The sequence below is a fragment of the Paenibacillus sp. FSL L8-0470 genome, assembly GCF_038008625.1.
In the GTDB taxonomy this organism is placed as follows: Bacteria; Bacillota; Bacilli; order Paenibacillales; family Paenibacillaceae; genus Paenibacillus_AQ.
The window spans coordinates 1,829,929-1,887,599 of the sequence record NZ_JBBOZM010000001.1 but is presented as its reverse complement, the minus strand read 5'-3'; the positions used below and the strand labels follow the sequence as shown (position 1 = coordinate 1,887,599).

Genomic DNA, 57,671 nt, shown 5'->3' with positions numbered 1-57,671 from the left:
TTGAAAATAAGCTTTAATTACGAAACCTTTCCGCTTTCCCACAGTTTCTTAATCGTTGGCATAATCTCATCGTAGATGTCCTTGACGCTCTTCTGACCGGTCAGCGCCTTGTCGATGGATTTCTCGTATTCCGTATTCATCTTAAGATAAGCCGGAACATAATAAGCAGGCCACTGTGCAATGGAATCCTTGGTTGTGGAATAACTGAGAATCGTTTCTTTGGCACTTGCCGGAAGATCGGCAGTCCATTTCTCAATGAGGGCAGGGTCGGTATACCAGTCGGCTTGGTTAGGCAGCCATGCTCCGCTCTTGAGCAGATCCAGGGCATTCTCCGGGTTCACCATGTAAGCGTAGAATTTCTTGGCTTCCTCAATATGCTTGGAGGTATTGTAAACTACCAGTGGAGCACCTGCGTTCATCGTTACGGCTTGCTCCATCTTTGGCAACACACCGACACCGATATCATCGTTGCCTTTGATGTTAGCCAAATCCCACGAGCCGCTGACCGCCATCGCATAGCCGCCGCTCAGCGCATCAATGACCGAACCGGCGCCGGTAGTCCATGAATAATTGAAGGGCGAGGCTACCTTGTCCTTGTTGATAAGATCGGCCAGCTTCTGGATACCCTCAACCGATTTGGGCGAATCCCACAGAAACTCCTTGCCGTCCGGGGATACAATACCGCCTCCGTTCGCATTGGCTGCCCAGAAGTGATGGAACTCACGTCCTGCGGTAAACCCGATGCCGTAATTCTCTGTCAATGAAGCGTTGAACCCCTCATCTGCGGCCGTTTTGCCTTTGGTATCAGTGGTCAGCTTCTTGGCATTGCTCACGAAGGTGTCCCAATCCCAGGCATCCTCAACCTTGGATGGCGGATAGGCGATGCCCGCAGCATCGAACTTTGCTTTACTGTAGTACAGCAGCTCCAGTTGGTTAGAGAGGCCGACACCGATAACTTTTTGCTCCGGAGAATGGATTGTAATCGCTGCCAATTTCTCCGGTATCGAACCATCAGCAAGCAGATCACTAATGTCTTCGAGAATGCCCATTTCATTGTATTTTTGAATATCCCCCTCGCCCATGTAGCTGATATCCGGCAGTTGACCGGAGGCTAGGCGGGTCTGAATGAAAGTATCAAAGGTTCCGTCAGCCGGCAGCACTTGCGCATTGATCTTAACTCCGGTGTCTGCTGTATATTTCTCTGCAGCCTCTTCCACCAGCTTCTTCTGCGCGTCATCGCCCCAATACAATAGTTCAAGCGTAATATCCTTGCCGGACGTGCCTCCCTTATCATTCGCGGCTTTTTCTGTGGCTTTGGCGGCATTGTTGCCCGTGTTTTTCTCTCCTTTCCCCGAACAGCCGGCCAGCGAAGCGAAGACCATTGTTAATGCCAGTGATAGAACCAGAGTGCGTTTACCAAACTTCATGTTTGTTGCCTCCCTTTTCTTTTAAATCTATATAGAATGAACTTGTGAGACCTAATGTCGATTTTCCAAGTTCACTTATATTTATTTCGATTATACAAAGTTAAACGTTTAATCTAAAAGCTTCACGGGTTTGTCCGTTAGGTAGCCTGTCCCATTCTGCCGCTTCTGCCGGCGATTATGGACAAGCGCTGAAGACGCCGCCTTGAAGTCTTACTTGGCGCTGCAGTTGGCCTTGCCCGGAGCGGAAACCCACCTTGTCTTCAAGCAGCAGGTATCTGGAAGGGTACGCCGCATAGCTGGTAATTGTCCAGCCGTCGGCCTCTTCGGTAACATAACCGTTAACACAACGCAGCTTGCCGCTGCTGTCTCTATAGAGGTAGGCGGTTGTCCCAAAGCCCAATAAGTAGGCAACCAGCTCTTCACCCATGTCCCAATCATCTCCGGATACAGTGGAGAACAGCGAGGCGAATAACGGATCACTGCTTGCTACAAATACCGACTGTCCGAACCTGTTCCTCGATAGCTCCGGCATATTCAGATTAGGTGCAGCCACACTGTAAGTTGAGGCCGCCTCTCCCGGCTGCAAGCGGCGCGGAGTGGAGCGCACATTCCAGTCATAACAATTGAACACGGCCATTGTAGAACGGTAAGCTGCCTCCAAATATTCGGGATTGCCCAAATGCTCGTAGGCAACCCGCGCCGAGCCGGATACTAATCCCCCCCATAAGGAATGGATCATGGAAGACAGGGCTTCCCACCAGCGGTCCGGGTTCTGGACCCTGTAGTCATTACTGAACCCGATGTTCGCCAGAATCAGCTGTCCGTAGCGTTCCGCTTCGTCCAGATTCCCAAGATGGCACAGCGTTTCACAGGTAGGGCCAAACCCTGCGTTATCATAGAAGTGTTCCGTAATTGCCCCGCCGTATTGCTGTACTTCTGTCTGCAGATTCCGGCCGAACTGCTCCCATAACTGCTGTAATTGCTCCTGCCATTCCACAAGTCCCTCTTCCTCAAGTGCCTGCAGCAAGTCTTGAATATATAGGGTGAAAATGCCGTTCAGCCCCGCCTCTTCCTTCTCTCGCTGCCTGGAATGGCAGTCCGGGTTCAGACGCAGGCATATCACTTCGGCAGCCCACTCCAGATAAAGCCGTGGCGGATGCAGCCTCAGCAGCGCAGCATCCATTCTCGACAGCAGGTAGAAAACATGCGCAATATAATCCAGATCATAAATCCGGTAGAACCCTCCATACAAGGGGCGCGGCCGAGTGAAATCGCCATCCTCGAACCAATGGAGCTTCATATCCAGCACTGCAGCAGCCTCGGCCTTCTCAACCTGCTCCGGCACTGCCGCCGACATGCTGTTCTTCATCAGCAGGAAGGTCAGCTTGCCAAGTGATTCTCCCTGATTGGACAAGGGACGGAAAGCGTAGGGGCGTCCGACTCCATCTGCGCTTCCATAGCTATGGGCTACCAGCCATTCTGCCCGTTTCTCCAGCATAATGTCGATCGGCTCCAGCACGTTCCACACCAGGATGTCGCTGCGTCCGTCTTCAAACACCAGCTCAAGCTTGTGCTCACCAGGCGCCGGACGAAGCAGCGTAAGAGTAAACCTGCCATTCTCTCCTTTTACCGGAATCGCCTGATCTGTAATATCTTCGCGGCGGATCTCCTCCGTTCCAGGTGGAGCGCTGAATAGGCGGATTTCACGTATAGACTGTTCCTGCGTTATCCCAACCTCAGCCTGGAAGATTCCGCCCTGCGTCAGCACAGGCGTATAGCTCCAGTGCGGGTGGCCAAACGCAGCTCCCTGGCGGTAGAAATCATCCTGATCCTGGCAAGGGAGGAATACATACTCCCAGCTGGAAGTCTGCCCGGGCTCCAGATCCAGTGCATGGTAAGCGTTACCATAGATCCAATCCGCAGCTGCTGAGGCGGGCATTGAAGCTCCATCCTCCACCAGCGACAGCCGATGATACAGCAAGCCGTCCAACGAAGGTGATACCTGCTCAAGAAAGCGGTTACTATAACGGCAATAGGAGCCTGCCGTGACTGTTCTGCCTCCAGTCTGATAAATACCCAAGTGTGGCGCCTCATTGCTGCGCCTGATAGCGGCGAACTTGGTGAAGTCTCCGCCCAGATGAGTGAACACTGCACACGATTCACCCATATTGCGCAGCACGTTCTCATCCCTGAACATGATATAGGCCAGCGAGAACCATACATGCAGCCCGTTAATCCGTACAGCTTGTGCGGAGCGGTTGGACAATTCGATACTCCACCTGAAGCGTTCCTCCTCCAGTGTATACACGAAGCGGATCGTTACCGAAAAAACATCAAACTCAACAGCAGCACGATGCTCTCCCTCCTGGATCACAATCGGCTTAAGATCCACACTGCGTATGATCTTCCCATTCAGTTCGAGCGTCCATTCCCCGAACAACTTATCCTCGTCTTCATATCCTGCCTGTTGCAGATAAACGGGATCAACCACCCAGTTCATTACGGCGGGATCTTCCTGCATAACCAGGGACTGCATGGCTCCCCGGGCGCTAAGCTCCATTCTGTATTTTGCATTGCTGAGAAACGTCATCGCCATCACCTCTTTCGCGTCCTGCCTCATAATCTAAACGTTTAGATAAATGAAAAAAATATGATGTGAGACATCGGCTTTATCTCACATCGTTTACAGCAGCTACAGAGTCACGCTCGATTAACCGGCATTCCGGCATAATCAGTGGCGCCGACTCGTTCCCATTGATCACATTGTACAAGCTCTCTATGGCCTGATAGCCCATCTCGTGCAGCGGAAGTTCCATCGTCGTAATCCGCGGGCGCAGATAATCGCTGAATTCCCGGTTATCGAAGCCAATCACCGACAAGTCCTCCGGAACCTTAACGCCTCTTTCATCGGCTGCCTGTAATACCCCTACCACCATAACATCATTCATAGAGAGGATAGCCGTCGGCGGCTCCGGCAGAGATAACAGCTCGCCGGTCAGGACATATCCGGATTCCCGCTCCCAGTCCCCCATCTTGATCAATAAAGGATCAAAGGGCAGTTCAAAGTCGGTAATCGCCCGATAATAACCGTTCAGCCGTTGTCTGGACGGAATGGAATCCATCAGCCCGCTAATGACCGCGATTCTGCTGTGACCCTTCGCGACCAGATGGGACATGGCCTCATAAGAAGCCTGTTCGTCGTTATAATGTATGGAAATGTCGTCCCGTGTATAACCGTAGGTATATACAATAGGTTTGTCATCTGCATCGATTAGTCCGGTTAGGTCACGGGTATGTACACCGATATAGATAATCCCGTCCACCTGCTTGCTGAGCAGCTCGGACACAGCATTGGCAGCGTACTTCCGGTATGCCTCTATATCAGCAAAATTACGGCCGATACGTTTATTTAGACGAAGGTTAACCAGTAAAATATGCAGATCATGCCGATCGCCAAAATCATTGATACCATCGATAATCTCGGGTGCATTAAACACCGTCACATCCTCCGCGATAACACCGATCGTATTCGTACGGTTGAGCTTGAGACTCTTGGCAATATCGTTGGGTTTGTAATTCAGCTCCTCAATCGCTTCAACGACTCGCTGACGCGTTTCTGGACGGACATTGCGGGTACCATTAAGCACATAGGAGACTGTAGCAATCGAAACATTGGCTTTAGCAGCGATATGCTTAATACTGGTTTTACTCATTGTAATTCTCCTATTCTATGCCGCTAACGTCTTGTTAAACGTTTAGATTGTTAAGTGACACCTAAAATATACCATAAGAAACTATCAGTAGGCAAGAGTTTTCCGTCAAGCTAAACCCCTTAATGAATCAAGGGGTTTTATTGGTTAAGAAGGAATAACTGTAATATTGCTCCGCATTACTCAGGCTTGTCCAAATATCTGGACTTTCCCCGCCTATGTACCAGTAGGCCACTCCCGCTAAATTTTTAGTAACAGCAAAATGATATTTGGCAATTAAAGAGCGCCCGTCCTCAATCCAAATCATGTGTTGCATAGCATTGTTCGTATAGCCGGCAACATATTGAGCCAATGATTCATTCCATAGCGGTTTCATCGAATAGGTATTGATCCTCTGATTTTGCTCAGTGAACGTAATGAATCCGGAGGATAAAACTGTTCCATTTGGCTTTAACATCCAGTCCCGGTTATAAAATGGCAGTGCCAATATGACCTTGTCATTTGATACAACCTTTAGCAAGGTTTCGAGTGCGTTTGTGATATAGGGAAGCGAAGCATTAGAGCCTGGATTGACACTTCCACCGTAATGCTCGTCGTAGCCCATCATTACTACATAATCCACTTGTTTGCCAAGCGCAGCGTAGTCAAATGCCTCCGTCCAATCCGTACCAAGATCAGGCGATACATCTATTGACAGCGTAGCATTAACGCCATGCAATCTTTCTGCTAATAAGGTAATAAAAGCTGTCAAATATTTCCGGTCCGTTGCCTTTACATTCTCAAAATCTATATTTAGCCCATCAAGGCCATATTTACTTACTATCGCTGCTAATTGGGTTATTACAGTATTCCTTGCTGTTATGCTAGATAACATTAGATGAGTAGCTTCTTGATCGGACCGGTTACCGACCATCGCCCAAATTTCTTTGTCCTTCGTCTTTGCCCACGAAACAAGCGGGATTTCCGTTGAATCCGTTACAATCCCAGTTCCCCCTACAAAATACCACCGTGGAGACAAGATGTTCACATTCGATTTCAGAATAGTGCTCTTATACTCTGCGGTTGTTTGTCCATACTGCCAGCCGATAACAATCTGTTTTTGCGGCTCGTTCTCAAGCTCTGCGGCCCAGCTTTTATTTTGCAGCACCCGATAAATAAGTACAGTTGCTTCCTGCCTGGTAATTGCATCCGCTGGACGAAAATATCCTGTTTCATCGCCCTTCATTAATCCTAGCTTACTAACGGCGGCAACAGAATTACCAGCCCAAGCAGCAATATGATCACTATCCTTATATGCTGTCAGATTAGCGGTTTTGCTGTTCGTTTGTTGCAATGCACCAGCCATCCAAACAGCTGCCTCTTGTCTTGTAACTGCTCTCTTTGGTGCAAAGGTAGTCTCCGAGGTTCCACTTGCCAGGTTCAGCTGAACAGCCGCCTGAATTGGACCGTAATACCATTCATTCATTACAACATCTGTAAAAGCGGTTACTGGACTAGCCACTGGATCAAGCTTTAGCAAACGTTCCAGCACAGTAATAAATTCTGCTCTGGTCATAGACTTTGCTGGTGAGAAACTCGTCAACGAGGTTCCTGTAATAAGCTTTTTATTATATAAATTTATGATCTCTTTTTGGGCATAGCTTGTGTTTATATCATCAAAAGGCAGCCGTCCATCGGCCAATATATGCTGACAAAACATGCTTATCGAGCAAATGACGGCGGCGGCGGCTATGATGAATCTACCTAATATCGCCTTCACGAGATTCCTCCTATGAACTTCAATTTTAGAATTGTATCAAAGATAGAATCTTTATTCATTGATGAAATACTGGTAAATCACAGCAAAAAAACAGCCAGTCACCGGAAATTCCCCGGCGGCTGGCTGTTTAGGTTAAAAGCTGTAAATACAGATTACAAATTCCAAATGCGATACACAATAACTGCCGCTTCAGCGCGGGTGAGTGTATCGTCCGGTGCAAGCTTGCCGTCTTTGCCGCTGACAATTCCCAATTTCACCAGAGCCGCCAGGCTGTCTCTGGCATAATCAGCAATCCGGTCTGCATCCTGATAGGTTTCCAAAGATGCGCTGCCACTGGCCTTTTTGCCGGCTGCCGCCAGTGCGCGGTAAGCGATCACCATCATATCCTGGCGGGAAAGCTCACTGTTTGGCTTGAACATGTTGCCTTCATAGCCACTAACGATGCCTAATTGCTTCGCAATGGCAAGTTCATTTCTATAATCAGCATCTTTCTGAACATCACTGAAGGCATCACTATCCTGATCTGTACCCTTCAATTCAAGGGCTCGCACAAGAAGCGCGGTGAAGTCTGCTCTATTCATCGCTGTCTCCGGGGAGAAGCTGGTCTTTGAGGTTCCTTTGACGATATCCCGGGCAGCCATGGCAGCAACAGCCTGCTTTGCCCAAGACAGGTTCTCTATATCCTCAAAGCTCATAGGGTTATACGCAGCCGCGTAGGTGCCAAAATAAGTCGTTTGGAACACAAGTGCTCCGCTTGCGGCGTCATAACGGCCGTTCGGGATAGATATCATGCTGCCATTGGCTGCACGGTACCAAACGACGAGCAAATCCGTGTGGCCCAGCTCTTCCACTGTCGGCTTGTAAGGAACGGTTACCTTTACAGGCGCATTCGGGTTGTTCCATGCCACTGCCTGGCCGCCAGCTATAACGTTCAGCTCCATTACCGGACGATTGCCAATCCTATCACGGGCTACCGTATTCAAATTGTTTATTGAGGCCTGATTTACACGGATGGACACGGTGTCAGTATTTACTGTAGCACTGGACAGCATATTGCTCGGAACCTCGATAGCTGCTAAGTCTGTTTTTATCAAAAGTACATAGTTTTCCTGACTCTTCAAGCTTTGAGTAGGCAACTGCACTTCATATGAGGAGACGTTTGCTTGCTTCGGCACTTCGACTATGATCTGTTTCCGTCCATATGCTGCCGGAGTAGCTTGCTCAAGGGCTTTTTTCAGGTGATCGCCCGAAATCGCTGCCTTCGCCCCTCCGCTTTCGGTCTTCACTTCCGGTTTGATCGTCACCACGCCATCTTTGCTCTCAACGTTTCCTGCCTGCGGAATTGATCCGTTGCTACTGTTACTGTTATTACTGTTGTTATTGTTGCTGTTGCCGCCCTCGTTCGATTGGCCGGGTTTACCCGTAAGCGTAAGCACACCGTAAACGGAGGTGTCCTGATAACCATTGCCGGTTGTATCATTCCATGCGGCAACACTTTGCCGGGCCCCGTCTTTGGCGTCATTAATCTGTACGTCGAAACCGATCTTTTTGTCGTTGCTTGCTGAGATTTTTTTAAACGGAATCTTTACTTCAACTGTGTAGTTGGTTCCGGTAACCTTGGTCGATGATTCGAATCCGCCAGCGATCCCAGCCGGATTGAAGGAAGTCCCGTTATCAAAATTGACTCTGAACTGTCCGTCATCGTCTTGATAGAACGTCGTCTTCCCATTGTTTTCATCCAGGAAGATTTCGACGGAATCCTGTTCCCATACGTTCTTACTGCTCTTGTCCAGCTGCGCGTCGCTGACCTGAATCAAAACATACAGATTTTGATCATCCCAGAGGGTTTTGGCCACTCCGGCCGCGCCCTGCCATGCGATCTGGTACCGATTCACCGGCAACTCCGCCGCCTTGCTCCAGACAGCATCAACCGTCCCGTCAACTACAGGTGAAGCATAAACAGCGGTCGATTGGTTTGCGCCGGTAGAATCAGGTTTATGCTCCTCCATAAATTTACCGGGGTTGATAACCCCGTAGTAAGCCGGCTTGGCCTGCAGGTTCTTATCGAATAATAACGGATTAGCAGAAGCTCGCCAGCTCGTATGGTCGTCCAAGCCCCAGAAGGTAACACGCTTTATATTTGCGGCGTGAGTTTTGAAGAGCTCCATCAATTGCGCGTATAAATAGCCCTGGGCATTCGCAAGCTTCCCGGAAAGCTGATTGTTGCTCCCAGCCTGAATATCAAGCTCGGTGACGCTTACTTCTACGCCTAAGGAAATAAACTTCTCAAGTGACAGCTTTACGTTTTCAGGATTGGTGTTGACACTGTAGTGCCCCTGCATGCCGACGCCGTCGATGAGACGTTTTCCCGGATGTGTAAGCGCATACCTATCATTGATGGCTTTGACCATGTTATAAATGGCTGCCGCTTTATTCTGGTTATCTTCGTTGTAATCGTTGTAGTACAGCTTGATATTCCAATCTGGATGTTGGTCCAGCACTTCTCTTGCCGCCAGGAAGGCCTGCTCTACATAATCTGTGCCAATGGCACTCTTCCAAGGGGATTGACGCAGCGAGGTTTCCCAATCTGCCGGATTACCCGGATTATCGCTCATCGCTTCGTTCACGACATCCCAAGAGATCACCTTATCACCGAAATGTTCCACGACCGTTTTAATATGGGTCTGCAGATTTGCGAGCGCTTCGTCCCGCCCTAAGGGAAGGCTATTTCCTTCAGCATCCTTTGTCGTATTCATCCACACGGGAGATTGCTGATGCCATACCAGCACATGCCCATGCATCAACATCCCTTCAGCCCGTACCTTAGCAACCATGGAATCCGCAGCGTCAAAGGTAAAATTGCCCTTCGCCGGCTGCAGCGCATCCGGTTTCATCGCGTTTCCTGCGGTAGCGGCATTGTGATGCATTTTAAGCAGCTCCAGCCGTACACCTTCCAGATCCTCGGCTGTTATCGCGTTGCCGATCAAAAAATCATTTTGATAGGCAGTCTTTACAGGAATGAGGTCCTTTTGTATGGCGATTGGACCTGTGCTTGTTTTCTCAAAATGGATGTCGTCGATATAGAAAGATGCCGCTGCGTTATTGGCGCTCTCGACATAGATGGTTAAATATTCGCCGCCCACGCTGTTATAGCGGTAGCTTCCCTCAAATTTAATCCAACCGTCGCTGGCACTGATTGTTTTGGGGGAAAGAGCTACATAATTCGCGCTGCTCCCAGTCCCGGTCTGCGTGGACAGCTGCAGCTGCGAGCTTGCGGGTTCGATCAGCTTGACCCAGGCCGAAATGTTATATTCGCTGCCCTGGTCCACATACTTCTCCACACGCAAGGACGGCCCATGCCACGTAGCTGTTCTGCACTCTACTTTCAAGGCATAGGAACCATCCTCAGTATGATTCTCTGTATCTGTAAGAGTCAGCTTCTCAGTCCCGGCTCTGCCTCCAAAACCGCCGGTAGTCTGATCCTCAAAGGTGATGGCAGTGAACGGTAAAGCCGGTTCTCTGGGCGGTCCTTCTCCACCGTCCGAAGTGGCTTTCTCGGTGATGAGAAGGTCTCCGATATAGAAAGAAACCTCGGCCCCTGCTTTGTTGGAGTTCATACGCAAGGCCTGATCTGTGCTTGTATCGACGGTAAATTCCTTAGTCAGAGTAACGGCTTTGCCCGCTTCAAAATTCACTTCCGCATAATTTCCATAGCTGTTCACAGTTTGAAGTGCAGCACTCGCGCCGGTGGGCAGATTCACATTTGCATCCACATAAACAATTGAAGTCACCGTGTAGGTTTTTCCGTTTTCCAGGCCGAGCTCGCTGAATTTGAAATCAGCCGCGTCCCAGTTGTTTACTCTGTTGCTCACGTATAAAGCCGCTCCGTCTGCATTGCCTGCAAAAGACTTGCCGGTAACAGCCGTCAGGCTGGCACCTCCCGATTGAACAGCTTTGCCTGCACCAGCCGCAAAGGTTTCGTGATAAACCGTTTTCGTGACTTCCAGTTTCGGTGTTGCAGCTTGCGCAACCGGAGCAAGACAGCCTAACGGAATAAGCAGACTCGCCGCCAGTACTAACGAGAAGACCTGTTTAATCATTTTACTCATGCGTTACACTCCTTTGTATGAATTTGGGTTAGACAAGTTAAGCGCTTACAACTATGGAAAGCCGCCCCCTTTCTCACCCCAAATCGTAGCATAATGCAAAAAGTGCGTCTTACTCTAAATTAAAGATTGTACCGTGCTTTTTATATATCATTTGAATTGCGCTTAATCCGCAACTTACCTAAGAACTTGCACAACAAATCAACAAAATGATTGGCTTATAATAAACATAAGAACAATTGAGCGATACTATGGAGGTTATTATGAACTGGAAATCGGCGATTGAACAAACGTTGGCCACCACCCGCCTTAACATCAAGCGCTTCGGAGACCAATTTCCCATCGTAAGTCTTGGGGACGGCAAATATCATTTAACTGACCATACCAGCTGGACGGAAGGATTCTGGTCCGGGATATTATGGCTGAGCTACGAATACAGCAAGGACCCGGAGATTCATGCTGCAGCCATCAAAAGTGTGGACTCTCTCAAAAAACGCTTGGAGTCTGAACAGGGACTCGATCATCATGACATCGGCTTTTTATACTCGTTGTCCGCGAAGGCCCGCTGGATTGTCGATAAGGATGAAGACTCCCGTCTGCTGGCGCTGCATGCAGCCGATATTCTGATGAAACGCTGGCGGTCTGCCCCGCAGCTGTTTCAAGCCTGGGGACCGGAAGGCGATGATGCCAACGGGGGCCGGATTATCATTGACTGCCTGATGAATCTCCCTCTGCTCTATTGGGCTACTGAACAGACCGGGGACCACAGCTATGCCGACTATGCCAGCATTCAGGCTGAGAAAAGCCGCCGGTTCCTGGTGAGGGGAGATGACTCTTCCTACCATACTTTTTATTTTGATCAGGTAACGGGAAATGCTATCCGCGGAGGAACAGAACAGGGTTTCCAAGACGGTTCCACTTGGACGCGGGGACAGGCATGGGGGGTGTATGGCTTTGCCTTAGCTTACCGCCATCTCAAAGAACCATATTTCCTGGATACCTCAAAACGGCTTGCCCGTTATTTTCTGGAGCAGCTTCCGGAGGATTATGTTGCGTACTGGGATTTCGATGCTCCGCAAGGGCAGGACACCCCCCGCGACAGCTCGGCTTCCGCTATCTTTGTGTGCGGTATCCTTGAGCTGCTTGAACACTTGCCGGAAGATGATCCGGATCGGGCATTCCTCGACGAAGCGGTCCACAAATCTATAGCTTCCCTGGTGAAACGCTATTTCACTGCCGGCAGTCAGACTGAGGAGGGTTTTCTGAGGCATGGTTCCTATTCCGTCAGGGGAAATTCGTCTCCCGATGATTTCATGATCTGGGGTGACTATTTTTTCCTGGAAGCGCTGATGCGGCTGGAGCAAGGAATACCGGGATATTGGTACGAACGTTAAAGTGAATTTGGGCACCGGATAAGCTGAATCAACCTTACAACCGTATATGTAATCGCAAACCGGCAGGCTCCCCATCGGAGCTCTGCCGGTTTGATGTGCTATAAGGATTAATGGCGTTTCTATTAAACTATTTTATTTTTTATCTCCTGCTATTTATACTGTAAGTAAAAATGGTTGCAAGGGAGCGTTTCATGAACAGGAACGATCATACGCCCAAAGGGCTCGAACCCGGTCTACTGATGTACAAGTATAAATATGAAGATGAGGAATCCCATTGGTTTCACGCGCATAGAGGAATTGAGATACTGTACATATATAACGGTCATGGAGAAATCATGGTGGAGAATCAGACCTACCCCATTCAGGATCATACGCTGGTTTGGTTCCAGCCCTATCAGTTGCACCAAGTGATGGTTCCTCCGGCCCCCAACCGTTCTTATATTCGGACCAATCTGACCTTTGACCCCAGTTTTCTGGAGCATTATCTTACCGCTTTTCCTCTCCTTGAGAAGTTTTTCCGGAACATGTGGAAGGGCACTCTGCAGAGGCCGGTTTTCTATGCCATGAATAATACCCCGATTCTGGATTTGCTGGAGGAATTACATCATTCCGTAAATGATTCTGCCGCAAACAAAGAAGAAGATACCGGATTCCTGATACTTCAGCTGATGCGTTTGCTTCAAAAACAAGTGTCTGATGTCCAAACCGAAGACAATCCCATCCAGTCGCGTGGAGGCTCACATGTCGAACGGATTACCGACTGGCTGGACGAGCATTACAAGCAGCCCTTCAGCCTCGAAACGCTGGCTGCCAGTTTGCATCTGTCGCCTTACCACATTTCACATTTGTTCAAGCAATATGCCGGCATCACCCTGTCCGAATACTTGATTCAGCGGCGTGTCAGAGAGGCTTGCATACTGTTGGCCAATACCGGTAAGTCCATTCAGGAGATTGCTGTGGAGGTGGGCGATCTTTCCCCGTCATATTTCAGCCAGATGTTCAAAAAGATCAAAGGAATTTCACCGGACCAATATAGAAAAAGCATCCGCTGAATCCCTATCATAGGCTGGATCACCAATCCCATAATAATCACAAAAAATCGCCCCTTGGTAAAATGGAAGTGATGAGCAACCATTTCAAAAAGGGGCGATTTTCGTGCATGCAGTGACAAACAGGGTCAGTTAACCATTCCAGATGGATTGCGAGGCAGCACGTACCCGTTCTCTTCCTTGGCTGCTGCCCTAGCTGATTCGGACACCAGAGCCGCTATTTGCAGATATTCGGCACATTTCAGGTGCTTGCGGACACCAGTGACGTTATGACCTCATTTCGCACGTTACTTCCTGCTTGTGCGGCCAAATAACGTCTTTCCAGTCCGCGACGCTGCACGCACAATCTTTTTTCCACAAATAACGTCTCCTCAGTCCACGCCCTAATACAACGCCTAGATTGAAAGCAAAAAGATCAACCACAGTAGCATCCCATCCCTCGCCTGCCAGCGAAGATCAGCGGGATCCTACAGGAAAACTTCAACCTTGACGGACGAGCGTCCAGGGTACGGCGGGAGGATGTTGCCCTCCACCCGTTCTCCGTCAACGGTGATTTGTTTGACGCCTTTGCAGACCTTGCTTGCGTTCGTAACGGTGATGTCATAGTCACAGCCTCTGAAGCGCCGCTTCACCGTAAACCCTTCCCAATCTGCTGGAATGCAAGGCTCGATGGACAGGCCGCCCAGCACCGGCTTCACCCCCAGAATATACTGGGTGGCGGCGACATACATCCATGCAGCCGTTCCGGTTAGCCAGGACACGTTGGCGAGGCCGAACTTGTCAGACTCCGGCCCGAACAGGTTGGAGGCATAGACGTAGGGCTCTGCTTTGTAACGCCATAACCCTGCCTTGTCCATGGCCACATTCGGCAGCAGCTGGCGGTAATATTTGTAGGCCAAATCTCCCCGGCCCAGCATACATTCAGCTATAATAGCCCAAGTGTTGGCGTGGCAGAATACCGCTCCGTTCTCCCCCGTCCCCTTGTTGTAATTGGTCAAAGGGTCGGCGGGATCAGGAAAGCTGCTGATGGAAGGATGGATTTTTTTGATGCCAAGCTCCGTGTCCAGCATTTCGCGGACACTGTCCATCGCCCTCAGCCCCTTATCCCCATCCGCCATGCCGGACATCGTGGCCCAAGTCTGGGCATTGAGCCAGATTTTGGCCTCGTCGTGTTCATCGCTGCCGAGGAACCGGCCGTCGTCCATAATAGCCCGCCGGAACCATTGCCCGTCCCAGCCGATGCTGTTGACGAGTTTACGCTGCGCCTCATACATGGCTTCATATTGTGCGGCATGCTCCGGATGGCCTGCGGCGGCCGCAAGATCAACCATGCGCAGCAGCACCGTTCCAAGCTGCATCGCCGTCCAGATACTTTCGCCCCGCCCCTCACGGCATACGCGGAACAGCTGGTCGTTCCAGTCCGAGTGCAGCATCAGCGGGAAGCCGTTAGGCCCCAGCTTCGACGCCGTAAAGTCAACCGCTGCCTTCAAATGCTCATATACCGTGCCTTCGCCGCCGTCATAATAGGGCAGCTTGGCCTCCAGAAAAGCGGCATCTCCGGTTTCTGCAAGCAGATCCCATGCGGCAAGTGCGGTCCATAAATGGTCGTCGGAATGGATACTCGTTACCGGCTCCCAGCCTTCGTTCGGAAAGAAATAATGGTTAACATGACCGTCCTTGTACTGTTGGCCGAGCAAAAGCCGCAGCTTGTCAAAGGCAAGCTCCGTGTCGAAGGGCACAACCGCCAAAATATCCTGTGAGGTGTCCCGGTAGCCCACTCCGCGGAACGTGCCGGTGGCGTAAAAGGAAATGTTGCGTGAAAACAGAAAGTTACGGTGCGCCTGGTACGGATTCCAGATGTTGATCATCCGCTCGGCGTCCTTGTCCGGCAGCCGGCTCTCCCACGCTCCCAGATAGCCCGCCCAATTCTCTTTCAGCGCCCGGAAGGAGGATTCAACAAATCCGGCTTCCCGGGAGTGGGCTACGGCCCGTTCAACTTCCTGCTCATCCGCTGCGGTGCCGAGAAATACATTGATGGTGCGGCTCTCGCCCGGCTGCAGCGTAAGATTGAACTGCAGCGCACCACAGGGGTCCCCGCCCATCAGCGTCGATCCGGTGCAGCCGCCGTTCTCAATCGCTGCCGGGTTGGATTCGCTGCGGTAACAGCCGATAAATTCCTCGCGGTCGCCGTCATAGCCAGCTAGCGGTGTATCCGAAGCCAGATAGACCAGCGGCGTCTCTTCCGGTTTGGGCTGATTTTCGACCCCGTACCGGTACACCAGCGTTTCCGCTGGATGATATTGCACCGAAACCTGATGTTTGTTGTAGCATTGCCACTGCAGCTCGCGCATAAATTCCATCATGCCGAACTCGGCGTAGGCGTAAACCTTCAGTTCTTTCGCTACACTGCCCTGGTTGGACAAGGTTAGATTCCAGATCAGCGAGTTCTCGTATGGCCCGACAAAATACACCGTCCTGGCGGCGATACCGGCCCGCTTTGCCTCGAAGCGGGTATAACCCATGCCGTGGGCGCTTTTCCACTCCTCAGGTTTGTCCGAGGCGGGCTCGCTGGTCGGGCACCAGTACCCGCCCGTTTTTGCATCCTGCACATAGATATAGGGACCCGAACGGTCCATCGGCAGATGAAAGAAACGGTAACGGGTGATCCGCCAGATCTGGGGCGACTTATAAAAGGCCACACCACCCCCCGCATGCGACAGCATTGTGTGGAAGGTGCCGTTCGACAGGTAGTTCATCCACGGCGTAGGCATATCATGCCGTTTAAATTCAACTTCCTTCTCCTCGTCACAGAAGGTATAGTAATCCTTCGGCTCAGCGCGGTTTGTGCGTAATCCGCTTGACGGCAAGCCGCCTGTGTCCTCCTTATGTTCCTGCTGCCCGGATGGTTCAGCATGCTTGAAGTGTTCCGCTTTCACTGGGCTCCAGCTCCTTTATGATGATTATGATATAGATTATTTATTTCGGTTCGACCTCGTCCAGGGTCAGGCGGTATTCCAGGTCCTTCATATAGGTACCGCCCGTGTTCAGAAAGGTCAAACCGAAGGTCAGGTCACCACCGGTTCCATGCAGTATCGCGATCAGCACGTTGAGGCCGCCCCGCAGGGTAAGCTCCTGTTCAGGCTCCGCCACCCGCACGCCGTTCAAATAAATCTCATAAGGCACGGCTGTATTGACGCGCAGGTGTCCGCGGCGAAGTTGTCCCGGCACCCGCACAAAGCAGCTCAGAAACCACGGATCAAGCCCCGCATCCGCAATCCGCAGTGTTCCGTCGCCGGAACGCCGCTCTTTCTTCTGCATCCAGCCATAAAGGCCTTCGCCCAGATTATTCAAAGAAAACTCCGGATCGGTGTAGTAAGCCTTCATCTCCCCGTAATCGACATGGGGCGGACAAGGCAGCGCCATCGCCACTTCCATAGCCCACTCGCCGTCACCCTTCACGCTATCCAGTAAACCGTCGTCAAAGGACGCGCCCAGATTGGCGAGCAGGCGGGTATACAGGCGTAGCGCCTTGTCACTCCCGGGGTCTGTCAGCAGCTGTGAGCAGAATACGGAACCTGCCCCTGTCTTCACTTCGGCAAGGAATGTTCCAGCAGGACGTGTGTTTCTGCGGTTTAGCTCCACCAGTGCCAGGCGGCTGTATTCTGCCGTGTAGCCATGCACGAAATAGTCCTTCCATGGCGTGCCTTCAACACTGGTACAAAGAGCACAAGCGTCCGGCAGCTCCAGGCTGTTGAGGGCCAGCGCGCGGTTCATGACCTCGCGCGGCGACAGAAACACCTTGTCGAAGCCGAACAGGTCGACCGGGCTGAAGCCGCGCACGGCGGCGCGGGCGTAGTCCGCCGCCAAGTGATATGTCTCGTGCGGCACCACGCGCACGGGGCGGCCCAGCAGGCGGGCAAGCTCAGCCTGCTGGCGGTCCTCCGCCGGCAGGAGAAGCACCTGTCCGCCGGCTTCGGCATGACGCCGGAGCGCCTCGGCTGCCCCCGGCGCCTCAAGCATGCAGGCTTCGGCCACGATCAGGCCGAAGTCCTGCCCGTCCCCGGGCGCCGCTTCACCCGGCGCGTTACCCATTGCCGGCGCTGTCATATCCAGCGCCGTATACCGCAGCCGCAGCTTATCGAGGAACGCTGCGGCTTTCCCGCCGGGGCGCAGCAGCGCGGCCACCGGCCGGGCTTCAGCCCCGGCGTTGTCCCCGGCGCGCCCGGCGTAGGCCAGCAGGTTGCGCAGCAGCAGGCAGGCCTGCGGCACGCGGCCAATGTTCGCCATCAGCTCCAGCTGATTGGCCAGGAACAGGCCCTCCCCGCTGCGGTATTCCAGCAGCGGCGACCACAGATCACCGCCGTCGCCAAAATCGCCCGCGCTGCATTCCAGCAGCAGGGTGAAATCACCTGCGGCCGGCTTCTCGAAGGCGGCATGGACGATCGGCAGCGGACCCTCCTCGCGCAGCTCCTCATGCCAGAACATCAGATCCTCGTCGCCAAGTCCCTCCAGCACCGGATGCTGGTAATTGCCCGCATGGGCGCGGAGGAAGGGCCTGCGCGAGAGCGGCAGCCTGCCCAGCGAAAGCTGGGTCTGCTCCAGCAGCAGCAGCTTGCCGCCCCGCGCGACAAACGCCTTCAGCAGTGCCTCCAGTCCGCCATCCAGATCCTCGGCCTTGCTGCCGATAACGAGCAAATGATCGGCAGCAAGCCTGGCCAGTCCAGAACGGTTTACCTTTTCGCAGCCCGGAACAAGCCGGCGGATGTGTTCGTAATCCTCATCCCCTCCCCAATACACGGTCTGACGCTGTACATTCACGGGTTGGTTCAGCAGGCTTGCGGACATGATCCTGTATTCTAAGCGCAGCTCATGCACCCGCCGCTCGCCGTGAAACAGCACCGCCGTCAACACCGCCTGCTCTCCGGCTGCGGCGCGGAGCGGCATCCATTTCACCCCGATGACCTTATGCTCGGCGGGACTTTGGCGAAAGCCGAAACTTTGCTCATGGACGGTGCTTTTCCCCTGCCTGATAACGAATTCCACACGGACGTCCTGTGTAGAGAGCGTGTCGTTGTATACGTCGAAGCTGCGGCTGACCGGCGCATCGTCATAGAAGCAGCGATTGTACTCGGCGGCAATAATCGTAGCCGGCTTAAAAGCCTCAGCCATAATGCCAAAGGCTGGATTAGGCGTGTACAGCGGATAATCCTCCGGCAGCAGGCCGTTGTTGATTGAAAGCGAATAGGCCGGAATAAACTTTGGCTTCACGCCGGACATCCCCGGCTCGGAGGATGGCAGGACAATGTTCTGCTCCGGCATCGCCCGCATGAAATAATGGGCGAAATTGAAGGTGGAGATACCGGACACGCCCTGCCGTCTTGCATACTCCACAAACAGCCGCTCCTTCTGCGCCAGCCCCGCTGTGCTTTCGTCCGTACCGCGGTAGGCCTGCAGTCCAACATACATGCTGCTGTTTTGCGGACATATATACCACCAGCCGCCATGTTCCCCGAAAGTCAGCGGAACTGTGCGGTCCCACTGGCTGATCGTGCCGTCGATGTTGTAATGGCGGCTTTCCACCTCCGTATACACTTTGGGCAGCAGCCTGTTGTCTCCTTCGGCGATGATCGGACGGGTAGGATCAAGCTGGCGGATCGCAGCCATCAAGCCGGGCATATGCAGCTTGAAGCCGTCCCGTCCGTCCACCCAGCGCATTTCGTTCTGCAGACTCCAGAGAATAACAGACGGATGGTTTTTGTCGCGCTGCACTAGCCGCCGTACATGCTTCCGGCAGTTCTCTACAAAAGCGGGATGGTCGGCCAGCATGGATTTGCTCGAGCCATAAATCGCTGTCTCATCAACGATCAGCATGCCTTCTTCATCGGCGATCCGCACATAATCAGCCGGATATGGCTCGGCGTGAAGCCGGATACTGTTGACACCTACGGAGCGGCATATACGGTACCAGTTGCGGATGTACGCTTCCGTCTGCTGCGCCCCGCCTTGAAAATGCCAGGAATCGCCGCGTAAATTGACCGGAATGCCGTTCAGTATAAACTGCGGGCCTTCGCACCAGATTTCGCGGAAGCCGAAATCTTCCACACGCCGGTCGATGATCTCCTCTCCATGCAGCAGTTCCAGCACCGCACTGTATAGAAACGGCTCATCCGGGCTCCACAGCCTGGCACCGCTCCAGTCCATATTGAATGAGGCACAGTACACTGCCCCGGCCACTTCGTTTTCACATAGCCGGAGCGTCTCCACAGCGGCGCCATCGACTGGATGGGCCATGCATTCAGCAGAAAGGACTGGTGCAGATTCCAGATCAACTCCGCAACATTCCGGTCTGTCTGGCCGTAAGCTGGTACCGGCTTGCTCCGCTCCTGCCCCTTCAGATCCTGCGCTAGTTCTATCTGAAGATTCCAGCGCTTTCCGGCCCTCCTCAGACTGCCGCAGCACTCCTTTCTCCCGAATGCTCAGCTTTACGCGCAGCGGGCTGCGGGCCGCAGCACTTCCCGCTGCGGAGGCAACAGCATTCACCTCTATCCGCCCTTCCCGAACGGAAGTACGAATAGTTACATCCTCCAGCGACAGTGCCGGATAACCTTCCAGATATACATCCTGCCAAAGTCCACGGCAAATCCTTCCATACCAGGAACCCAAAAGTCCGGTTATTTTTTGCATGCCGTTTGGAAGCACCACTCTGTCGAATCCGCCGAACACGACATGCAGATGATGCTCCCGCCCCTGCACCACCAGGGAAGTAATGTCGAGCCTCAGCGGCAAGTAGCCGTCTTCCCAGACACCAATCTCCTGCCGGTCCAAATAAATGACGGCCTTCTGCATAATGCCGTCCAGCCGCAGCACGATCCGTTGACCGGCCATGCTCCCTGGAACCCGAAAGCTTCGATGCAGCACTCCCGCTTCAGCAGCATCCCATTCCTCCGGATAACCGTACAGCTCGAACGGGGCGTAGTCATACTCCTGGAATTTGCCGAATCGTTTGCCTTCCGGGAGCGGATAAGTCCGCCTCCAGCTGGAAGGAACCTGGATCTTTCGCGCTTCATAAACAATTTTTTCCGGCAGCCTGCGGCATTGCGGCTGATCGTACAGGGGCATGAAATCCCATTCCCCGTTTAGACATAGCAAATTACGCATCTCTTATTCCCAACTTTCCGGTGAAGGAGCGCACCTCAAGCACTAGATCGAGCTTCCGCCAAATATCCTGGCCGGCAGGGGCCCCTTCCCATTTGATAAAATGCGGCTCCATAATTTCGGCCCAGTTGTCCGGAGTAAGTGTTGTTTTCAGCCTTCCTTCATAAGGGGCAGGCTCACGCGTGGCCGGCTGCTCCGCATAAAAAAACAGCAGATTCTCATGGAGCCCGATAATTCCGTATTTATCTCCGTCACCCGGCTGTTCTTCCTGATATTGATAGTGGTAATACACATAGCTGGCGGCCTCTTCCGGCTTCAGCAGCGCAAGCCGTCCGTAAGGCTGGCCAGCAGCGTTTGAGCGCTCCCAATGCTGCGCTGAAACAGGTTGCTGATAATGAAAAATATCCGCCAGCGGCGCCCAGCGGCGACCCTGTTCCCCTCCCGGCCAAACTGCCAGCCGTTCTGAGGCTTCGGGCAGCAAACTTTCCGGCGGAACCGCCTCTTCCAGGCATTCATAATAAAGAAACAGCTGGCTGCTGCAGGCAAACAGGCTCAGATTGACCACGTTGAGATGTTCCATCGCTTCGGCGAGCGAAGATGAGACCTCTTGGCTCCGAAAAAAAGAAGTAAGTTCCTTGCCCCTGAGCCCCTCGGCCCTGTATAAACAGCGCTTCATGCCGAACCTCCCTTTCACTTGTTTTCCCTATCATGTTACCGCATACAAATCTTCTTCGCCTTGACGATCGGGACCTTATTTAGCATGATAGCGACATCAGATCTCAAGACCTCCTTAAACCGCAACTGCGCTGAGGGAATAGGCGTAAGAAGGTTCTTCGAAATCCAGCCCGGCATGGCAAAGGCCCGCAAAAAAGGAACACTTCCTTTTGCAGGCCCGAATTAAATCATAAATTGAAATGAATGGGGGTAGAAACAACTCCGAACAGCTCCGACAGCAGCGCCCGCGCTATCATGCGGTGACCTGATGCGTCCGGATGGATACCGTCACCATAGCTATAACCGGCGTCAAGCCTCCGCTCATACCGGATATGCTCCAGCAGCGGAGTGCGCAGGTCGATTACGCCATCGGCGGGACAACCGCCGGAGAGCAGCCAGTTCGCATAACACTCCAGCACGCGGTCATAATCCCTGTAGGGCGCCAAATAACTGAAATCGGGCGCCTCTTCAGGCAAAAGCTGGCCGTTCATTGAAGCGGCGTCGAACGGCGGCGGGGTCATGAGCACTACTTTGGCCCCGGCTTCACGGATTTGTGCGCTCAGCTGACGCATTCCCGCCTGATAGACCACGAACCGTTCGTCCGAGTAGGGATGGTAAATCCCGTCGTTCATGCCGTAGCAGGCGACGACCACACCGGGAGCGGCAGCGGCGAGTTCTTCCGCCAGCCGGTCGTGGATACAGGGCCTTGGAAATGGATGCCTTGCTTCGCTTAGGCCTGATGCCGTCTCGCTGGGGATACCGCGTGCCACCAGTTCAACTTCCTGATCCGGGCGGTGCTTCCGCAGCCATTCCTCTGCATAACGGATGTATCGGCCATCCGCCGTAATGCTGTCCCCGAGAAACAGAATCACCGGCTTCACCGGATCATTTGTGATTGGATCGGCAAATAAATGCAACATTGTTTTCCCTCCTGACAATAACACAGGTCATGGCTTAGCCGAAGTCCGGCGATTGGCCCGCAACCTAATGATAACGCTGCCTCCCCATTTTCGCCTTGACGATTCCGACCTTCTTTAGCATAATATGGCCATGACAACTAAACTTTTTGCGCGGGACATCGGACTTGAGCCCGGCTTTACCTTCAGGATCCAGAAATGCCCGCTGACCCATGATTACTACGTCCATAGCCATGATTTCTCCGAGCTGGTCGTTATTCTATCGGGAAGCGCTGTGCATATTATCGAAGGGAGAGAGTATCCGGTTACTGCCGGCCAGGTTTTTCTAATCCACAGCAACGTTTCCCATGGTTATAAGAATGTCGATGGCATCGAATATGTGAACGTCATGTTCCAGCCCGAACAACTGCTGCAGCTGCCCGAGCTCAGGCTGCTGCCGGGCTTTCAGGCGCTGTTCTATATTGAGCCTTTCTACCGCAAGGAAATGTATTTCAAGGGCATGCTCACCCTTGACGCCGGGCAGCTGCGGGAAGCGACGCGGCTGCTTGATGTGATCCTCGAAGAGCATGACCGGCAGCCGGAAGGATACCGGCTGATGATCCGCACTTATTTTACCGCTCTGGTGGGCATGCTTTCGCGCTATTATCAGAACAGCCTCAGAAGCGAGGACAACAAGGCGCTGCGGATCGGCGAGACCGTGACCTATATCGAGGAGCATTTTCTGCAGCCCATTTCTCTGCAATCCATGGCGGATATGGCCTATTTGTCCACCCGCCAGTTTCTGAGAGTCTTTACCCGCAATTACCAGACCACCCCCATGGATTACGTCATCCGCAAGCGGCTGGACTATTCCTGCACGCTGCTGCGCAGCCCCGGCCTCACCATTTCACAGGTGGCTATGGACAGCGGATTCCATGACCAGAACTATTACTCCCGCCAGTTCCGCAAAGCATTCAACTGCACGCCAAGTGAATACCGCGAGAAAATGCGGGATTCCTAACGGCATCTGCAGTCACTCCTTATCCTCATCCCTGCCGGCGGCCATTCCCTCATCCCTCTGCCGCAGCCGCCGCCGGTACGCCCCGGGCGTCAGACCAAATCTCGTACTAAACAGCCGCGTCATGTAGTTGGGATCGCGGATGCCCACCCGTTCGGCAACTTCAGGTATGCCGAGCACTGTACCACCCAGCAATTTTTTGGCTTCTTCCAGGCGCAGACGCAGCACGTACTGCAGCGGTGTTGTGCCGATATGCTGTTTCATGCACCTTGTAATATAATCCGCCTGGAAATGCAGTTCCTCCTCGAGTCCGGCAAGATCAAACGGCTGTCTCCAATGACCGTCCAGATAGGCTGCGGCTGCCCGGGCCAGCCGGACCGAAGGCTCCGGCGCGGAAGTCCGGGCGCATTCCGCCTGCAGCGCGGCCAACAGCTCTGCCAGCAGCAGATGGAGCCGGACTGCGTTCTCTGCGTTTAGCCGGTTGTGGATCTCGTTCATCCCACGCAAAATCGGCTCCAGTGCTTCTACATCGACTGCAGCAAATTTGGGCATATACAAACGCTGCTGCGCAGAAGGCTCAACATCCTCTACCGTCCCTTTGGCGAGCAGCGACGACCAGGGAATATCCTCCCGCCGGATATGTGCTGTCGGACACCCATGAATGAAATGCACCCAATAAATTTCCGTATCCTCCCCGCAGGGCCGATACCCGGCATGCGGCAGCCCCGCCTCCAGCACCAGCAGCTTTCCCGGACCCACGGCATATTCCTTATCTTGTTCTGTCATATACAGCGTTCCCCGCTTCACCAGCAGCAGATCGTACACACCGAAGGTACGGGCGAAATGCCGGTCACCCGGCGACCAGACGGCATGTCCTACTGTCACAAATTGCGGCAGCGGCGGGATGGCGAATTCCAGACACAGCACAGTATTCCTCTCCTGTCATAAGTCGATTTTGTGCTATTCAAAGTCTATATTATCACTGGTTACTCCGGCCGAAAAGAGGTACATTGACTGGGAATCCGCTTTTCATCCAACCATATAAGGGGCTGTTTATCCATGCGTTTTCGTCAGGTACACCTCGACTTTCATACTTCTGAAGCCATTGCCGGCATCGGAAGCGAGTTCTCCAAATCCCAGTTTCAGTCCATGCTGCGTGCCGGGCATGTCGATTCCATCACCGTTTTCTCCAAATGCCATCATGGCTGGGCCTATCATCCCAGTGAAGCCAATGAAATGCATCCGCACCTCAGCTTCGACCTGCTCGGCGAAATGATCGCAGCGGCCCATGAAATTGGGGTCCTCACACCGGTTTATCTATCAGCCGGTCTCGACGAAAGGCTGGCACGGCGCCATCCCGAATGGCTGATCCGTGACGCGGAGGACCGGACGCGCTGGGTGAAGGACTTCATGACACCGGGGTATCACGAGTTTTGCTTCAACACGCCTTTTCTGGACATCTTGCTGGCGCAAATCCATGAAGTGGTCTCCCGTTATGACGCGGACGGCATCTTCCTCGATATCGTGGGCATCCGCAAATGCCGCTGCCAATACTGTGTAGCTGCGCTGCGCGCGGACGGCCAAGACCCGCGCAGCGAATCTGCCGTCGCCGCCCTGGGCGAACGGACTTACCTTAACTATGCACGCCGCGTACGGGAGACCATCGACGCCGTGAAGCCCGGTCTTCCGGTCTTTCACAACAGCGGCCATCAGCGGCGGGGCCGCCGTGACCTCGCCCATGTCAACAGCCATCTCGAGCTGGAGTCGCTCCCGACCGGAGGCTGGGGCTATGATCACTTCCCGCTGTCGGCACGCTACGCCCAGACGCTGGGCATGGAATTTCTCGGCATGACCGGCAAATTCCATACCTCCTGGGGCGAATTTGGCGGATACAAGCATCCGAACGCCCTGCGCTTTGAGGCAGCGCTCAGTCTCGCCCATGGTGCCAAATGCTCAATCGGTGATCAGCTTCATCCCACGGGCCTAATGGATGAGGCGACCTATGCCCTGATCGGCGCCGCCTATGCCGAGGTGGAGTCAAAGGAGCTATGGTGCGCCGGGACAGAGTCCGTCGCGGACATTGCTGTTCTGTCCCTTGAAGCCGCGCGTGAGGCCTGTCCGGACGGGCAGGAGCTGAAGGGGCAGCGCAATCTGGCCGATGCCGGTGTGGTGCGCATGCTGACCGAAGGTCATTATCTGTTCGACATCGTGGATACGTTAAGCGATTTTGGACCTTACAAAGTGCTGATTCTGCCGGACGAAGTTCCGGTATGGCCGGAACTAGCCAGCGCAATAGCGGAATTTACAGCAGGAGGCGGCAAAGTGCTCGCCACCGGGCGTTCGGGCCTGAACGCAGCTGGTGATGCTTTTGTCCTGAATTTGGGTCTGAACTGGAAAGGAACTAATCCGTACAAGCCGGCTTATTTCCGCCCGGACTTCATTCCCGGCGCCTTGCTGCCCGCCTCCTATGTGATGTACGGCGAAGGCCAGCTTGTGGAATTAAACAGCGGGCAATCGCTGGGCTGTCTGGAGAATCCGTATTTCAACCGTGATGTCTTCACTTTTTGTTCGCATCAGCATACGCCCAGCGCCAAGGAAGATAATGGACCGGGCATGGTTGAGAGCGAAAACGGCATCTATATCGCCTGGGATGTGTTCAGCGATTACGCGGATGGCGGGCATCTCATCCTGAAGGAGATGGTACTCCATGCTCTATCCCGGCTGTTGCCAGAGCCTGCTCTGCGCACCCGGTTGCCGGCCCGCGGGATAACGACCCTGCAATACCAGCCGGCGGAACGGCGCTATGTCAACCATCTGCTCTATGCCGCCCCCGTGCTGAAGGGACGCATAGAAGTCATTGAGGATATCGTACCGCTGCGGGACGTTTCCGTCAGCCTGCGCCTCCCGTCACCCGCTCCCGTCCAGCGGGTCTATCTGGCCCCATCAATGACAGAGCTGCCGTTTACGGTGGGCCAAGACGGCGAAATCGGCTACACGCTTCCTTATCTGGAGAATCACCAGATGGTAGTGCTAGAGCTGGCGTGAGTAGAATTACCGGCCGAGAGGCTGGGTCAGCGGGAACATGTTAGCGTTATCCTTCGGCACCCAAACGGTGAAACCTTTGATCTTACAAGGGTTTCACCGTTTTGTATTTTTTCAAATTCTGAACTTATATTTCTTAACTCAACTTTTGCAAAATCAACACTGAGTAGGTCTCAGCCGGGGTTAACGCTCCAAGTAAAGGCCTTGTTATCATAGCTTCAATTTCCTCACTGGATTACGTGATAATATTTAGGTAAAGCGGCAAATCACACTTGCCTCAGGTTATAACTTGATTTACAATAAAACACATAAAACAAATTGTTTTATGCGTTTTCCATTATATAAGGAGGTGATCCCTCACAAGATGACAAAACCACTAAAGTTGCTCATGCTGATTACAGACGTAGGGTTCTTGATCTACTGGTTAGTGACATGGCTTCATCTGGTGCCGGATGAATATCTGTATAAAGACTACAAAAATGAAATCATGATGGCCTGGAATATATCGTTTGTGCCTCTGGATCTTTTGATCTCATTAACCGGTCTTTTGAGTATGTACTTTTTTAAAAAGAATAAGGGACAGTGGCTGCCGCTATGTCTCCTATCACTCAGTCTGACCTTTTGCTCCGGGCTGCAGGCGATAGCTTTCTGGACGATCCGGTTAGATCTGGATTGGTCCTGGTGGGTCCCGAATTTGTTTCTCATAGTGTACCCATTGTTCTTTTTGCCTTCGATTATGAAGAAAGGGCGATATACGGCGTCAATGACGGCGGTACAACCCAATAAATAAGTTTGGATGTGAGAGAGATGAAGGACAGAATTATACAAGCCTCGGTAGCTGAAATTAAGATACGAGGGTTGAAATTCTCCATAAGAGATGTGGCAAAGCGTGCCGGCATTAGCACAAAGACTTTATATCAAAATATAGAATCCAAGGAGCAGATCATAGGTTATATTGTCGAGCAATCTGTGTCAGAAATGAGACATGCCGAGCAATTAATCATAAACGAAAGTTCTCTGTCCAATATGGACAAGTTGCATAAGACATTGGCGTTATTGCCGAGCAGACTTGTTTTACATAACGTACATTTTCTTGAAGAACTCAAGCAGCGTTATCCTGTTCAATGGGCGGAAGTCGATCATTACATCCATAATGGCTGGGATAACATTAGGTTACTAGTTGAAAAAGGAGTCAGGAATGGGGAACTCCGTGAGTTTGATTTTGAATTGTTTATTCAAGTGTATATCGGGGCGTTCTATCGTTTGATGGAGCACCAATATGAAGTTCAGGACGGGTTGTCGCTTGAGAGGGCGCTGGGGCAAATGGTAGATCTGCTGCTGGTGGGTATTTGTAAGGGCAACATGGATCACGGGGGGAAGTGAGTGTGAAGGCATATTTGTTTTTGGCTGTTGCAGTTGTCAGTGAGCTGTTCGGGACATCTCTGCTCAAAGCTTCAGAGGGACTCACGAGAGTTTATCCAAGCATCGGGATGGTCCTGTGTTTCGGTGTAGCCTTCTACTCCTTATCTTTGTCGTTGCAACAGATCCCCTTGGGGGTCGCTTATGCCATATGGTCAGGTGTCGGAACTGCATTAACCGTCGTCATAGGGATTGTTGTATGGAAAGAAGCGACGAATGCTATGACTGCTTTTGGCATACTGCTGATCATTGCTGGGGTTGTATTGGTTAATTTGAAATCGGCGTAGGGGAATGATATTGCTGGAGTATGATCCGATAAATGAACGGATTCCCACACACGGTAAGGCTTCAAGAAATAATACAGGTTTACGGGTACAAGTGGAAACGGCTTCGCTGTCCTCAAGAGGACGGTATCCGTTTCAGCGAGAAATAGAAGGATAATTTATAGTGTGAAGCATATAAATTCTGGGTATAAATTTAAAAAGGCTGCCGGAAATTTCCCGGCAGCCTTTTCGGCTTTATCTAAATCAGCTTATGCGCAAACCACTTCTTGCCCCGGAAGCGCCATAGAAAAACACTCCCGCGAACGGCCCACTCACAGTTCATCGCCAGCCAGACTCCCATGACGCCATAGCCCAGCACGATCCCGAGGATATAGCCAAATACCACCCGAAACAGCCACATCGTCAACATCGAAGTAATTGAGGTGAAGCGGGAATCTCCCGCTGCCCGCAGCGCAGACGGCAAAATAAAGCTAACGGCCCACAGCGGAACCTGGGCAATGGAATTCACCAGCAGCACTACAAACAGATCGTCAATGATCTCGGGAGGCGGAGAAAAGATCGACACCAGCGGGTGGAACAGCGGCATCAGGATCAAGGCGATCAATGCCAATGAAGCGGACCCGATCCAAAGGAAGGACTTGATGAACTTTCTGGCATCGGCGACATTCCCCCGCCCGATACATTGGCCGACTACCGTTACAATGGTCAGTGAGAGCGCACTGGCCGGGATTTGAAACACCATGGCCAGCGAGCCGGCGATCGCATTGGTCGCAATGGCATAAGTGCCAAGGCTGACAATAAATACCTGGGTCAGCAGTTTGCCCCCGTTGAAGAACATCTGCTCCGCTGCGAACGGCACGCCGATGAACATGATTTTCCGCAGCATGGTCAACGGAATATGGAACAGGTCGCGAATACGCACACGCAGGGCTGTATCCACCTTGAACAGATACACCAAGGCACAGACCATCCCCGTGTACCGTGCGATATTTACCGCAAGCGTCATCCCCAGCACGCCCATGTGCAACAGATTAATGAAGACTACGTTCAGAATAACATACAGCAGGTTCATGATGAGCGACAGCATCAGAGAAGCCCGTGTCCTGCCCACTCCCCGCAGAGCTCCGCATACCGCCTGCACCACCGCGATGCCCAGATAAGAGATACTGCTGCCGATGAGATAGATCCGGGCATTGTCCAGCACGTCGGGCGAGGCGGTTCCGAACAGAAGGTTCAATATGGGAGTATGTAAGCCCATCATCAGAAGCCCGATTCCCAAGGCGATCAGCGACACCGAGGTGACCGAACCGGCCGTAGCCTGAGACACCATCTTGTCATTTCCGCTGCCTTTATACTGCGCGACTACTACCGTCCCCCCGGTTGCAACCGCAACAAACACATTGATCAGAAAAATATTGAGCGAATCCACCATATTCACCGCACTGACCGCCGCCATCCCGGACGAGCTGATCATTGCGGTATTTACCAGATTAAGCCCAATGATGAAGGCCTGGTCAATCAGGATAGGAATAAATAAAGCTATAATTTGCCGATAATCCATACCTTCGCCGGAAAGATATTTCTCCAGCAATTTTTTCTTCGGAAGACTAGCGCGAAGCTGCATAAACATATCACATCATTTTCTATATAATTGAAAAAACTCTTCATTCGAAGAGCTTTTCGACAAAATATACCCATTGAATTATGGGCACTTTACATTCAGTTTACTATAAATGCCATCTTAAGTCTTTAATGTTTTCCCCAGCACGCATAAAAGTAACCCGCAGGCTTATGCCAACGGGTTGATTATTTATGATCTTGCACAAATGTTACTGAGCCTGAATCAGCTCCGATTCCTCTGCCCCGGTAATGACGGAAACGATGCTCTTCCGCAGTTCTTCTGCATTAGATGCCTGGTACGGATCAGCATTGAAAATAATAGCATCTGCAAGATATCCGCTGGAAATCCGCCCCAGCTCATTGCCGCTTCCCAGAATCTCAGCAGCAGTTAGTGTGGCAGCCTGCCACACTTCCGCCCGGGTCATGCCGTAATCCATCAGCGTATCCAGTTCTTGAAGGTTGTACCCGTGAAGTGCAGGCGTAGCATAATCCGTACCGAACCCTATACGGACCCCCTCCCTCTTGGCATAACCAATGGCTTTGGAGTGGGCTTCGGCAGCGCGGGCGGCCCGGTCACAAATGACCGGGTTCAGCGCCAGAACGCCTTTCGGATCTGCAGCAATGCTATAAATTGAGGTCGTTGGCACAAAAGCTGTTCCGGACTCAGCAAGTCTTCCGGCCTGATCTCCGGTCAGAAACATCCCGTGCTCTATGGATTCTACACCTGCAGCGATAGACCAGTCTACCGTTACCCCGCCCCAGGTATGAACCAGGACTTTTTTATGATGAGTATGCGCATGGCGGACAATGAAAGAGAATTCTTCCTCTGAAAAAATCGGCTCCAGCACTTTTTCAGTAGGTGCACCAAGGCCGCCTGTTGCCATAATCTTAATCCAGCCTGCTCCTGTATCAAAAATCCCGGCCAGCCGCCCCTCCAAAAACTTAAGTCCGCGGGTATCCGCCGCTCCAAGCATAGCGCTGCTGGTTTGCACCCTTAGCGGCTGCTGATAGTGCTGAACGAGGTGCCGTACGGTGCTCGGCAGAATCCCGCCCGCATCACGCGCCGTTGTTACACCGGTCCGCAAAGTGGCTTCGAAGGCCGCAGCCTGCATGACTTCGAGCTCATGGCTGCCGCGTTTCAATTGATCCTCATGGTCAAAGTCCGTCCAAGCCAGATGCGTATGAAGATCAATAACCCCCGGACCGATCCATAAATCTTGGCCTGAATGAGCGGGCCGATCCTTCGGCGGCTCCGTTTCAGCTATAGAGGAGAACCGGCCATCCTTAATGTTAATATCAAAACGTTTTCCTTCGATGCCTGCTATAAAAATATGATTGAAGACTAACGCCTCAGGATGTTTATTGATCATGTTCATTCCCCCAAGTTAGGCGGATTGCCTTGAGCGCTGGATCAGTGCCCTGATTCAGCAGCCCGGCGAGCGTCGTAATGGCTTCTTCCACGCTTTGACGGGAAGCATTCGTTCCGAAATGATTAATCCGCAGAAGCTGGCCGGATAGCTCTCCGTCACCGGGAGCTACGATACCGATAGGCTGATTAATACGCAAGCCCGGTTCCCCGGAAATCCGCACCGTCGTAGTCAGTGTAGAATAGTGTCGGCTATCCTTCTGCCAAGGCTCCAGACCCAAGGCCTTGATACCGGCAATGGCCGAGGCCGCAGCCGATTCATGGCGCTTGATGACCTGTTCCAAGCCTTCTTCCTCAATGGCTGTCAATGCCGAGATCAAAGCTCTTGCCTCCAGCGTTGGAATGTTGGGAGGAACACGTAACGGTGTTGTCCCTTTCTGTGAGGGTTTAAGATCCAGTAAGGACAGAATGGAATTGCGCGGAGCATTGCTATTAGATTCGAGGAATTCCCAGCCGCGCGGTGAGATGCTTACGGCGCTGACGCCGTTAGGCCCGGCCAAAGCTTTCTGCGCGCCTATAGCTGCAAAATCAACGCCCCATTCATCCACCGGGAGGGCTTCTCCCCCGACCGCTGAAACGGAGTCTGTCACCGTAACAAGGTTAGCGGCGCGTGCAAGCTTAATTATTTCTTTGGCCGGATTCGATCCGCCTGTCACCACTTCTGCCTGAACAAAGGAAAGTGCACACGGTTTAAACCGTTCAATCGCCGCAGCGACTTCCTGAACAGTAACTACTTCATCAAAGGGGACCTTTACTTCAACAACCGTTGCCCCGCCGCGTTCAAGCCATTGTCCAAACAAACTCCCATAGGGACCTGTCACTATATTTAGAATCGTACGGTCAGGCGCAGATATCCCCGCCGCTACCGCCTCGATTCCCAGAATTGCCTCTCCGGGAATGATGACCGGGGGATGACCGGTAGACAAAAGCCGGGAGAGCAAACTTGTAAGTGTGTCAAACTCAGATAATGACAGCGGTATAAATCCTTTATGTTCTCGGCTCATATAAACCTCCTGATGTGATCGACTTCGGCATTTTCGGAACGGCGGACAAGAGCTCACGGCTGTATTCCGTTTCAGGGCGGGCAAAGAATTGATCCTTGGGACTGATCTCAACCAGCTTTCCCTGCCGCATGACCGCTACCGTATCGCTGATTGCATGGATAACTCCCAAGTCATGGGAGATGAACAGCATGGTAAGATTAAGCTCATCTTTGAGCGTGTTAAACAGTTCGAGCACACTCCGCTGTACAGATACATCCAAGGCGCTGGTCGGTTCATCCGCAATCAGAAGACTCGGCTCAACGCTTAATGCGCGGGCAATCGCGATCCGCTGGCGCTGACCGCCGGAGAATTCGTGAGGATACCGGTCCAATGCCTTGGCTTCCAGCTGAACACGGCTCAACAGCTCTTTACACCGCTGCTCGACCTCCGTGCGGCCGACAATTTTATGAAACAGAAGTGCTTCAGATAGAATCTGCCTGATGGAATGCTTGGGATTCAGCGAAGCGTCCGGATTTTGGAAGATCATCTGGATTCGCTTGCGCTGCTCCCGGCTTCTCTTACTGGTTAATTCTTGTGCCCCCAGCAGAATCTGTCCCTCATCCGGGGTGATCAACCCGGCAATGACCCGCGCCAGCGTGGATTTGCCCGAGCCGGACTCTCCTACAAGGCCAAGGGTAGTATGCTGCTGCAGATTCAGATGGATATGATCGAGCGCAGTAAATCCGCCGTAATGAACCGCCAGATTTTTTACTTGCAGGGCTAGCTCCATGGTTGTCCGCTCCCTTCAAGCTCCGGCAGAGGAAGCACCGAGTTAATCAGCATTTGGGTATAAGGATTTTGCGGGTTCTGCAAAACACTGAGGGTATCTCCCTGCTCAACAATCCGCCCCTCTTTCATCACACACAGCTTGGAGCACAGGGCGGCTGCAATCGCAAGATTATGCGTAACAAATACCATAGCAAAGCCCAGCTCATTCTGCAGGCGGGTGATCGTTTCAATGATTTGCCGCTGAACGGTAACATCCAGCGCCGTTGTTGGCTCATCGCAGAGAAGAATACCCGGCTTGCATGCCAGTGCAATGGCGATGACTACCCGTTGGCACTGCCCCCCCGAAAGCTGGCTCGGATAACGGTCCGCCCTCTTTAAAGAATCGGGCAGGCCAAGCATTTCGAGCAGTTCCACAGCCACGCTGCGTGAAGCCTTCCGGCTTAATTTTTGCCTATAATATACGACTTCCGCAAGCTGCTTAACGACCGGACAGAGCGGGTCCAGCGCCCCTCTCGGGTCTTGAAATACCATAGCGCTGCTAACGTCACTCTTAATGACTCCGCCTGTCTGTTCAACACCCCGTGGAAGCAATCCCAGAATCGAACGCAGGGTCAGCGATTTTCCGGAACCCGATTCGCCTACTAATCCCAGACTCTCCCCTTTGCCCAGTGAGAAGCTTACATTGCTTACTAATTTAGCATTGGACTTGGTTCCCAGCGATAAGGCTTCTATTTCCAAAACCGGACTTGTAGAAATCATTTTTTCCTCCATAAGTCTGCCAACCCATCTCCCACAAGAGACAACGCAATTCCCGTATACACCACTGCGAATCCCGGAACCGCCGAGAGCCACCAGGCTGTAGTTATGAAGGATTGTCCATCCGAAATCATGGTTCCCCAATCCGGGGTTGGCGGTGCAATGCCGATGCCAAGATAACCGAGTGTAACAATGGCCACCAGAAGTCCGACCATATCCGTCATAAGGACTACAACCGCTTGAGGCAGTACATTGGGCAGGAGATGACGAAGGATAATTTTTACTCCAGGCAGCCCTAACGTCTGAGCGGACGCCACCCATTCCTGCTCGCGAAACGATGCGCTAATACCTCTGACTACACGGGCAAACACAATCCAGCCTACAAGCATAAAGGTGATATAAATGCCCCGCTCACCTGCTCCGCTGGCAAAAGCCACGATAATCACGATCAGATAAAAAGGAAAAGCGATAAACGTATCTGTGAGCAGCGTAATGACCTTATCGGCCCATTTGCCGTAATACCCTGCAACCATTCCCAAAAATACACCGGTGCAGAATGGAACAATTTCCGCCAGAACCATGATGCTCAAATCGGTTCGCGCCGCATAGATCAGTCTCGTAAACAAATCGCGTCCCAATTGATCCGTCCCCAGCCAATGTCCGGCAGACGGAGGCTGCAAAAAAGCGCTCAAATCTTGCGCTGAAGGGTCATAAGGACTCAGAAACGGTATGAATACAGCTAAGATAATAAGCACTGCAAACATAATGCTCCCCACCAGAAGGGAAGGCGTATGCCTTATTCGATGGAGAACGTTTGTCTTCCTGGCGTCCTCAAGCAACATAGGTTCTGTTATTATACGTTTCATTGTTTTCCTTTCGTTCTGGGATCGAGCCACCACGAAATGACTTCAATCAGGAGGCTGATGATCACAACAGATATCGCACAGTAAAGCGCTATTCCTTGAATGACCGGGAAATCCCGATTCGAAATTGAAGTGAACAGCAGGCTGCCAATTCCCTTGATGCCAAACACCTGTTCAACGACCAGAGTACCGCCGATCAGATAAGAAATATTAACGCCAAGCAGCATTAGCGTCGGAAGCGCCGAGTTGCGCAGCACATGCTTAAACAGGATCACCCTGCTTGGCAATCCCGCCGCCTTCAGGGTGACTACAAAATCGGATTCCAATATTTCAAGCATCTGTGCCCTTAACGAACGTACCAGCGTAGGAATCTGCGAAAAGGCGACGGTAATCGCCGGAAGTGTAAGACTGTACAAGGTTCCTAACCACCCTTCGCCTACACCCCCAACGGGAAACCAATGAAGCCGGACACTAAACAGCAGAATCAAAAGCATGCCAACCCAAAAGATTGGCATACCCAGAGTTATTGTAGGAAAAATACGGATCAAATGATCCGGCAGCTTATCCTTGTGTGTGGCTGCAACCGTAGCAAGCAGAAGGGCAATGATGACTGCCAAGATACAGGCCATCACAATGAGCAGCAAAGTAATGGGAGCCCGCTCGGCAATCAGCACTCTTGTAGAGGTTCCGGTAATTATAGAATTTCCGGTATCACCATGTGTGAACAGCGTCTTCACAAACCGGATGAATTGTTCCCATAAAGGGAGATCCAGCCCGAGAGTATGATGCATACTCTCGAGGGCCTCAGGTGTGCTGTATTCTCCCAGAATCATTTTTGCGGGATCTCCCGGCACAATTCTGATGATGAAAAAGACTGCGGTCACTACAAAGAGGATCACTGCCAAAGCTCTTAATAGAGCGGTCACAAGCCAGCTGTAAGATGTATTCCTTCCTGACGATTGGCTTAACGGCGTGCTACTCTTCATCATTTACCGATACGGACTTCTTCAAATCGAACGCTGCCGTTAGGTAAAACTATGAGACCATCCACTGAAGATCCTACGCCTTTCAGGATATCCGGATAATATAGAGGAATGTACGGAACTTCATCAGCAAGAGTTTGCAGCAGCTTGGTGTAGGTTGCCTCACGTTCCTTGCCATCCGGCGTTTTTTGCCCTTCATATAGCAGCTTGGTCACTTCATCATTTGTGTAATGGGTCCAGTACGATTTACTGAAGCCTTCCGGGTCGGTCTGGAAGGCGATAATTGAGTTCGCTTCGGGAGAATCGGCTTGACCGCTGTTGAGCATTGCCGCAAAATCATAGGCGAAGAAACGCTCACGGAAAGTGGCCAGTTCAATGGATTCAATCTCAATGTTAATCCCGATCGATTTACCTGCTGCCTGGATAATTTGCGCCTCTTGTGCTCTTGTGCTGTTGCCGGAGGCTACAAGCAATTTTGTATTGAATCCATTAGGGAAGGCAGATTTAGCAAGCTCCGCCTTAGCCGCATCGAGATCGAAGTTCAGTGCCTTGATTGTCTCATTCGCATTATATGGAATGGTTGTCGGCAGCAATGAATTTGCAGTCTGTGCATATCCAAAGGTAAGTGCCTTAGTCAAGCCTTCACGATCCAGTGCCAGAGCCAGCGCACGACGGACATGCACATCAGAGAAATTCTTGTCCAGCGTATTGAAGAACAATTGCTCTGTCACCCAGCTGCCATTAGTTACTACTGTAGTGTCAGGGCCTTTTTTTATTTCATCGGCATTTTGCAACGCCAAAGATTCAATAGCATTCACTTCACCGGCCTTCAGCTGGTTAATGGCCTGGCTGTCATCTTCAATCAGCTTGTAAACAAGCTTATCAATATAAGGTTTTCCTTCTTGCCAATAGTTCGGGTTCTTCGTGAACGTCAGATCGCCAGCAGCATCCCACTGTTCAACAACGAAAGGTCCTGTACCTACCGGTTTCTTGAAAAACTCTTCTTCGGATACCCCGCCGAAATTGTTCGGAATTATTCCGTTGGAGAAGTTGGACAGCTCAGAGATGAACGGTGTGTAAGGCTCTTTAAGCGTAATAACAAACGTTTGATTATCCTTCGCTACAGTGGTATCAACCTTTGCCGCTATCGCCAGCGGTCCGCCAACCTTCAAATGCCGCTGTAAGGAGAATGCTGCATCCTCTGCAGTAACTTCAGTACCGTTCGAAAACTTCAAGCCGTCACGCAATACAAACGTATACGTCAAGCCGTCTTCACTGATGCTATGGGACTTGGCGAGCCAGTCCACAATTTCACCCTTGCTGTCAAAAGCAACCAAAGATTCGAATACTTTATCAATGGCAAAGGCGTTATTCGATGTAATCTGATTATGCAAATCAAGTGAGGTTACGGAAGCAGGCCGTCCATAGACGAAGGTTCCTCCCGCCGCAGGCTCCTCCGGAGTTGCGCTCTGGTTTGCCCCTTGATTCGTGTTCTGCTGGGCGTTCTTATTTGACCCAGAATTATTCTTGGAATCAGAGCATCCTGCAACCACCACTAATAATAGAAGTGCTACGGTTCCTATCCAAAATGACTTTCTAAATGCTTTAAGCTGTGACATGTCTGACTCTCCCCTCTTATAAATCATATATGTTTAGTATGGATTGTATTATGGCGTAAACCCCCTTCTCTGTCAAACAAAATATCATGGTTACGGAAAGCTAGCCTCGATTAAAACAAAACGGGACGAAGCCGGAAATCCGCTGCTTCGTCCCGTTTACTATATTGCGATAACGTGCCTAAGTCAAACATTCCGGAATCATATAATTTCCTGGAGCGCAACTTTCACTTGCATGGCCTTGTCGATGCCGGCGGTTACTGTTCCTGGCGAAGCGGGGTTCACCTCAAGCACGTTGTCAATCCCCCCCGGAACGATAACCGGAGTGACCGTAGACAGCCCGGCAGCGCGGATCACGTCAAGATCGAATTCAATCAGCAATTGCCCGGCCTTCACCTGCTCACCGGTCTCCACATGAAGCACAAAGCCTTCTCCCTTCAGGGAGACTGTGTCAATACCTACATGAATAAGCACTTGCGCTCCACTGGCATGCTCCAGAATGACGGCATGTTTGCTTTTCTTGATCACATGGGCCACGGTACCGTCGAACGGCGCGTAGACCTTGCCTTCGCTGGGTTCAATGGCGATGCCATCTCCCAATTGTTTGCCGGCAAACCCGGGGTCCGGCACCTGATCCAGAGCCACCAGTGTTCCTGTAAGGGGTACCAGGAATGTAAGGGTTCCCGGCTCATCTGCCGCCTCAACCAGATTCGGAGCAAAGACCGGGGAGGCCGTGCGTACATTCACGTCCGTGGTATTCTCAGGCCGCATCTCTTCAGACCGAGGAGGTGCTGACACTGTTCCGCCGGAGCCTGCCGTCTGCTCTGCCGGACCTGCGGACATCTCATCACGATAGCCAAACAGCCAGGTAAGCACGAAGGCTACAGCCATCGCAACCAGATTGACCAAAATGTACATCGGAAGCTGGCCGTTCAGATACAGCAGGGTTCCGGGAATCACCGTAATGGCCATGCCGTTGCCGGCCAGTTGGAACAGCGAAGCCAGGAAACCGCCCGCCGCGCCGCCGATGAGACCCATTACAAAAGGTTTCATATACCGGAGGTTAACCCCGAAGATCGCCGGTTCGGTAATACCGAGCAGAGCGGACAGTGAGGACGGCAATGCCAGCGCCTTCAGCTTGGTGTTCTTCGTCTTCAGTCCCACAGCGAGACAAGCGGCACCCTGAGCAGCCATTGCGCAGGTAATAATCGCATTAAACGGGTTGACACCCGTGCGCTCCACCAGCTGAATCTCCAGAAAATTAAAGATGTGATGCACGCCGGTCACGACCACAATCTGGTGCAGCGCCCCGATCAATAGCCCTGCAATGCCCAAGGGCAAATCAAGCACATAAGTGGTTGCATTCAGTACGCCCGTCTCCAAGGAATGGAACAGAGGGCCGATGGCGAACAAGCCCAGCGTGATCATGAGCAGCAGAGTCAGGAACGGCGTCAAAATCAAATCAAGCGCTTCTGGAATACGCTTACGTAATGCCTTTTCCAGCTTCGCCCCGATCAGTCCCATAATAAATGCCGGCAGTACCGACCCCTGATAACCTACAATCGGGATAAATCCGAACATAATCAGCGGCTCCGCCGTCCCTCCGGCAACTGCATAGGCATTGGGCAAAGCCGGATTGACAAGCATCAGCCCAAGCACAATCCCTAGAATGGGACTGCCGCCGAATACCCGGAAGGCCGACCAGGCTACCAGTGCAGGCAGGAAAGCAAAAGCGGTATCCGTGAGCACTTGGGTGAACAGCAGAAAATTGGCTGAGATATCCTCGGGCACGAGCCCGAACAAAGAAAGAATCTGCGGCTGGGTCAGCAAACCGCGCAGCCCCATGAACAACCCAGTGGCTACCAGAACCGGAATGATGGGAACGAATACGTCCCCGAAAGTGCGAATGGACCGCTGGAACACATTCCCCGCCTTTTTGCCCTGATCTTTCAGATCTTCCTTGGAGGTGCTCTGAAGGCCCAGCTTCTCTACTTCCTCAAAAATACGGTTGACGGTGCCGGTGCCGAAAATAATCTGATACTGTCCGGAGTTAAAAAATGCCCCTTTGACTTTGTCGATGCCCTCGACCTGCTCTTGGTTAATGCTATCCTTGTCCCGCACCATAATACGCAGTCGGGTAGCGCAGTGCGCGAAGGAGATGATGTTGTCTTCTCCTCCTATAGCCTGCACAACCTGCTTGGCGATCATTTGATTTTCATTCATAACGCTATTCCTCCCCGTTGTATTCAATCTCCCATTGGACAACCCGGAACTCCGCGCTGCCGCCTTCGGCATAAAGGCGGATGCCTGTGCTTACCTGTTCAGGAAAAATTCTCGCCGAAAATACCGTTTCTCCGTCATTCACAAACACTTCAACCGATGATGTATCCACAAACATTTGCAGGGTTAGCATGCGATTCCGAAGACCGGCCATGCAGCTCCGCTCCGTCCCGAACTCCAGGGCCAGAGCTTGACCTGACTCGGAACGGTCCAGTACCACTTTCCCCGCTGCGGTATCGTAATAGATGACTGTTCTCTCATTGGGGCCGACACGGAACTCAATGCCGAAGTGTTCTGCTCCATCCTCCCGGATCTGGGCCAGCAGCTCATAGACAGTGCCCCCAAGCTCCTTCATCTCAGCTGCCCCGCTGTGTATTACCGCGTGGGCCTCTGTCATCCGCCCCCGGCGTTTGACCAGTTCTCTGGCCGGACGCTGGATCAGACGGCCGTTCTCCAAGGTCAGCTCGCGGGGCAAAGTCAGACAATGCGCCCAGCCATGCTGATCCGTAGGATAATCAATCTCCGGCAGCCCCATCCATCCGACCAGCAAACGTCTGCCGTCGGGTGCCTGGGTTGTCTGTGGCGCATAAAAATCAAAGCCATAGTCAAGCTCTCTAAATTCACCATGGCGGAAATCCCTGTCCGGCAAGCGCAACGGATCGCCAGTGAGATATCCTGACTGATAGATATTCGGGAATTTGTCGCCCTCCGGCGCAAGACCTTGCGGGGAAAACAGCAGCACCCCTGCTCCATCCAGTTCAAAGTAATCGGGGCATTCCCACATATATCCAAACTTCATCAGCCGGGTGCCAAGCTCCCCTTCAAAATGCCAATTGTGCAAATCCGGCGAGCTGTACAGCACCACGCAGCCTGTATGATCTGTACGCTGTGCACCAATGATACAGTAGTAGCCCTCCGCTGCCTTCCACACTTTCGGATCGCGGTAATGATCTGTATAGCCAGGCGGCACATCGAATATAACCGGACGCTCGAGCTTTATAACCGTTCCGTCCCGTTCCATTACAGCCAGGCACTGATAGGGCAGTCTGATCCAGTCCTCGGTACGGGTATTCCCCGTATACATCAGGAACAGCTTGCCATCCTTCTCAATTGCACTGCCCGAGAACACCCCGTGTGAATCGTATTGCCCGCCCGGAGCAATGCCGATGCCAAGGTTCTTCCAGTGCACCAGATCGGAAGAAGAAGTATGATACCAATATTTCATGCCATGCTGTGTCCCCAAAGGAAACCACTGGTAAAACAAGTGGTATTCGCCTCCGTAGTAGGAGAAGCCGTTAGGATCATTCAATAACCCCACTTCCGGCTGGATATGAAATTGTTGTCTCCATGGGCTGCGTGCGACCAGCCGCTCAAGCGCTTCCCGTTCACCCGGCTCCGCTTCTTCGATAAGACGGTACAGCTGTTTTCTATCCATTTTCATCATAGGACTCTCCACTATCTATTTGGTCTAGTTCTCTTCAACGGAACCGGTTCCAACAAGCTGAAAAAGAAAACCTCTTTCCAGCATCGCTGTGAAAAAAGGTCCGGAACCGGTTCCAATGTTATTGTATGCTGAGTTCAGTCAAATTGTCAACGCTTTCTCGCTGAATAATTTCGCAGCCGGAGACGGAGACTTTGGCGACCTCTTCTCCATTCACCAAGGCTATGATGTTCTCCGCAGCCAATTGCCCCGCTTCTCTGTAATAAAATCTTATAGTCGTCAACGCCGGATGAACAATCTCAGTGACCTCGTAATCGCCGAATCCCGTCACCGACACTCCGGAAGGAATCAGTATATGTCTGAGCGAGGCTGCTTTCATCACACCGAGTGCAATATTGTCGGTCGCGCACACGATGACTGTAGGCACCCTGTCCTCAAACAGCAAATCGGCCGCCGTCACAGCCTCGTTCATTCTGAATCCGGAGGTATAAAACCTTGCATCGCAATTTCCGTATTCGCGAAGAGCCCTTTGGAAGCCTTGCTTCCGCCTTACACCTACCGCGATGTCCTGCTCCGTAACCCCAAGATAAGCGATGTGGCGATGTCCTTTTTCAAGAATATGCTTGCCCATCAGATAACCGGCCATTACATCATCATGAATCACGCTATGCAGGTCTGCATGCTGCTGCCCGATCAGTATAACCGGAATTTTGCAGTCCCGGACGGCCTTCAGGTGCCGCTCCGTTACTTGCGCCGCCAGCAGCAGCAGACCGGAAACTTTTTGCCTCGCCATCTCATAAATGAATTCAATTTCCCGCTCCAAGTCCTGATTGGTGTTGGCAATGAGCAGCTGATACTGGCGTCCCCGCAACTCATCGTCTATGCCCATTAAGGTCTGTGAGACTGCATAGGAGTCGAGGCGCGGAACAATTGTGCCGATAATGCTGGTCCGCTTTGCCTTCAGGCTTTGGGCGAATGTGTTGGGCACATACTGGTTCTGTTTGATGATGCGTTCGATTTTCTCTCTCGTCGCATCGCTGACAGAACCACCGTTCAAATATCTTGAGACCGTACTTTTAGCCACACCCGCCGCCCGGGCGATATCAATGATAGTTTTCATTCTCAGGGCTCCTAGCTGAATTTTTCTTTCATATCCCTCTATTTTACCACATGGATACCAGTCAGCTTAATAGAACAAATCCCAGCCTAAGCCCCATTCAAAAAAAGTGCCTGCCCCTAATGCATACCGGGACAGGCACCTTCAACTTCATCATACATTTACAAGCAGATTTCTTAAACTTATTTCAAACTCTTCCAGACCCAATTCTCCACTTCCGGCAGGTCAATGCCCTCTTCACGGATATACTCATAATGCTTCTTAACCATAGCATCCATCTCATCCGCGATGGCAGTGTGTTTGTCAGCTGCAGGCAAGCTCAGAACAGCTTCCTTCGTCAGATCGAAACGGTCCATCTGATTCAGTACACGCATATCGAACGGAGTCGTGATGTCGCCGTTCTCACGGTAGCCATGCACATGCAGGTTATGATTGTGGCGGTCGAAGAACAAGTCTTTAATCAGGCCTTCATAACCGTGGAAAGCGAAGATGACCGGTTTATCCTTTGTGAAAAATTGATCAAACTCATCGTCGGATAAACCACGCGGATCAAGTTTCTGGCTTCTCAGCTTAAGCAGATCGACCACGTTGATATAACGGATTTTCAGCTCAGGCAATTTCTCATGCAGGATAGAGATGGCAGCCAAAGCTTCAATCGTAGGTTCGGTACCTGCAGAAGCGAATACAACATCAGGCTCTCCGCCTTCGTCCGTGCTGGCCCAGTCAATGATCTTGAGTCCTTTATCAACCAATTCCTGCGCCTCTTGAGCCGAGAACCACTGTGGACGCGGATGTTTGGACGACACAATCAGGTTGATCTTTTGACGGTCGTTCAGGATGGTGTCAAATACAGCCAGCAGGGAGTTGGCATCAGCCGGCAAATATTCCCGGATGAATTCCGGTTTTTTGTCAGCCAGATGACCCAGCAAACCCGGATCCTGGTGCGTATAACCATTATGGTCCTGCTGGAACACAGTTGAAGTTGCGACAACATTGAGTGAAGGGATATCAGCGCGCCAGCCTTGATCGGTTGCTTTACGCAGCCATTTGAAGTGCTGGGTAATCATCGAGTCCACAACACGCAGGAAAGCTTCATAACTTGCAAAGAAGCCATGTCGTCCGGTTAGTACATAACCTTCCAGCAGTCCTTCCGCCTGATGCTCCGATAATTGGGAATCAATCACACGGCCATACGAGGCGAGGAATTCGTCATTAGGTTCATTAATTTGATCCAGCCATTGGCGTTTGGTCACTTCAAACACAGGTCCCAGACGGTTGGACATCGTTTCATCCGGTCCAAAAATCCGGAAGTTGCGGTTATCTTCATTGAGCAGGACAACCTCTTTCAGGTATTTTCCGAGAACGGCCATATCCTGGGCTACTACTTTACCTGGAACGGAGTTATCAAGCACATAATCGCGGAAATCCGGCAGGCGCAAATCTTTGATAAGGTTGCCAGCGTTGGTAACAGGATTCATCCCCATACGTCTGTCGCCTGTCGGCAGGATTTCGGCAAGCTCTGCGTTCAAGCGGCCGTTCTCATCAAATAATTCTTCCGGTCTGTAGCTGTTCATCCATTCAAGCAAAGCTGGAGCATGCTTCATATTTTTCTGGTCAACCGGAATTGGCACCTGATGGGCACGGAACGAACCGGTATTCGGCACACCGTCCCATGCTGCCGGTCCAGTCCAGCCTTTAGGGGAACGGAAGACGAGCATCGGCCATACCGGGCGGGTAAGGTCGTTATTTTCACGCGCATTTTTTTGAATGGCTGCAATTCTTTCGACGATGGTATCGAGTACCTTCGCCATTTCCGGATGCATATGTTCAGGGTCTTCGCCTTCAACAAAAAACGGCTCCCAGCCCATGCCTGTAAAGTAAGCGGTGATTTCTTCCTTCGATTGACGGGACAGAATCGTCGGGTTGCTGATTTTAAATCCGTTCAAGTGCAGAATCGGCAAAACAGCGCCATCTGTGACAGGGTTGATGAAGCGGTTGGAGAACCATGATGCGGCCAGTGGTCCGGTTTCAGCCTCACCATCTCCCACAACAACAGCAGAAATCAAATCCGGGTTATCCAGAATAGCGCCAGCGCCGTGGGATAAAGAATAACCCAGCTCGCCGCCTTCATGGATAGATCCAGGAGTTTCTGGTGCAGCATGGGAAGCAACGCCGCCAGGGAACGAGAATTGTTTGAACAGTTTTTTGAGACCCGGGATATCCTGCGTAATTTCCGGATAAATCTCAGTATAGCTTCCGTCCAGATAGGAATTCGAAACCATGACCTGACCGCCATGACCCGGACCTTCAACATAGAACATGTTCAAATCATATTTAGTAATAACACGATTCAAATGGGCATAAATAAAGTTCTGGCCCGGAATAGTACCCCAGTGTCCGATAGGTTTAATCTTAATGTCAGCATCTTTTAAAGGTTCTCTTAACAACGGATTGTCTTTCAAATACAGCTGACCTACCGAAATGTAGTTGGTTGCACGCCAATATGCGTCAAGCTTTTCCAGATACGTTTTAGACGAATAATCGACTTTCATGGTTGATAATCCCATTTCATCCACTCCTATATATATATTGTTGCTTATTGCCATTCTTTTTCTCTACAAATACATCATACCTCTGCTCAAAATAAATACAACCTTTTTGACAAGTGATACGGTCCAATTTTGTGAAAATTTGAACATAGTATGAAAAACTCAGGAAAAAGGCTGTCAGAACACGGTTATATTGAAATTTATGTAAATACGTTACATCCACAAAAAAGTAAAGGATACAAAAAAATAAGACCGGGAAAATTCCCGGTCTTATTTTGCTCCTTAATGAACAGAAACAAACGTATTAAATTTCAAATATTGATAATGAAACCGCATATGGGAAAATTCAAAGGGAGTACCATTGTCCAAAAAGAAAATCCCCTCCATAATGCCAACAGGTTCATTTTCTTTCAAGTGCAGCAGCTCCTGATCCGTGGACAAGGACGGCTCGGCAAAAATAGATAAAAATGATTTGGTTACGGCCAGGTTCCGCGAGTCTTCCAGATAATTAAAAATGGAGCCCTCGATAATCGTCTGGTTTAAATCCTGGACGATTTTTATCGGGATATACCCCGTCTCTATCATAAAGGGATCATCATCGAACAGGCGCAAGCGGACGATTTTGTATACAAAATCATGGGGCCCCAGGAACAAATCCCGCTGCAATTCTTTGGTTGGCGGAATGACTTCGAAATTCAATACTTTGACTTTAGGTTTCTTGCCATGCATCTGGAAATTGTCGGTGACACCCAGATTGGAACCTTCGTAATTGAAGATGGATTCGTTTTTTATGTATAAGGGGTTAATAAACGTGCCTGAACCTCGTTTTTTGAAAATGATTCCGACGCTTTCCATTTTGGTTAATGCGCGCTTGATGGAGCTGCGGCTAACCTGATACGTTTCGCTAAGACTGCGTTCATCGGGTAATCGCATATCCGCAAACTGTCCAGCAAAGATTTTCATTTTAAGGTCATCAATTATTTGCTTGTAGACAAATTGTGTCATGGAGTACTCCCTCTCAGGTCTTCTGTAACAATTGATATGTATTCAAACAACCTCTTCTGTACTAACGAAAGGGTATGGATTAAAAATCAATATTAACTATATCATAATAATGAGATGGTTTATACTTTTCTCCACCCGATTTCTGCTAAATGAGGAAGTTTTATTTCAAAGAAAAACCTGATGATCTGCCGAAATATAAGAATGTGGCTATTTTTCCGGAGAGGGGGAGTTTATTATGCATATTGAAATCGTCAAAAGTCTGATCAGCCAAGTAACTGAAGAAGTCTTCTCAGAGAACAAGGATGCTATTGAGAAGGATGGAATTCAGAAAGAAAGCGTTGAATTGGCCGTTCAGTTATCCGCCTTAACAACAATAAAGATCCTTGAAAAACTTGAACTTATTGATAAAAACTAAACGTCTGTCTATCTATATTACATACACACTGACTTAGACAAGAACGCAAGCAACCCGCAGCAAGGGAATAATCCTTACTGCGGGTTGTTTTATTGACTTATTTCACGCGGCGGACCTTTTTACTTACCATTAAAACCGCTCTTTACAAACGGGCCTTATTCACGCCGGGCGGCTGTATCTCCCTCTTCATCAAGCTGCCTTAGCTCCGCTATCTGATGCAAGTGATTCAGCATCTGCTGAAAATGATCAGCTTTTTTCTGAATCGTAAGGACAAGCATCTCAAACTGTTCGGAATCCTGTCCTGATTTCTCTATGACATGCAGCAGATCGGCATTGATGCGTTCCACATTTTCAAGGCTGCTGTCCTGGGAAACCTGTATTTTCTCCAGATGCTGGAATACCTCTTCCTCCGCTTCGACGATCTCGTTCATATAAACGGTCGATTGGCCGATCCGCTCGTTCGTCTCTGCCATGGCCCGTGTTCCATCACTGGACTTGTTGTGCAGCTGTTCTATCACGCCTGTCATCCCCGACAGCGAACCCATAATTTCTTCCACATGGCTGCGGGTCCGGTCGGCAAGATTGCGGATTTCTGAAGAAACGACCGCGAACCCCCGTCCATGCTCACCAGCCCTTGCCGCCTCGATGGCTGCGTTCAGGGACAGCAGATTGGTCTGCTCAGCGATTTCCGTAATAATGCCTGCCAGCTGCCCAATACTCTGAAAATGCTGGTTTAGCTCTTGATTTAAAGACACAAACTGGGTGAATATCGCCGAGGCTTTTTGCATTTCAGCAGATATCTGTACGTTGGCTTCCTTCGCATATTCAATTTTGTTTGAGGAAAACGCGAGACTGCCATACATTTCATTGATAAGCCTTTCAGTTTGCTCGCTGTTGGCTTTCAAATGCTCCAGCAGCCGCTGAGTTCCGCCGATCTGGCTGATCATCTCTCCGCTTCCCGCGCGCAGAGCTGCAAAATCCTCTACCATCCGTCCCTCTTCCTGGAGGATGAACCCGGTTTCGCGGCTGATCTGCTCCGCCAAGGAATAGGCATGAATGCCATAGGATAATGGCTTGGAGACGGGATTCAAATCATTACAGGTGCTTGATTGGCCGGGCATACTGTCCTTTTCTGTCTGGATGACGCTGCCATGAGTTTCTATATCCGCGTCACGGCTGCTTTTCCCCCATGAAGCACGCAGCTTGTTGATCCATTGCATAGTGAGTCCCCCTTAGCCGACCAGCAGTAATACCATTGTCTGGTTGGCATGCTTTGTGTAATATTGCTCCCCGTAGCTGATGAAGCCGGCGGTGTTCCCGCAGAACCCGATCATCTTGTCGTCAAATCCTGCCCACAAGCCATCCCGGAGGAACAGCCTGTCGCGCAGCGTACAATTGATGTTGAGTACAAAAGCAGGCTTAAACGGAATCTCACGCAGCGTCTGCTCCAGCACCACAAGCGGGTCAGCCGCGCTAAGCACCTCCAGATAAGTGCTCGGCATCAATTGGCTGTAGAAGGTAATAGACTTGTCCGGATTGATGACCATCGGAGATGCAATAATCAGATCGTCTTCGTATCTTTTGCCCAGCGGGTTGCTCAGGAAATGTCCGGCTAACAGGTCTTCCTTCACATCCAGCACACGCGCATATTCTTCCGCCGCCGGGCGGCCGTTAAACGAATATACCGTTCGTCCAAACACATCCGCTTCTGTTACCAGCAGTTTCATTCCGGTCGGAACGTATATGTTTTCTTTGATCAATGCGGTACGGGCGGTCAAGTTGAAAAAGATTCCCAGGTTGCGCACCCGGCGGCTTCCGATAAAAAGATAGGTCTCTCCGCTCTCATCATCCGCTGCGCTTCCGCCAAGCACCTTGAACTCTTGATCGATAAAATAAAGCGAGGAGAGAATCGTCTCCTCCATTGCAGCCCTTCCGTCGCACAGCAGCAGCAGAAACGCATTCACATTGTCTTTTACTTTATGGTACGAGGCCTTGAGGTTATCGCCGCTGAGCACGGGCGGGTGCAGAATCTCCACAATATCGGCGATATCCGCATCGTATTCAAACCCCGAAACCACGCCGTTCCGGTAACCCTTCGGGGTATATTCACCTTTGGTCGAACATAACACGGCATTTGCAGGCGCATGCGGGGACAGTTCCCTGACTGCACCAGCGGAGGCGAACAGCACGAGACCACGGCCGCCTGGCTTCTCGCCAAGGTAACGTTTGGCTTCGTCCAATGTGTCAAAAGATAAAGCTTTCATTATGTATCACAACCTTCTTTCGCGGGAAGCTTCCCTTATAAACTTTATTGAAAAATTTAGCTTTTATTTTCAATTCTCTAATGGTAAAACAAGAATGGGGATTGTTGTCTGTGAGCAATGTCGCAGGCAGCTTGAAGAATCACAATTCCAAGGCTGAAAAGGCATACGCCTATAGGTCAGTTGAGCGCATGCCCGAAAGCCTGTATGATGAACGTACAGTTACCCGAAAGGACAGGAAAGAAGGTGCATGATGACTTATTCACAGCGTTCAACCCACAGCGCAGCCTCATCTGACTTCACGTATCTGGAGTACCAGATTGGCATTGCCGGGGAAGAATTGAAGCAAGCTGAACATGCCGGAAAAGCTTGTGAGGCAGATTTGAACCGGTTAAGAACCTCTCCTGCGTATGACCCGGCGGCTGATGCCTCCGAGGAGGAGAAGCTGCTGGAGCAGGCAGCCAGACAACAAGCCTTAGCCGAAGCTATCCGCACAAGTCTCGCCGGACTTGAGGATGAGCTTGCGAAGCTTGAGGATGAATGAACATCTGATCAGCCAAGTGGAAACGGATAATTTATAGCGGGAAGCATATAAATACTTTTATTTACAAAAAGCCGCCGAACCTCTCAGGGTTCGGCGGCTTTGCCGCATGCGGGTCATCGCGTAGTACGCTATTAGGTCAGTTTCACCAGACTGTAATTTTTCTTGCCCTTGCGGATGATGATGAATCTTCCGCCGATAGCGTGATCAGCTGTAATCTCCACTTCAAGCTCACTCACACGCTCACCGTTAATGGAGATTGCTCCTTTGGTGATATCCTCACGCGCCTGGCGTTTGGACGGCTCAACCCCTAAGTCCACCAGCCATTCCACGATATTTTTCGATTCAGCGGCTGTGGTATAGGTCGGCATTTCCTTGAAGCCTTCCTCGATTTCGTCTGCGGTCAGGGAGCGGATATCCCCGCTGAACAGGGCAGCGGTGATGCGTTTTGCCTGCTCCAGCAGCTCTTCGCCATGAACAAACCGGGTCATCTCTTCGGCCAGTGCTTTCTGAGCTTCCCGTTTATGCGGTTCGGTTTGTACTTTTTCGGCAAGTGCTTCGATTTCCGTCTTACTCAGGAACGTGAAGTATTTGAGGTATTTCACCACATCGCGGTCATCGGTGTTGGCCCAGAACTGGTAGAACTCATACGGCGTCGTTTTCTTAGGATCAAGCCACACGGCACCCCCGGCGGTTTTGCCGAATTTGGTGCCATCCGATTTGAGCATCAGCGGGATGGTAAGACCAAACACCTTGGCTTCGCTGCCTTCTTTTTTACGGATAAGATCCAGTCCGCTCGTGATATTGCCCCATTGGTCAGAGCCGCCGATCTGCAGCTGCACATCCTCATGCTGGTACAGATGCAGGTAATCAATCGACTGCAGAATCTGGTAGGAGAATTCGGTGAACGAAATCCCGCTGTCGAGCCGGCTGGAAACGACATCTTTGGCCAGCATCGTGTTGATGCTGAAGTTTTTGCCGTAGTCCCGCAGGAATTCGATCACGTTAATGTTCTTTGTCCAGTCATAGTTGTTGACCATACGCACCTGGTTATCACCGTCAGTAACAAACAATCGCTTCATTTGAGCAGTCAGCGCTGCAACATTCTCCTGCACCTGCTCCATCGTCTGCAGCGAACGTTCACTCTGGCGGCCGCTTGGATCGCCGATCGTGCCGGTTGCCCCGCCGATCAGAATTACCGGACGGTGTCCGGCGAGCTGGAAACGCTTCAGCATCATAAAGGGAATCAAATGGCCGATATGCATGCTGTCGCCTGTAGGGTCTACGCCGCAATAGAGCGAAATCGCCTTCGTATTCGTTAGTTCCCGCAGTCCTTCCGCATCCGTCTGCTGATTAATGGCATCGCGCCATTCCAGTTCATCAATAATGTTCAACATGATACAGCCCCTTTTGTGTAATTATTCGTGTTCTTTGGATTTACGTTGAAGCAAGCACAGCAGCTGGGTTTCGGAGGATTTGGCCAACAAAAAAATCGCCCCCTTGTCTATGAAGACACAGGGACGACTATAATTAACCGTGTTACCACCCAAATTGCACGAACACTTAACAGCTGTGTCCGTACCACTTTCAGCGAGTTATCGTTCGCTTCCTTCCGCTTGGCGTTACCCAAGATACTCCGGAGTGTAATTCGCAGTCCATGTGTGTGCCGGGTTCCATCACCCCCCGGCTTTCTGTGACAGGGACAAAGGCTGCTACTGTCTCGTTCAACGTATACCAACTATAAGATTACAGAAAGTATAGCCAATTCAAAATTTATTGTCAATGCGGCGGCTGTGCGTAAACCTGATCTGCGTCTAATACCTTATTTACAGCACCTATTTGAAACCGGCTGCTCTATTGAGATTGATAATAATTAGCCTATTGTGCCAAACTCTTTACTGCTTCCTTCCGCTCCGCTTCATCCCCAAGCCAGGCTCCCTGCCCGATCAGCAGCTCCTGCAGCCGGTCTACCGGAACATCCCGCGAACTGCCGGACATTGAGCTTGCGAGATACGCCGCTGTGCCCGCCGCCTGGCCCATGGCGAAGCAGTTTGGCATAACGCGCAGCGAGCCCTGCACGATACGGTCAGAGGATACGGCGCGTCCGGCCACCCACAGGTTATTGATGCCTTTGGGCAGCAGCGCCCGATACGGAACACCGTGGGATCTGCCGTTCGGCAAATGCTTGATCTCCATTGCATCCTTGGAGGTGGTCAGATGGATGTCAATAAAGTACGAATTGCGGGCGATGTCGTCGTGGAAAGAAGCCATATTCAAGAAGTCCTCCTGGACCAGAACATAATCTCCAACAATCCGGCGTGTTTCACGAATGCCGATCTGCTCCCCGGAAGCGGCCAAATGCGCGTTCTCGAAACCCGGAACATAATTGCGGAGAAACTCGACCTGCACCTGGATGCCCTTACGGCCCTCAATGGCGCCTCGTGTCAGATCCTCAGCCTTGGTCCCGTCAATGCCGAAAATATGCCCGAAATTCACCCCGACCCGGGTATCGGAAACCCAGGAAAAGCCCGACACTTCCTTTCTTCCAAGAGGAAGGTCACCGGCAGCCTGCGCCTTCTGGACGAGTGCGGAAATCTGCCCCGTATCGCCGCTTTCGCGTAAATATGCTTTGAACCGGGAGCGGTTCACATCACTGAGCAGATAGCACATAGTGCCTGGCTGAAGCTCACCCTGTTCTCCGCCCTTTTGAAACTCTGCACCCGCCAGAGCGGCAATATCCGCATCGCCTGTAGCGTCTATGATATAGCGGCATTTGATATAGGAGCGACCCGTTTTGTTGACAATGACCACTCCATCCACAGTTGCGGAGTCATCGCCCAGAATAGCCTGAGGAACAAAGGTATGATATAACACTTCGGTACCGCTTTCAATTACCGCTTGCTCATAAACCCGTTTCAATACCTCCGCATCGATCGGCACCCAGTCCAGGCGGTCGCCGTACTCAGCGATAAATCCTGGCCTGCAGCTGCGCTTCATGCTCTCCAGCAGCTCCAGCCCAATGCCCCGGACGACCGGTTTTTCGTGGTCCGTATAAGGGCAGAAAGCGGGAACCAGCGCAGCTGTTCCCATTCCGCCCAAATAGCCTCTTTGCTCTACGAGCAGCGTGGAAGCTCCGTTTCTGGCCGCCGCCAAAGCCGCCGCGATCCCTGCTGGCCCGCCCCCCACCACAAGTACATCCACTTCACGGCTTACCTCAATCTGATCGGCTGGCAGAATTATCTTAGTCATTGCAAACCCTCCTATGTTCTATCCTTTCACTAATATTATATAACCCCATAAAGCTTTACTTTACTTTCACTTTAGTTTCATTTTTGCTTTCACATAAACGATTGGCACTATATTCACCACTGCGAAAATCGCAATTGCCGCATATAGCGCCCACCAGCCCGGCAGCAAGCAGCCCAATACCATTGCCGCACCCCCGGCGACATACCATTTTCCAGCGAAGCGCTGAGCCCTGAACCATGCCTGTTCATCTCTCATCGTCTCTTTGGTCCGCAGGCCTGCCAGGGAATTCCGTCTCAGCTTAGGCATCCGGTTGCCGGTAAGCAGCATAATCAGTCCGAGCATCCCTGCAGCAATCCGCACAAGATCCATTCCCGAGAAGGCGATACTGTCTGCTTGCACAAATAATGCCTGAACCGATATTCCCGCAAACAGCATGGTGCTGCATAGGGTGGTAATATCCAATATTTTGGCGATGGATCTTGCGTTGTCTTCGCCTTTTTGTGCGGCGCTTCGAATAATGAAAAAGAAGATCAGCTTAAAGAATATGAACCCCATCAGGCCTAAAGCGGCCAGAAAGGGTACCTCCGGGCTGGATTTGGGCACAAAGCGGTCGGCATTCCCTTTAATGTCGAAGTGCATCGGCACCATGTCCGGCATTTGCGGGTACAGATAGAGATATAAACCCATTGGAATTAAGGCAACAAGCAGGGCAATGATGCTGGTCATCTTGAATTTGAGCATCTTCATTCCTCCTCTTTGAACGCTAGAATCCACTTCATTACATCATCAAATACACTGGTGTTCAGTTCATAATAAATATACTTCCCGTCCCGCTCGGTGCGGACCAGATCGGCCTCCCGGAGTATGGACAGATGATGCGACACGGTCGCCTGCGTCATCTCAAAGCGTTCGCCGATGCTTCCTGCAGTCATCCTTCCGCCCTTCAGCATTTCGAGCATCTCTCTGCGGTATTCATCCGACAGAGCTTTGAAAGTATCCTTAATTCCCATGCGCACCTCCCGTTAACAATTAGATAAAAATCATTTCGAAATATTTCTATATGTAGGATATTCCATTTTCACTAAAATTACAATTGGGGAGCTCCCGATTATCCATGAACGTAGAATAAGCCTTGGAAGATGATCCAAGGCCCTTTATTTCTATTTTCTAAACTATTATTTCCTCAAACATACCCTGACTGGACACCAGCTGCTCTCTCACCTCATCCACCACATTCCGCAGGCGTTCACAAGTTTCAATCAGCTGGTTGACTTCTTCCCGGCCCACCTTCTCAATAATCTCGTTCATGACGCAGGAATACCGCTCCATCTTCTTGTTGAATTCTGTCTGTCCCTGTTCCGTAAGGCTGATGTAGATCACTCTGCGGTCTGTTACAGACATGGCGCGTTCAATATACCCCTTCTCTTCCAGAGAGCTGACAACCTGCGAGGCGGTCGGTCTGCTGATTTGCAGCAGCTCGCTTATTTTGGAGATCATGACTCCCGGACATTCCGGCGCCTCCGGTTCTCTACTCTCTTTCTTCATCATGACATTGATGGCGGACATCATAAGAAATTCCCCGTGGGGAATCGAATCATTCCATTTGGTGCGGGTGGTCAAGCGTTTGAGGTTCTCAAAAACCATTAGCAGCTTTTCTTCTTGACTATCCTGGGGATTCATAAGACACCTCCGGTTATAGTAGGTCACACCCTTACATTTCTCGAAAAATAGCGTCGTTCAGCTTCTGCAGCAGCTGCCCGAAATTCTCCCGTTCCTCTTCGCTCCAGTCCTCCAGCATTTTGCCGACCTTGTCCTGGCGGATATCCATATTCTGTTTCAACATGTTAAGTCCAAGTTCAGAAATCTGCAGCGTATAAGCCCTTCCGTCCTGCGGGTCTGGTTCACGGAACAGATAACCCTTCTGCTCCAGCGTTGATGCCTGTCTGCTGATCGTAGAGATATCCAGCCGGAATTCCTCAGACAGCGCCTTTACACCGGCCGAGCCGTGCGTGGCGATTTGACGCAGCAGCAGATAAGCTGAGAAGTCCAGCATGCCGAGTTTTTTATACGTGCTCATTGATGTCAAACGGCGGCTGAGAATTGACATTTCCAGTTCTATGGTTTCTATCGGACGTTTCTCCATGGCAGGTTGTGACCTCTCTTTCAGCTCAAGCATATGATAGTGATACAAGTAATTTTCATAGGAATACACGGATGATTATTGACATCACCATGGCAACTTGTATAATACAAGTATATACTTTCATTATACAAGTTATTCTTATAAAAGCTAGTGAATTGTTACTGGGGGAACTTTATGAAAGCTCATGAATTTATGATCACTCAGGTCTACAAGGTCAAAGAATATGATACCGTTCGGACCTTTATTGAGAAATGTATTCAGCACCGGATCAGCGGCATGCCGGTCATCAACGACAGAAACGAAATCGTCGCTTATTTAAGCGATGGAGACATTATGCGCTATATCGGCAAACATGATGATATCATCGTTGATTCCTTTTTCCAATTGAATGTGATTAAAGGCGATGAGGATGAGTACGAAGAACGGACCCGGAAGCTGCTGAATCTTAATGTGATGGCAATCGCCAAAAAGAAAGTCATCACGGTTTCCTGGGACGAAGACATCGAACGGATCGCCGCCATTCTGGGTAAAAAACAGATCAAAAAGGTTCCGGTTGAACGCGGACGTGTGCTCGTAGGCATTATCAGCCGCGGCGACGTCATCCGCCATTCCTTCAAATCCCTGCTCTAGCCGCGCATCGCTTCGAAAAGATAGACATCTTCCGGCTGTCCTCCCCAGTTGCGAACAGGTGACAGGACAGCCGCTTATACCTCGGGAAGCTCCTGCCCGCAAAGCCCATAAAATATAAGATGCAGCAGCTCATCCAGAAAAGCAGTCTTATCCTTGTGTTTTTCCATCGCCCCAAGCATTTCCTCGGAACTCTTCATGTAGACTTGAATTATCATCAGGAACGCCTCTACAGAGACCTTATCCGAAATTTCACCGCTCGCTTTTCCGTCCTCCAACATTTTGACCATCAGTGGAAGTATGTTGGTATCATACTGCTCCTGAATGAACGCATACATCTCGGGATCATCAAACAGGACCTCCTTGATCAGCGCCGGGGACAGGTTGTAATACGTTTCTTTCTCCTTGAAAATCGTGTAGCTGATCAGTTCCCTCAGCGACTGTTGCTTCAGCATTTCTTCCTCGAATTCACGGATGGCCCGCTGAATAAAATCCTTGAAAGACTCCTTAAGCAGCTCCTCCTTGCTGCCAAAATAATTATAAATCGTGACCTGCGAGACTTCCGCCTCCTTGGCAATATCGGCAATCCGCAGCCGCTTCGGCTCCCAGGTCCTCAGCATGACCATGGTTGTCTTCATAATATTCCCCTTGATCATTGCCTTTCTCTTCTCGAAGCCGTTCATGTCCTTCACCCTAACTTGACGATTTAGTGTACAGTCAGAAAAATAATGAAATATAATTTTCATATGAGTTCATATTTATATTGACTTAGGTAATTCCTGGGACTATTATAACATATGAAATATACAGTCACTAATATTTCATTATTACGGCGGGGGTGCAGCATGCTGAAGGTAGAGGGCTTAACCAAACGGTTTTCAAACGGCAGAGGGATTGAAGAAGTATCGTTCACGGTAGCGAGAGGCGAGGTGTTCGGTTTCCTGGGGCCTAACGGAGCAGGGAAATCAACAACGATCCGGCATATTATGGGATTCATGAAGCCCGACCGGGGTTCTGTCACGATTAACGGGCTGGATGTCTGGAAGGGACAGGGAACGGTGCAGAGGCACACCGGGTATTTGCCCGGTGAGATCAACTTTATTGACGGCATGACCGGCAAAGGTTTTCTTGATTTCATGGCTTCGATGCAGGGTGTGAAAAACTCCGCCAAACGTGAACAGCTGATCGACCGGCTGCAATTTGATGCCGCTACCCCAATCCGCAAGATGTCAAAGGGTATGAAGCAGAAGGTTGGAATTGTTGCCGCCTTCATGCACAGCCCCGACGTTATTATTCTCGATGAACCAACCTCAGGCCTGGACCCGCTGATGCAGAAGGTATTTATTGAACTCGTGCTGGAGGAAAAAGCAGCGGGAGCCACCTTCCTGATGTCTTCCCACAGCTTCCAGGAGATCGAACGCACCTGTGACCGGGCAGCAATTATCAAGGACGGGAAGATCATCGCCGTCAAAAATATTCATGAGCTGCAGTCGATGCAGCGCAAGCTGTTCGACATCATTTTTGAAACGGCCGAAGAAGCGGAGCGTTTCGCCCCCTCCGGCCTGCAGGTGCTTACCCGTGAAGGAAACCTGGTGCGGATTGCCGTACAGGGCAATTACAATGAATTCACCCGGGAGGTCGCCAATTTCCGGATCCGGAGTCTGGATGTATCGACGCAGAACCTGGAAGATATTTTCATGAATTATTATGATCGTGAGGCGGGTGTCCAATGAATCTTCCACTCTATAAAGAAATGATGCGGGTCAATTTGAAGGGCATTATGAATTACGCCTTTGGTTCTGCTTTCTATATCGTGTTTATGATCTGGCTCTATCCGGGACTTGCGGACAATACGAAAGCCATTGATGATCTTGTAAAAGCCATGCCCGAGGGGGTCAGCAACGCCTTTGGACTAAGCAACGGCTTCGCCAATGCCGAAGCCTTCATTGCGGGAGAATATTACGGGCTCATCCTAGTGCTGATCCTGTCCATCGTTTGTGTGCAGATGTCTACCCAGCTGGTAGCAAGGTTAGTGGACCGCGGCTCGATGGCCTATCTGCTGTCCACGCCGACCACACGCCGCAAGGTCGCTTTTACGCAGGCACTCGTGCTGATCACTTCACTGTTCATTATTATGGCTGTAACCACACTGGCCGGATTCGCCGGCAAGCTCTGGTTTCTTGGTACGGAATATGAATTCGGCATGGGCCGGTTTACCCAGCTTAACACCGTTGCGTTCCTGCTGTTTTTTGCCATTGGCGGCCTTGTCTTTCTGGTCTCCTGTATATGTAATGACGAGAAGAAAGCGTTCGGGATTTCCGGAGGCATTACCTTCGGTTTCTTCACAATCGACATTCTCGCGAAAATCACAGATAAGCTGGATGTGCTGCGCTACTTCACGTTGTTCAGCTTCTACCGCCCCGGCGATATCGTGCAAGGCACGACGGATGTCGCCTGGATTTCCTTCTGGCTGCTGCTGACCGGTCTGCTGGCCTTCGCCGCAGGCATCCAGATTTTCCGGCAGCGCGACCTGCCGTTGTAAGCCAGGGGGATCAAAGGTACTTTTGCACTTCATTCTACTGAATAGACCGTGGATGGGGGAATTCAAAGGTACTTTTGCACTTCATTCTACCGAATAGACCGTGGATGGTGAATTCAAAGGTACTATTACACTTCATTCCACCGAATAGACCGTGGATGGTGAAATCAACTGCACTTTTGCGTGCGGATTCCTGATACTTGTACACGCTCAGTGAGAGTCCGCACCTTCGTGTCATCAAGTTTGCGAGAGCGCTGCAATTTTTTACATTGCATCAGCTCTATACAAATAAGAAGTTACCGTCCTTAGCAAAGGACGGCAAAAAGGGCATCCCCGCAGATTATCCTGCCGGCAAGGATGCCCTTTGCTGCTATGCGGATTACCGCAGAATCCGCTCCGCAAACCGGGCGCCGAGCAGCTCATAGCCCTCGGCGTCGGGATGCAGGCCGTCCGGCAGGCGTTCGCTGTCGGACGCGCCGAACCAGGACAGGCCGT

General features: G+C 51.2%; 45 protein-coding genes and 1 pseudogene (1 of these 46 running past the window's edge). 13 read left to right on the top strand and 33 right to left on the bottom strand.

Annotated features, from left to right (window positions below; translation table 11 throughout):
* Positions 1-17: 17 nt before the first annotated feature.
* The 5 genes from NST99_RS08705 to NST99_RS08685 form a co-directional block, all read right to left on the bottom strand.
* Positions 18-1,427 carry an extracellular solute-binding protein gene (locus NST99_RS08705; RefSeq protein WP_341091106.1) on the bottom strand — a complete coding sequence of 470 codons (1,410 nt, stop codon included), beginning with the start codon at positions 1,425-1,427 and terminating at the stop codon, positions 18-20.
* 175 nt (positions 1,428-1,602) lie between these two features.
* Complete coding sequence (locus NST99_RS08700; RefSeq protein ID WP_341091105.1) at positions 1,603-4,047, bottom strand: hypothetical protein; 2,445 nt, start codon at positions 4,045-4,047, stop codon at positions 1,603-1,605.
* Between the two features lie 49 nt (positions 4,048-4,096).
* Positions 4,097-5,140 (bottom strand): LacI family DNA-binding transcriptional regulator, encoded by a 1,044-nt coding sequence (locus NST99_RS08695; protein WP_341091102.1) that lies wholly within the window; start codon positions 5,138-5,140, stop codon positions 4,097-4,099.
* 127 nt (positions 5,141-5,267) lie between these two features.
* Positions 5,268-6,896 (bottom strand): S-layer homology domain-containing protein, encoded by a 1,629-nt coding sequence (locus tag NST99_RS08690; RefSeq protein ID WP_341091101.1) that lies wholly within the window; start codon positions 6,894-6,896, stop codon positions 5,268-5,270.
* 152 nt (positions 6,897-7,048) lie between these two features.
* Complete coding sequence (locus tag NST99_RS08685; protein WP_341091100.1) at positions 7,049-11,005, bottom strand: endo-1,4-beta-xylanase; 3,957 nt, start codon at positions 11,003-11,005, stop codon at positions 7,049-7,051.
* 260 nt (positions 11,006-11,265) lie between these two features.
* Between NST99_RS08685 and NST99_RS08680 the strand changes: the two genes are divergently transcribed.
* Together NST99_RS08680 and NST99_RS08675 are read left to right on the top strand one after the other, a co-directional pair.
* The gene (locus tag NST99_RS08680; protein WP_341091098.1) at positions 11,266-12,396 is read left to right on the top strand and encodes a glycoside hydrolase family 88 protein; all 1,131 of its coding nucleotides are present in this window, start codon (positions 11,266-11,268) and stop codon (positions 12,394-12,396) included.
* A 191-nt stretch (positions 12,397-12,587) separates the two neighbouring features.
* Positions 12,588-13,448, top strand: coding sequence for an AraC family transcriptional regulator (locus NST99_RS08675; protein WP_341091096.1), 861 nt, complete (start codon positions 12,588-12,590; stop codon positions 13,446-13,448).
* Between the two features lie 464 nt (positions 13,449-13,912).
* Here the strand turns inward: NST99_RS08675 and NST99_RS08670 are convergent, their stop codons facing one another.
* The 4 genes from NST99_RS08670 to NST99_RS08655 all read right to left on the bottom strand — a co-directional run bounded on the left by NST99_RS08670 (position 13,913) and on the right by NST99_RS08655 (position 22,234).
* The gene (locus tag NST99_RS08670) at positions 13,913-16,381 is read right to left on the bottom strand and encodes a GH36-type glycosyl hydrolase domain-containing protein (protein WP_341091094.1); all 2,469 of its coding nucleotides are present in this window, start codon (positions 16,379-16,381) and stop codon (positions 13,913-13,915) included.
* Positions 16,382-16,421: 40 nt separating this feature from the next.
* Entirely contained in the window at positions 16,422-20,603 is a 4,182-nt protein-coding gene (locus NST99_RS08665) for a glycoside hydrolase family 2 protein (RefSeq protein ID WP_341091092.1), read from the bottom strand.
* Positions 20,596-21,276 (bottom strand): hypothetical protein, encoded by a 681-nt coding sequence (locus NST99_RS08660; RefSeq protein ID WP_341091090.1) that lies wholly within the window; start codon positions 21,274-21,276, stop codon positions 20,596-20,598. The genes NST99_RS08665 and NST99_RS08660 overlap by 8 nt, the downstream gene beginning before the upstream one ends.
* A 226-nt stretch (positions 21,277-21,502) precedes the next feature.
* Entirely contained in the window at positions 21,503-22,234 is a 732-nt protein-coding gene (locus NST99_RS08655; protein WP_341091088.1) for a GDSL-type esterase/lipase family protein, read from the bottom strand.
* 130 nt (positions 22,235-22,364) lie between these two features.
* On the opposite strand from NST99_RS08655, the gene NST99_RS08650 reads away from it, so the two are divergent.
* A complete protein-coding gene (locus tag NST99_RS08650) occupies positions 22,365-23,231 on the top strand; it encodes an AraC family transcriptional regulator (RefSeq protein ID WP_341091087.1) in 867 nt (288 codons plus the stop codon).
* Positions 23,232-23,243: 12 nt separating this feature from the next.
* Here NST99_RS08650 and NST99_RS08645 read toward each other — a convergent pair whose 3' ends face one another.
* On the bottom strand, positions 23,244-24,155 hold the full coding sequence (locus tag NST99_RS08645) for an AraC family transcriptional regulator (protein ID WP_341091085.1): 912 nt from the start codon (positions 24,153-24,155) through the stop codon (positions 23,244-23,246).
* A gap of 132 nt (positions 24,156-24,287) precedes the next feature.
* Here NST99_RS08645 and NST99_RS08640 point away from each other — a divergent pair, with 132 nt between their 5' ends.
* The 4 genes from NST99_RS08640 (at position 24,288) to NST99_RS08625 (ending at position 27,976) form a co-directional block, all read left to right on the top strand.
* Positions 24,288-26,273 carry an alpha-amylase family protein gene (locus NST99_RS08640; RefSeq protein ID WP_341091084.1) on the top strand — a complete coding sequence of 662 codons (1,986 nt, stop codon included), beginning with the start codon at positions 24,288-24,290 and terminating at the stop codon, positions 26,271-26,273.
* A 361-nt stretch (positions 26,274-26,634) separates the two neighbouring features.
* Complete coding sequence (locus NST99_RS08635; protein ID WP_341091083.1) at positions 26,635-27,060, top strand: DUF5360 family protein; 426 nt, start codon at positions 26,635-26,637, stop codon at positions 27,058-27,060.
* A 17-nt stretch (positions 27,061-27,077) separates the two neighbouring features.
* A complete protein-coding gene (locus NST99_RS08630) occupies positions 27,078-27,653 on the top strand; it encodes a TetR/AcrR family transcriptional regulator (RefSeq protein WP_341091082.1) in 576 nt (191 codons plus the stop codon).
* A gap of 2 nt (positions 27,654-27,655) precedes the next feature.
* Entirely contained in the window at positions 27,656-27,976 is a 321-nt protein-coding gene (locus NST99_RS08625; RefSeq protein WP_341091081.1) for a DMT family transporter, read from the top strand.
* Positions 27,977-28,211: 235 nt separating this feature from the next.
* Here the strand turns inward: NST99_RS08625 and NST99_RS08620 are convergent, their stop codons facing one another.
* The 13 genes and pseudogenes from NST99_RS08620 to NST99_RS08560 form a co-directional block, all read right to left on the bottom strand.
* The gene (locus tag NST99_RS08620) at positions 28,212-29,597 is read right to left on the bottom strand and encodes an MATE family efflux transporter (protein ID WP_341097594.1); all 1,386 of its coding nucleotides are present in this window, start codon (positions 29,595-29,597) and stop codon (positions 28,212-28,214) included.
* Between the two features lie 205 nt (positions 29,598-29,802).
* Positions 29,803-30,963 carry an amidohydrolase family protein gene (locus tag NST99_RS08615; RefSeq protein WP_341091080.1) on the bottom strand — a complete coding sequence of 387 codons (1,161 nt, stop codon included), beginning with the start codon at positions 30,961-30,963 and terminating at the stop codon, positions 29,803-29,805.
* Complete coding sequence (locus NST99_RS08610) at positions 30,953-32,023, bottom strand: aminotransferase class V-fold PLP-dependent enzyme (RefSeq protein ID WP_341091079.1); 1,071 nt, start codon at positions 32,021-32,023, stop codon at positions 30,953-30,955. The genes NST99_RS08615 and NST99_RS08610 overlap by 11 nt, the downstream gene beginning before the upstream one ends.
* A pseudogene (locus NST99_RS08605) lies at positions 32,007-32,702 on the bottom strand (ATP-binding cassette domain-containing protein); the annotation flags it as partial. The pseudogene NST99_RS08605 and the gene NST99_RS08610, both read right to left, overlap by 17 nt.
* Positions 32,703-32,782: 80 nt before the next feature.
* Positions 32,783-33,550 carry an ABC transporter ATP-binding protein gene (locus NST99_RS08600; protein ID WP_341091076.1) on the bottom strand — a complete coding sequence of 256 codons (768 nt, stop codon included), beginning with the start codon at positions 33,548-33,550 and terminating at the stop codon, positions 32,783-32,785.
* Positions 33,547-34,389, bottom strand: coding sequence for an ABC transporter permease (locus NST99_RS08595; RefSeq protein ID WP_341097593.1), 843 nt, complete (start codon positions 34,387-34,389; stop codon positions 33,547-33,549). Before NST99_RS08595 ends, NST99_RS08600 begins: the two co-directional genes overlap by 4 nt.
* A 20-nt stretch (positions 34,390-34,409) precedes the next feature.
* The gene (locus NST99_RS08590; RefSeq protein ID WP_341091075.1) at positions 34,410-35,399 is read right to left on the bottom strand and encodes an ABC transporter permease; all 990 of its coding nucleotides are present in this window, start codon (positions 35,397-35,399) and stop codon (positions 34,410-34,412) included.
* On the bottom strand, positions 35,396-37,012 hold the full coding sequence (locus NST99_RS08585; protein WP_341091073.1) for an ABC transporter substrate-binding protein: 1,617 nt from the start codon (positions 37,010-37,012) through the stop codon (positions 35,396-35,398). The genes NST99_RS08590 and NST99_RS08585 overlap by 4 nt, the downstream gene beginning before the upstream one ends.
* Before the next feature lie 198 nt (positions 37,013-37,210).
* Positions 37,211-39,232: a sucrose-specific PTS transporter subunit IIBC gene (locus NST99_RS08580; RefSeq protein WP_341091072.1), complete on the bottom strand. Its 2,022-nt coding sequence runs from the start codon at positions 39,230-39,232 to the stop codon at positions 37,211-37,213.
* Positions 39,233-39,236: 4 nt separating this feature from the next.
* Positions 39,237-40,730 carry a glycoside hydrolase family 32 protein gene (locus NST99_RS08575; protein ID WP_341091070.1) on the bottom strand — a complete coding sequence of 498 codons (1,494 nt, stop codon included), beginning with the start codon at positions 40,728-40,730 and terminating at the stop codon, positions 39,237-39,239.
* A 121-nt stretch (positions 40,731-40,851) separates the two neighbouring features.
* A complete protein-coding gene (locus NST99_RS08570; RefSeq protein ID WP_341091068.1) occupies positions 40,852-41,850 on the bottom strand; it encodes a LacI family DNA-binding transcriptional regulator in 999 nt (332 codons plus the stop codon).
* A gap of 179 nt (positions 41,851-42,029) precedes the next feature.
* Positions 42,030-44,414 (bottom strand): phosphoketolase family protein, encoded by a 2,385-nt coding sequence (locus tag NST99_RS08565; RefSeq protein WP_341091067.1) that lies wholly within the window; start codon positions 44,412-44,414, stop codon positions 42,030-42,032.
* A gap of 264 nt (positions 44,415-44,678) precedes the next feature.
* Positions 44,679-45,401 (bottom strand): GntR family transcriptional regulator, encoded by a 723-nt coding sequence (locus NST99_RS08560; protein WP_038588026.1) that lies wholly within the window; start codon positions 45,399-45,401, stop codon positions 44,679-44,681.
* A gap of 235 nt (positions 45,402-45,636) precedes the next feature.
* Here NST99_RS08560 and NST99_RS08555 point away from each other — a divergent pair, with 235 nt between their 5' ends.
* A complete protein-coding gene (locus NST99_RS08555) occupies positions 45,637-45,816 on the top strand; it encodes a hypothetical protein (protein ID WP_038588023.1) in 180 nt (59 codons plus the stop codon).
* Between the two features lie 155 nt (positions 45,817-45,971).
* Here the strand turns inward: NST99_RS08555 and NST99_RS08550 are convergent, their stop codons facing one another.
* Together NST99_RS08550 and NST99_RS08545 are read right to left on the bottom strand one after the other, a co-directional pair.
* A complete protein-coding gene (locus tag NST99_RS08550; RefSeq protein ID WP_341091064.1) occupies positions 45,972-47,036 on the bottom strand; it encodes a methyl-accepting chemotaxis protein in 1,065 nt (354 codons plus the stop codon).
* 12 nt (positions 47,037-47,048) lie between these two features.
* Complete coding sequence (locus NST99_RS08545) at positions 47,049-48,080, bottom strand: FIST signal transduction protein (RefSeq protein WP_341091062.1); 1,032 nt, start codon at positions 48,078-48,080, stop codon at positions 47,049-47,051.
* Positions 48,081-48,160: 80 nt separating this feature from the next.
* Between NST99_RS08545 and NST99_RS08540 the strand changes: the two genes are divergently transcribed.
* Together NST99_RS08540 and NST99_RS08535 are read left to right on the top strand one after the other, a co-directional pair.
* On the top strand, positions 48,161-48,331 hold the full coding sequence (locus NST99_RS08540) for a hypothetical protein (RefSeq protein WP_341091060.1): 171 nt from the start codon (positions 48,161-48,163) through the stop codon (positions 48,329-48,331).
* Positions 48,328-48,621 carry a hypothetical protein gene (locus tag NST99_RS08535; protein WP_341091059.1) on the top strand — a complete coding sequence of 98 codons (294 nt, stop codon included), beginning with the start codon at positions 48,328-48,330 and terminating at the stop codon, positions 48,619-48,621. The genes NST99_RS08540 and NST99_RS08535 overlap by 4 nt, the downstream gene beginning before the upstream one ends.
* 131 nt (positions 48,622-48,752) lie before the next feature.
* Here the strand turns inward: NST99_RS08535 and tyrS are convergent, their stop codons facing one another.
* From tyrS to NST99_RS08505, 6 genes are all read right to left on the bottom strand, one after another.
* A complete protein-coding gene (tyrS, locus tag NST99_RS08530; RefSeq protein ID WP_341097592.1) occupies positions 48,753-50,012 on the bottom strand; it encodes a tyrosine--tRNA ligase in 1,260 nt (419 codons plus the stop codon).
* A 484-nt stretch (positions 50,013-50,496) separates the two neighbouring features.
* The gene (locus NST99_RS08525; RefSeq protein WP_341091057.1) at positions 50,497-51,867 is read right to left on the bottom strand and encodes an FAD-dependent oxidoreductase; all 1,371 of its coding nucleotides are present in this window, start codon (positions 51,865-51,867) and stop codon (positions 50,497-50,499) included.
* Positions 51,868-51,933: 66 nt separating this feature from the next.
* Complete coding sequence (locus tag NST99_RS08520) at positions 51,934-52,608, bottom strand: SdpI family protein (protein WP_341091056.1); 675 nt, start codon at positions 52,606-52,608, stop codon at positions 51,934-51,936.
* A gap of 2 nt (positions 52,609-52,610) precedes the next feature.
* Positions 52,611-52,877: an autorepressor SdpR family transcription factor gene (locus tag NST99_RS08515; RefSeq protein WP_341091055.1), complete on the bottom strand. Its 267-nt coding sequence runs from the start codon at positions 52,875-52,877 to the stop codon at positions 52,611-52,613.
* Positions 52,878-53,034: 157 nt separating this feature from the next.
* A complete protein-coding gene (locus NST99_RS08510; RefSeq protein WP_341091053.1) occupies positions 53,035-53,547 on the bottom strand; it encodes a MarR family winged helix-turn-helix transcriptional regulator in 513 nt (170 codons plus the stop codon).
* 31 nt (positions 53,548-53,578) lie between these two features.
* Positions 53,579-54,043, bottom strand: coding sequence for a MarR family winged helix-turn-helix transcriptional regulator (locus NST99_RS08505; protein WP_341091052.1), 465 nt, complete (start codon positions 54,041-54,043; stop codon positions 53,579-53,581).
* Between the two features lie 141 nt (positions 54,044-54,184).
* On the opposite strand from NST99_RS08505, the gene NST99_RS08500 reads away from it, so the two are divergent.
* The gene (locus tag NST99_RS08500; RefSeq protein ID WP_341091050.1) at positions 54,185-54,640 is read left to right on the top strand and encodes a CBS domain-containing protein; all 456 of its coding nucleotides are present in this window, start codon (positions 54,185-54,187) and stop codon (positions 54,638-54,640) included.
* Positions 54,641-54,714: 74 nt separating this feature from the next.
* Here NST99_RS08500 and NST99_RS08495 read toward each other — a convergent pair whose 3' ends face one another.
* A complete protein-coding gene (locus tag NST99_RS08495) occupies positions 54,715-55,320 on the bottom strand; it encodes a TetR/AcrR family transcriptional regulator (protein WP_341091048.1) in 606 nt (201 codons plus the stop codon).
* Positions 55,321-55,482: 162 nt separating this feature from the next.
* Between NST99_RS08495 and NST99_RS08490 the strand changes: the two genes are divergently transcribed.
* Both NST99_RS08490 and NST99_RS08485 read left to right on the top strand, forming a co-directional pair.
* Positions 55,483-56,370: an ABC transporter ATP-binding protein gene (locus NST99_RS08490; protein ID WP_341091047.1), complete on the top strand. Its 888-nt coding sequence runs from the start codon at positions 55,483-55,485 to the stop codon at positions 56,368-56,370.
* Positions 56,367-57,179: an ABC transporter permease subunit gene (locus tag NST99_RS08485; protein ID WP_341091045.1), complete on the top strand. Its 813-nt coding sequence runs from the start codon at positions 56,367-56,369 to the stop codon at positions 57,177-57,179. The genes NST99_RS08490 and NST99_RS08485 overlap by 4 nt, the downstream gene beginning before the upstream one ends.
* 376 nt (positions 57,180-57,555) lie before the next feature.
* Here the strand turns inward: NST99_RS08485 and NST99_RS08480 are convergent, their stop codons facing one another.
* Positions 57,556-57,671, bottom strand: the end of a protein-coding gene (locus NST99_RS08480) for an SGNH/GDSL hydrolase family protein (protein ID WP_341091043.1). 862 nt of this gene lie beyond the right edge of the window; only the last 116 of its 978 coding nucleotides appear in the window; its start codon lies off the right edge, out of view; the stop codon is at positions 57,556-57,558.

Bases quoted from the DNA above. Each gene is read 5' to 3' on its own strand.
- NST99_RS08705 (WP_341091106.1), bottom strand. From the start codon at position 1,427: ATGAAGTTTGGTAAACGCACTCTGGTTCTATCACTGGCATTAACAATG.
- NST99_RS08700 (WP_341091105.1), bottom strand. From the start codon at position 4,047: ATGAGGCAGGACGCGAAAGAGGTGATGGCGATGACGTTTCTCAGCAAT.
- NST99_RS08695 (WP_341091102.1), bottom strand. From the start codon at position 5,140: ATGAGTAAAACCAGTATTAAGCATATCGCTGCTAAAGCCAATGTTTCG.
- NST99_RS08685 (WP_341091100.1), bottom strand. From the start codon at position 11,005: ATGAGTAAAATGATTAAACAGGTCTTCTCGTTAGTACTGGCGGCGAGT.
- NST99_RS08680 (WP_341091098.1), top strand. From the start codon at position 11,266: ATGAACTGGAAATCGGCGATTGAACAAACGTTGGCCACCACCCGCCTT.
- NST99_RS08675 (WP_341091096.1), top strand. From the start codon at position 12,588: ATGAACAGGAACGATCATACGCCCAAAGGGCTCGAACCCGGTCTACTG.
- NST99_RS08665 (WP_341091092.1), bottom strand. From the start codon at position 20,603: ATGCGTAATTTGCTATGTCTAAACGGGGAATGGGATTTCATGCCCCTG.
- NST99_RS08660 (WP_341091090.1), bottom strand. From the start codon at position 21,276: ATGAAGCGCTGTTTATACAGGGCCGAGGGGCTCAGGGGCAAGGAACTT.
- NST99_RS08655 (WP_341091088.1), bottom strand. From the start codon at position 22,234: ATGTTGCATTTATTTGCCGATCCAATCACAAATGATCCGGTGAAGCCG.
- NST99_RS08650 (WP_341091087.1), top strand. From the start codon at position 22,365: ATGACAACTAAACTTTTTGCGCGGGACATCGGACTTGAGCCCGGCTTT.
- NST99_RS08640 (WP_341091084.1), top strand. From the start codon at position 24,288: ATGCGTTTTCGTCAGGTACACCTCGACTTTCATACTTCTGAAGCCATT.
- NST99_RS08635 (WP_341091083.1), top strand. From the start codon at position 26,635: ATGACAAAACCACTAAAGTTGCTCATGCTGATTACAGACGTAGGGTTC.
- NST99_RS08630 (WP_341091082.1), top strand. From the start codon at position 27,078: ATGAAGGACAGAATTATACAAGCCTCGGTAGCTGAAATTAAGATACGA.
- NST99_RS08620 (WP_341097594.1), bottom strand. From the start codon at position 29,597: ATGCAGCTTCGCGCTAGTCTTCCGAAGAAAAAATTGCTGGAGAAATAT.
- NST99_RS08615 (WP_341091080.1), bottom strand. From the start codon at position 30,963: ATGATCAATAAACATCCTGAGGCGTTAGTCTTCAATCATATTTTTATA.
- NST99_RS08610 (WP_341091079.1), bottom strand. From the start codon at position 32,023: ATGAGCCGAGAACATAAAGGATTTATACCGCTGTCATTATCTGAGTTT.
- NST99_RS08600 (WP_341091076.1), bottom strand. From the start codon at position 33,550: ATGATTTCTACAAGTCCGGTTTTGGAAATAGAAGCCTTATCGCTGGGA.
- NST99_RS08595 (WP_341097593.1), bottom strand. From the start codon at position 34,389: ATGTTGCTTGAGGACGCCAGGAAGACAAACGTTCTCCATCGAATAAGG.
- NST99_RS08590 (WP_341091075.1), bottom strand. From the start codon at position 35,399: ATGATGAAGAGTAGCACGCCGTTAAGCCAATCGTCAGGAAGGAATACA.
- NST99_RS08585 (WP_341091073.1), bottom strand. From the start codon at position 37,012: ATGTCACAGCTTAAAGCATTTAGAAAGTCATTTTGGATAGGAACCGTA.
- NST99_RS08580 (WP_341091072.1), bottom strand. From the start codon at position 39,232: ATGAATGAAAATCAAATGATCGCCAAGCAGGTTGTGCAGGCTATAGGA.
- NST99_RS08575 (WP_341091070.1), bottom strand. From the start codon at position 40,730: ATGAAAATGGATAGAAAACAGCTGTACCGTCTTATCGAAGAAGCGGAG.
- NST99_RS08570 (WP_341091068.1), bottom strand. From the start codon at position 41,850: ATGAAAACTATCATTGATATCGCCCGGGCGGCGGGTGTGGCTAAAAGT.
- NST99_RS08565 (WP_341091067.1), bottom strand. From the start codon at position 44,414: ATGGGATTATCAACCATGAAAGTCGATTATTCGTCTAAAACGTATCTG.
- NST99_RS08560 (WP_038588026.1), bottom strand. From the start codon at position 45,401: ATGACACAATTTGTCTACAAGCAAATAATTGATGACCTTAAAATGAAA.
- NST99_RS08555 (WP_038588023.1), top strand. From the start codon at position 45,637: ATGCATATTGAAATCGTCAAAAGTCTGATCAGCCAAGTAACTGAAGAA.
- NST99_RS08550 (WP_341091064.1), bottom strand. From the start codon at position 47,036: ATGCAATGGATCAACAAGCTGCGTGCTTCATGGGGGAAAAGCAGCCGT.
- NST99_RS08545 (WP_341091062.1), bottom strand. From the start codon at position 48,080: ATGAAAGCTTTATCTTTTGACACATTGGACGAAGCCAAACGTTACCTT.
- NST99_RS08540 (WP_341091060.1), top strand. From the start codon at position 48,161: ATGGTAAAACAAGAATGGGGATTGTTGTCTGTGAGCAATGTCGCAGGC.
- NST99_RS08535 (WP_341091059.1), top strand. From the start codon at position 48,328: ATGATGACTTATTCACAGCGTTCAACCCACAGCGCAGCCTCATCTGAC.
- NST99_RS08525 (WP_341091057.1), bottom strand. From the start codon at position 51,867: ATGACTAAGATAATTCTGCCAGCCGATCAGATTGAGGTAAGCCGTGAA.
- NST99_RS08520 (WP_341091056.1), bottom strand. From the start codon at position 52,608: ATGCTCAAATTCAAGATGACCAGCATCATTGCCCTGCTTGTTGCCTTA.
- NST99_RS08515 (WP_341091055.1), bottom strand. From the start codon at position 52,877: ATGGGAATTAAGGATACTTTCAAAGCTCTGTCGGATGAATACCGCAGA.
- NST99_RS08510 (WP_341091053.1), bottom strand. From the start codon at position 53,547: ATGAATCCCCAGGATAGTCAAGAAGAAAAGCTGCTAATGGTTTTTGAG.
- NST99_RS08505 (WP_341091052.1), bottom strand. From the start codon at position 54,043: ATGCTTGAGCTGAAAGAGAGGTCACAACCTGCCATGGAGAAACGTCCG.
- NST99_RS08500 (WP_341091050.1), top strand. From the start codon at position 54,185: ATGAAAGCTCATGAATTTATGATCACTCAGGTCTACAAGGTCAAAGAA.
- NST99_RS08495 (WP_341091048.1), bottom strand. From the start codon at position 55,320: ATGAACGGCTTCGAGAAGAGAAAGGCAATGATCAAGGGGAATATTATG.
- NST99_RS08490 (WP_341091047.1), top strand. From the start codon at position 55,483: ATGCTGAAGGTAGAGGGCTTAACCAAACGGTTTTCAAACGGCAGAGGG.
- NST99_RS08485 (WP_341091045.1), top strand. From the start codon at position 56,367: ATGAATCTTCCACTCTATAAAGAAATGATGCGGGTCAATTTGAAGGGC.